General features: G+C 70.0%; 54 protein-coding genes, 1 tRNA gene and 1 pseudogene (2 of these 56 only partly in view). 35 read left to right on the forward strand and 21 right to left on the reverse strand.

Annotated features, from left to right (window positions below; translation table 11 throughout):
* Both H8N03_RS11965 and H8N03_RS11970 read left to right on the forward strand, forming a co-directional pair.
* Positions 1-221 carry the 3' end of a hybrid sensor histidine kinase/response regulator gene (locus tag H8N03_RS11965; protein WP_187076408.1) on the forward strand. It extends 874 nt beyond the left edge of the window, so 221 of the gene's 1,095 nt are visible here — the last part of the coding sequence; its start codon lies off the left edge, out of view; it ends in the stop codon at positions 219-221.
* 17 nt (positions 222-238) lie between these two features.
* On the forward strand, positions 239-892 hold the full coding sequence (locus tag H8N03_RS11970) for a response regulator (protein ID WP_187076409.1): 654 nt from the start codon (positions 239-241) through the stop codon (positions 890-892).
* Between the two features lie 123 nt (positions 893-1,015).
* Here H8N03_RS11970 and H8N03_RS11975 read toward each other — a convergent pair whose 3' ends face one another.
* On the reverse strand, positions 1,016-2,074 hold the full coding sequence (locus tag H8N03_RS11975; protein ID WP_187076410.1) for a PQQ-dependent sugar dehydrogenase: 1,059 nt from the start codon (positions 2,072-2,074) through the stop codon (positions 1,016-1,018).
* A 223-nt stretch (positions 2,075-2,297) separates the two neighbouring features.
* Here H8N03_RS11975 and H8N03_RS11980 point away from each other — a divergent pair, with 223 nt between their 5' ends.
* The 8 genes and pseudogenes from H8N03_RS11980 (at position 2,298) to soxA (ending at position 7,661) form a co-directional block, all read left to right on the forward strand.
* The gene (locus tag H8N03_RS11980; RefSeq protein WP_187076411.1) at positions 2,298-2,891 is read left to right on the forward strand and encodes a C40 family peptidase; all 594 of its coding nucleotides are present in this window, start codon (positions 2,298-2,300) and stop codon (positions 2,889-2,891) included.
* A 97-nt stretch (positions 2,892-2,988) separates the two neighbouring features.
* A complete protein-coding gene (locus H8N03_RS11985; protein ID WP_187076412.1) occupies positions 2,989-3,489 on the forward strand; it encodes a (2Fe-2S)-binding protein in 501 nt (166 codons plus the stop codon).
* Between the two features lie 140 nt (positions 3,490-3,629).
* Positions 3,630-4,523, forward strand: a pseudogene (locus H8N03_RS26315) (molybdopterin cofactor-binding domain-containing protein); the annotation flags it as partial.
* A gap of 118 nt (positions 4,524-4,641) precedes the next feature.
* The gene (locus H8N03_RS26320; protein WP_255428193.1) at positions 4,642-5,667 is read left to right on the forward strand and encodes a xanthine dehydrogenase family protein molybdopterin-binding subunit; all 1,026 of its coding nucleotides are present in this window, start codon (positions 4,642-4,644) and stop codon (positions 5,665-5,667) included.
* 34 nt (positions 5,668-5,701) lie between these two features.
* Positions 5,702-6,115, forward strand: a complete 414-nt coding sequence (soxX, locus tag H8N03_RS11995; protein WP_187076413.1) for a sulfur oxidation c-type cytochrome SoxX — start codon at positions 5,702-5,704, stop codon at positions 6,113-6,115.
* A gap of 9 nt (positions 6,116-6,124) precedes the next feature.
* Positions 6,125-6,592, forward strand: a complete 468-nt coding sequence (locus tag H8N03_RS12000) for a SoxY-related AACIE arm protein (RefSeq protein WP_187076414.1) — start codon at positions 6,125-6,127, stop codon at positions 6,590-6,592.
* Positions 6,592-6,912 (forward strand): thiosulfate oxidation carrier complex protein SoxZ, encoded by a 321-nt coding sequence (soxZ, locus tag H8N03_RS12005; protein ID WP_187076415.1) that lies wholly within the window; start codon positions 6,592-6,594, stop codon positions 6,910-6,912. The genes H8N03_RS12000 and soxZ overlap by 1 nt, the downstream gene beginning before the upstream one ends.
* Positions 6,912-7,661, forward strand: coding sequence for a sulfur oxidation c-type cytochrome SoxA (soxA, locus tag H8N03_RS12010; protein WP_187076416.1), 750 nt, complete (start codon positions 6,912-6,914; stop codon positions 7,659-7,661). The genes soxZ and soxA overlap by 1 nt, the downstream gene beginning before the upstream one ends.
* 49 nt (positions 7,662-7,710) lie before the next feature.
* Here soxA and lpdA read toward each other — a convergent pair whose 3' ends face one another.
* The 4 genes from lpdA to aceE all read right to left on the reverse strand — a co-directional run bounded on the left by lpdA (position 7,711) and on the right by aceE (position 14,651).
* Positions 7,711-9,537 carry a dihydrolipoyl dehydrogenase gene (gene lpdA / locus H8N03_RS12015; RefSeq protein WP_187076417.1) on the reverse strand — a complete coding sequence of 609 codons (1,827 nt, stop codon included), beginning with the start codon at positions 9,535-9,537 and terminating at the stop codon, positions 7,711-7,713.
* A gap of 85 nt (positions 9,538-9,622) precedes the next feature.
* Positions 9,623-10,213, reverse strand: a complete 591-nt coding sequence (locus tag H8N03_RS12020; protein WP_187076418.1) for an Ntn hydrolase family protein — start codon at positions 10,211-10,213, stop codon at positions 9,623-9,625.
* Between the two features lie 16 nt (positions 10,214-10,229).
* The gene (gene aceF / locus H8N03_RS12025) at positions 10,230-11,888 is read right to left on the reverse strand and encodes a dihydrolipoyllysine-residue acetyltransferase (RefSeq protein ID WP_187076419.1); all 1,659 of its coding nucleotides are present in this window, start codon (positions 11,886-11,888) and stop codon (positions 10,230-10,232) included.
* Positions 11,889-11,945: 57 nt separating this feature from the next.
* The gene (gene aceE, locus H8N03_RS12030; RefSeq protein WP_187076420.1) at positions 11,946-14,651 is read right to left on the reverse strand and encodes a pyruvate dehydrogenase (acetyl-transferring), homodimeric type; all 2,706 of its coding nucleotides are present in this window, start codon (positions 14,649-14,651) and stop codon (positions 11,946-11,948) included.
* A 182-nt stretch (positions 14,652-14,833) separates the two neighbouring features.
* Between aceE and H8N03_RS12035 the strand changes: the two genes are divergently transcribed.
* From H8N03_RS12035 to folD, 3 genes are all read left to right on the forward strand, one after another.
* Positions 14,834-17,371: a PAS domain-containing sensor histidine kinase gene (locus H8N03_RS12035; protein WP_187076421.1), complete on the forward strand. Its 2,538-nt coding sequence runs from the start codon at positions 14,834-14,836 to the stop codon at positions 17,369-17,371.
* Positions 17,368-17,994 (forward strand): response regulator transcription factor, encoded by a 627-nt coding sequence (locus H8N03_RS12040; protein ID WP_187076422.1) that lies wholly within the window; start codon positions 17,368-17,370, stop codon positions 17,992-17,994. Before H8N03_RS12035 ends, H8N03_RS12040 begins: the two co-directional genes overlap by 4 nt.
* Positions 17,995-18,122: 128 nt before the next feature.
* The gene (gene folD / locus H8N03_RS12045) at positions 18,123-18,974 is read left to right on the forward strand and encodes a bifunctional methylenetetrahydrofolate dehydrogenase/methenyltetrahydrofolate cyclohydrolase FolD (RefSeq protein WP_187076423.1); all 852 of its coding nucleotides are present in this window, start codon (positions 18,123-18,125) and stop codon (positions 18,972-18,974) included.
* Here folD and H8N03_RS12050 read toward each other — a convergent pair.
* Complete coding sequence (locus H8N03_RS12050; protein ID WP_222622956.1) at positions 18,971-19,186, reverse strand: hypothetical protein; 216 nt, start codon at positions 19,184-19,186, stop codon at positions 18,971-18,973. The two genes, folD and H8N03_RS12050, sit on opposite strands and share 4 nt — an antisense overlap.
* A 158-nt stretch (positions 19,187-19,344) precedes the next feature.
* On the opposite strand from H8N03_RS12050, the gene H8N03_RS12055 reads away from it, so the two are divergent.
* Both H8N03_RS12055 and H8N03_RS12060 read left to right on the forward strand, forming a co-directional pair.
* Complete coding sequence (locus H8N03_RS12055) at positions 19,345-21,366, forward strand: M3 family metallopeptidase (RefSeq protein WP_187076425.1); 2,022 nt, start codon at positions 19,345-19,347, stop codon at positions 21,364-21,366.
* A 35-nt stretch (positions 21,367-21,401) separates the two neighbouring features.
* Entirely contained in the window at positions 21,402-22,043 is a 642-nt protein-coding gene (locus H8N03_RS12060; RefSeq protein ID WP_187076426.1) for a glutaredoxin family protein, read from the forward strand.
* Here the strand turns inward: H8N03_RS12060 and rpiA are convergent.
* A complete protein-coding gene (rpiA, locus tag H8N03_RS12065; RefSeq protein WP_187076427.1) occupies positions 22,040-22,711 on the reverse strand; it encodes a ribose-5-phosphate isomerase RpiA in 672 nt (223 codons plus the stop codon). The two genes, H8N03_RS12060 and rpiA, sit on opposite strands and share 4 nt — an antisense overlap.
* A 40-nt stretch (positions 22,712-22,751) precedes the next feature.
* On the opposite strand from rpiA, the gene H8N03_RS12070 reads away from it, so the two are divergent.
* Positions 22,752-23,795: a quinone-dependent dihydroorotate dehydrogenase gene (locus H8N03_RS12070; protein ID WP_187076428.1), complete on the forward strand. Its 1,044-nt coding sequence runs from the start codon at positions 22,752-22,754 to the stop codon at positions 23,793-23,795.
* A 160-nt stretch (positions 23,796-23,955) separates the two neighbouring features.
* Here H8N03_RS12070 and H8N03_RS12075 read toward each other — a convergent pair whose 3' ends face one another.
* The 5 genes from H8N03_RS12075 to H8N03_RS12095 form a co-directional block, all read right to left on the reverse strand.
* Positions 23,956-25,056: an NAD(P)/FAD-dependent oxidoreductase gene (locus tag H8N03_RS12075; protein WP_187076429.1), complete on the reverse strand. Its 1,101-nt coding sequence runs from the start codon at positions 25,054-25,056 to the stop codon at positions 23,956-23,958.
* Positions 25,056-25,910 (reverse strand): N-formylglutamate amidohydrolase, encoded by an 855-nt coding sequence (locus H8N03_RS12080; RefSeq protein WP_187076430.1) that lies wholly within the window; start codon positions 25,908-25,910, stop codon positions 25,056-25,058. The genes H8N03_RS12075 and H8N03_RS12080 overlap by 1 nt, the downstream gene beginning before the upstream one ends.
* A 53-nt stretch (positions 25,911-25,963) precedes the next feature.
* Entirely contained in the window at positions 25,964-26,767 is an 804-nt protein-coding gene (locus tag H8N03_RS12085; protein WP_187076431.1) for a SapC family protein, read from the reverse strand.
* Positions 26,768-26,885: 118 nt separating this feature from the next.
* On the reverse strand, positions 26,886-27,914 hold the full coding sequence (locus tag H8N03_RS12090) for a uroporphyrinogen decarboxylase family protein (RefSeq protein ID WP_187076432.1): 1,029 nt from the start codon (positions 27,912-27,914) through the stop codon (positions 26,886-26,888).
* Between the two features lie 65 nt (positions 27,915-27,979).
* Positions 27,980-29,158, reverse strand: a complete 1,179-nt coding sequence (locus H8N03_RS12095) for an MFS transporter (protein WP_187076433.1) — start codon at positions 29,156-29,158, stop codon at positions 27,980-27,982.
* Positions 29,159-29,285: 127 nt separating this feature from the next.
* Between H8N03_RS12095 and H8N03_RS12100 the strand changes: the two genes are divergently transcribed.
* Together H8N03_RS12100 and H8N03_RS12105 are read left to right on the forward strand one after the other, a co-directional pair.
* Entirely contained in the window at positions 29,286-30,629 is a 1,344-nt protein-coding gene (locus H8N03_RS12100; protein ID WP_187076434.1) for a D-alanyl-D-alanine carboxypeptidase family protein, read from the forward strand.
* 103 nt (positions 30,630-30,732) lie between these two features.
* On the forward strand, positions 30,733-31,164 hold the full coding sequence (locus tag H8N03_RS12105; protein WP_187076435.1) for a hypothetical protein: 432 nt from the start codon (positions 30,733-30,735) through the stop codon (positions 31,162-31,164).
* Here the strand turns inward: H8N03_RS12105 and H8N03_RS12110 are convergent.
* From H8N03_RS12110 to H8N03_RS12120, 3 genes are all read right to left on the reverse strand, one after another.
* The gene (locus tag H8N03_RS12110) at positions 31,161-32,615 is read right to left on the reverse strand and encodes a DegQ family serine endoprotease (RefSeq protein WP_187076436.1); all 1,455 of its coding nucleotides are present in this window, start codon (positions 32,613-32,615) and stop codon (positions 31,161-31,163) included. The genes H8N03_RS12105 and H8N03_RS12110 overlap by 4 nt on opposite strands.
* 68 nt (positions 32,616-32,683) lie before the next feature.
* Complete coding sequence (locus tag H8N03_RS12115; protein WP_187076437.1) at positions 32,684-33,994, reverse strand: ATP-binding protein; 1,311 nt, start codon at positions 33,992-33,994, stop codon at positions 32,684-32,686.
* On the reverse strand, positions 33,991-34,650 hold the full coding sequence (locus H8N03_RS12120; RefSeq protein ID WP_187076438.1) for a response regulator: 660 nt from the start codon (positions 34,648-34,650) through the stop codon (positions 33,991-33,993). Before H8N03_RS12120 ends, H8N03_RS12115 begins: the two co-directional genes overlap by 4 nt.
* Before the next feature lie 83 nt (positions 34,651-34,733).
* Between H8N03_RS12120 and H8N03_RS12125 the strand changes: the two genes are divergently transcribed.
* From H8N03_RS12125 to H8N03_RS12140, 4 genes are all read left to right on the forward strand, one after another.
* Positions 34,734-35,597, forward strand: a complete 864-nt coding sequence (locus H8N03_RS12125) for a hypothetical protein (protein WP_187076439.1) — start codon at positions 34,734-34,736, stop codon at positions 35,595-35,597.
* Positions 35,598-35,653: 56 nt separating this feature from the next.
* On the forward strand, positions 35,654-37,117 hold the full coding sequence (locus tag H8N03_RS12130) for a carboxylesterase/lipase family protein (RefSeq protein WP_187076440.1): 1,464 nt from the start codon (positions 35,654-35,656) through the stop codon (positions 37,115-37,117).
* 84 nt (positions 37,118-37,201) lie between these two features.
* Entirely contained in the window at positions 37,202-37,783 is a 582-nt protein-coding gene (locus H8N03_RS12135; protein WP_187076441.1) for a hypothetical protein, read from the forward strand.
* 93 nt (positions 37,784-37,876) lie between these two features.
* Positions 37,877-38,422 carry a DUF4124 domain-containing protein gene (locus H8N03_RS12140; RefSeq protein ID WP_187076442.1) on the forward strand — a complete coding sequence of 182 codons (546 nt, stop codon included), beginning with the start codon at positions 37,877-37,879 and terminating at the stop codon, positions 38,420-38,422.
* 123 nt (positions 38,423-38,545) lie between these two features.
* On the opposite strand, the gene H8N03_RS12145 is transcribed toward H8N03_RS12140, so the two are convergent.
* From H8N03_RS12145 to dnaQ, 5 genes are all read right to left on the reverse strand, one after another.
* Positions 38,546-38,929 carry a hypothetical protein gene (locus tag H8N03_RS12145; protein ID WP_187076443.1) on the reverse strand — a complete coding sequence of 128 codons (384 nt, stop codon included), beginning with the start codon at positions 38,927-38,929 and terminating at the stop codon, positions 38,546-38,548.
* Complete coding sequence (locus H8N03_RS12150) at positions 38,926-39,852, reverse strand: universal stress protein (protein ID WP_187076444.1); 927 nt, start codon at positions 39,850-39,852, stop codon at positions 38,926-38,928. Before H8N03_RS12150 ends, H8N03_RS12145 begins: the two co-directional genes overlap by 4 nt.
* Positions 39,853-40,300: 448 nt before the next feature.
* Positions 40,301-40,735 (reverse strand): universal stress protein, encoded by a 435-nt coding sequence (locus H8N03_RS12155; RefSeq protein ID WP_187076445.1) that lies wholly within the window; start codon positions 40,733-40,735, stop codon positions 40,301-40,303.
* Between the two features lie 145 nt (positions 40,736-40,880).
* Positions 40,881-40,955, reverse strand: a tRNA-Val gene (locus H8N03_RS12160).
* A gap of 23 nt (positions 40,956-40,978) precedes the next feature.
* Entirely contained in the window at positions 40,979-41,695 is a 717-nt protein-coding gene (gene dnaQ / locus H8N03_RS12165; RefSeq protein WP_187076446.1) for a DNA polymerase III subunit epsilon, read from the reverse strand.
* 23 nt (positions 41,696-41,718) lie between these two features.
* On the opposite strand from dnaQ, the gene H8N03_RS12170 reads away from it, so the two are divergent.
* The 13 genes from H8N03_RS12170 (at position 41,719) to H8N03_RS12230 (ending at position 54,443) form a co-directional block, all read left to right on the forward strand.
* Positions 41,719-42,474 carry an SDR family NAD(P)-dependent oxidoreductase gene (locus H8N03_RS12170; RefSeq protein ID WP_187076447.1) on the forward strand — a complete coding sequence of 252 codons (756 nt, stop codon included), beginning with the start codon at positions 41,719-41,721 and terminating at the stop codon, positions 42,472-42,474.
* A gap of 133 nt (positions 42,475-42,607) precedes the next feature.
* A complete protein-coding gene (locus H8N03_RS12175; protein WP_187076448.1) occupies positions 42,608-43,399 on the forward strand; it encodes a GntR family transcriptional regulator in 792 nt (263 codons plus the stop codon).
* A 19-nt stretch (positions 43,400-43,418) separates the two neighbouring features.
* The gene (locus H8N03_RS12180) at positions 43,419-44,636 is read left to right on the forward strand and encodes an ABC transporter substrate-binding protein (protein WP_187076449.1); all 1,218 of its coding nucleotides are present in this window, start codon (positions 43,419-43,421) and stop codon (positions 44,634-44,636) included.
* Positions 44,637-44,658: 22 nt separating this feature from the next.
* Complete coding sequence (locus tag H8N03_RS12185) at positions 44,659-45,531, forward strand: branched-chain amino acid ABC transporter permease (protein WP_187076450.1); 873 nt, start codon at positions 44,659-44,661, stop codon at positions 45,529-45,531.
* Between the two features lie 58 nt (positions 45,532-45,589).
* Entirely contained in the window at positions 45,590-46,588 is a 999-nt protein-coding gene (locus tag H8N03_RS12190; RefSeq protein ID WP_435531665.1) for a branched-chain amino acid ABC transporter permease, read from the forward strand.
* Positions 46,581-47,336 (forward strand): ABC transporter ATP-binding protein, encoded by a 756-nt coding sequence (locus H8N03_RS12195; RefSeq protein WP_187076451.1) that lies wholly within the window; start codon positions 46,581-46,583, stop codon positions 47,334-47,336. Before H8N03_RS12190 ends, H8N03_RS12195 begins: the two co-directional genes overlap by 8 nt.
* Positions 47,333-48,046: an ABC transporter ATP-binding protein gene (locus tag H8N03_RS12200; RefSeq protein WP_187076452.1), complete on the forward strand. Its 714-nt coding sequence runs from the start codon at positions 47,333-47,335 to the stop codon at positions 48,044-48,046. The genes H8N03_RS12195 and H8N03_RS12200 overlap by 4 nt, the downstream gene beginning before the upstream one ends.
* Before the next feature lies 1 nt (position 48,047).
* Positions 48,048-49,019, forward strand: a complete 972-nt coding sequence (locus H8N03_RS12205; protein WP_187076453.1) for a tripartite tricarboxylate transporter substrate binding protein — start codon at positions 48,048-48,050, stop codon at positions 49,017-49,019.
* Positions 49,016-50,281 carry a 3-isopropylmalate dehydratase large subunit gene (locus H8N03_RS12210; protein WP_187076454.1) on the forward strand — a complete coding sequence of 422 codons (1,266 nt, stop codon included), beginning with the start codon at positions 49,016-49,018 and terminating at the stop codon, positions 50,279-50,281. The genes H8N03_RS12205 and H8N03_RS12210 overlap by 4 nt, the downstream gene beginning before the upstream one ends.
* On the forward strand, positions 50,278-50,772 hold the full coding sequence (locus H8N03_RS12215) for a LeuD/DmdB family oxidoreductase small subunit (RefSeq protein ID WP_187076455.1): 495 nt from the start codon (positions 50,278-50,280) through the stop codon (positions 50,770-50,772). Before H8N03_RS12210 ends, H8N03_RS12215 begins: the two co-directional genes overlap by 4 nt.
* Complete coding sequence (locus H8N03_RS12220) at positions 50,769-52,244, forward strand: dihydroorotase (protein ID WP_354005109.1); 1,476 nt, start codon at positions 50,769-50,771, stop codon at positions 52,242-52,244. The genes H8N03_RS12215 and H8N03_RS12220 overlap by 4 nt, the downstream gene beginning before the upstream one ends.
* Positions 52,245-52,248: 4 nt before the next feature.
* Positions 52,249-53,586 carry an FAD-dependent oxidoreductase gene (locus H8N03_RS12225; protein ID WP_354005110.1) on the forward strand — a complete coding sequence of 446 codons (1,338 nt, stop codon included), beginning with the start codon at positions 52,249-52,251 and terminating at the stop codon, positions 53,584-53,586.
* A 2-nt stretch (positions 53,587-53,588) separates the two neighbouring features.
* The gene (locus H8N03_RS12230; protein ID WP_187076456.1) at positions 53,589-54,443 is read left to right on the forward strand and encodes an isocitrate lyase/PEP mutase family protein; all 855 of its coding nucleotides are present in this window, start codon (positions 53,589-53,591) and stop codon (positions 54,441-54,443) included.
* Between the two features lie 94 nt (positions 54,444-54,537).
* Here the strand turns inward: H8N03_RS12230 and H8N03_RS26325 are convergent, their stop codons facing one another.
* Positions 54,538-54,943 carry the 3' portion of a BBE domain-containing protein gene (locus H8N03_RS26325; RefSeq protein WP_255428178.1) on the reverse strand. The gene runs 398 nt beyond the window's last position, so only the last 406 of its 804 coding nucleotides appear in the window; the start codon falls outside the window, past its right edge; its stop codon occupies positions 54,538-54,540.

Raw genomic sequence — 54,943 nt, forward strand, 5'->3', positions numbered from 1 at the left:
CGACCGTGTGGGTGCGCCTGCGCTTCCTGCCGCGCGGCCGCATCAGCGTGCTGATCGCCGACGACGGCATCGGCTTCGACAAGGCCGCGGTGCTCGATGGGCACCAGAGCGAGAGGAATATCGGCTTGTACGGGATGATCGAAAGGACGGAACTTGCCGGCGGACGGTTGCACATCCGCACCCGCGAAGGTGGCGGCGTGGCGATCCGTGCGGTATTGTGAAAGAGAAGGAGGGCACCATGATCCAGAAGAACTCGAACGCTTCCCTGCCCATCCAGGTGGTGCTCGCGGACGACCACGACCTCGTCCGCTCGGGCATCAAGGCCCTGCTGTCCACGGTGGACGGGGTGCAGGTGATCGCCGAAGCGCGCAACGGCAACGAACTGCTGCAGCTGCTCGAGTCGGTGAAGCCCGATGTCGTGATGACCGACATCTCCATGCCCGGCATGGACGGCATCACCGCGATCGCGGAGATCCACGCGCGCTTCCCCGACGTGAAGGTGATCGTGCTGTCGATGTACGACACCGTGGATTTCGTCAAGCGCGCGGTCGCCAACGGCGCCTGCGGCTACCTGATGAAGGATGCGCCGCCGTTCGAGCTCGAACAGGCGCTGCGCAGCGTGATGGCCACCGGCAGCTACTTCAGCGCCGCGGTGGCGCAGCGGCTGCTGCAGCCGTCCGAACCGACGGTGGACGACGAACTCACCACGCGCCAGGTCGAGATCCTCACGCTGATCGCGCAAGGCAAGTCCGCCAAGGAGATCGCCTTCGAGCTCGGGTTGAGCCCGAAGACCGTGGACGTGCACCGCGCCCGCATCATGGAGCGGCTGCGGCTGAACGACATCGCGAGCCTGACGCGGTATGCGGTGCGCAAGGGGTTGGTGAAGGCGTAGGGCGATCGCTGGGGTGCGCTTCGCGCAACCCAGCCTACGGTGCGCTTCGCGCAATACAGCCTACGGACGTGGCGAACCCCGGCGCCCGTAGGCTGGGTTTCGCCGCAGGCGAACCCCAGCAAACTACTGCGGCACCACCCGCACCAGCTTCCCGTCCCCTTCGTCCGTCAGCAGGTACAGCAAGCCATCCGGCCCCTGCCGCACGTCGCGCACGCGGCCGATGCCTTGCAGCAGCTTCTCCTCGCGCACGACCTTGCCGCCCTCCAGCACGATGCGATCGAGGTAGCCGAACTTCAGCGAGCCCACGAACAGGTTGCCGCGCCAGCCCGCGCCATAGCGCTCGCTGGTGAGGAACACCATGCCGGAGGGCGCGATCGACGGCACCCAGTAGTGCAGCGGCTGCTCCATGCCGGCCTTCTCGGTGAGCCCTTCGCCGATCTTCCCGCCACCGTAGTTCTCGCCGTAGGTGATCACCGGCCAGCCGTGGTTGCGCCCCGCCTGCGGCACGTTGATCTCGTCGCCGCCCTGCGGCCCGTGCTCGTGCATCCAGAAGGTGCCGTCCGGCGCGAGCGCCGCGCCCTGCGCGTTGCGGTGGCCGTAGCTCCAGATCTCCGGCAGCGCACCCGCGCGCTGGACGAAGGGGTTGTCGCGCGGGACGCCGCCGCCCTTGTCCACGCGCACGACCTTGCCGTGGTGGTTGTCCAGCGTCTGCGCGTCCTGCCGGCGCGAATTGCGCTCGCCCAGCGTGAGGAACAGCGTGCCGTCGCGCGCCTCCACGATGCGGCAGCCGAAGTGCATGGAACTCGCCACCTTCGGCTTCTGGCTGAAGATCACGCGGACGTCCTCCAGCGAGCGCTCGTCCGCCGAGAGGCGGGCCCGTGCGAGGGCGGTGCTGTTGCCGGCGCCACCGGGCTCGGAGAAGCAGAAATAGAGGGTACGGTTCTGCGCGAAGCCGGAATCGAGCACGACATCGAGCAGACCGCCCTGCCCCCCCGCCGCAATGGGGGGCAAGCCCGCCAGCGCCGGGCCCACACTGCCTTGCGCGCTCACCACGCGCATGCGGCCGGGGCGCTCGGTCACGAGGAAGCGGCCTTGCGGGAGGAAGGCGACGGCCCAGGGATGGTCCAGGCCGTTCGTCACCGTCTCGGCGCGCACCGTCTGGGCGTGCACCCCGGCAGCCATCGAAGCTGCGAGAATGCACGCCGTGCAGGAAGCTGCCAGCCGGCCCCAGAGCCGTCGGCAGGACAGGGTTCGATTGTTGCTACGCATGGCGAGCGATTGTTTCGCAGCCGCCACAGGTTCGGGGCCGCTCCCGGTGCGATAGCAAGAATTCGAAACAAATCAAGAACTTGGAATGAACTCTTCGCTTGACGCGCGAACCGTCGCCGGGCTACGCTCCGCGCCCATGAAGCAATGGATGGGCTTGCTCCTCCTGGTCGCCGCTGCCGGCGTCCAGGCTGCCCCTGCGTCGGCGGAGGAAGACGTGAGCCGCTTCATGGCCGAAAAGGGCGACAAGCGCCTGGTGGACCGCCTCGAGGAAGTGCGCGTCCTCATGGGCGAACGCATGCACGACGGCGCCGCCCGCGTGAAGAGCCGCACCTCGGAACTGGTCGTCACCGCCATGGGCTTCCTCGGCGTGCCCTATCGCCGCGGCGGCAGTTCCGTGGAAACGGGCTTCGACTGCAGCGGCTTCGTGAAGGCGATGTACGAACAGACGCTGGGCCTCATGCTGCCGCGGCGCGCCAACGAGCAGGCCGCGGCCACGCAGAAGATCGACCGGCAGGAACTGCAGCCGGGCGACCTGGTGTTCTTCAACACCCTGCGCCGCACCTTCAGCCACGTCGGCATCTACATCGGCGACAACAAGTTCATCCACTCGCCCAAGCCCGGTGCGCAGGTGCGGGTGGAAGACATGGCGGTGCCCTACTGGGCCACCCGCTTCGACGGCGCGCGCCGCGTCGTCACGCCAGCGCAGCAGCAGCAGGCCGCTTCGCAATAAATTCCATAGCGTAAGAAACTTTCCCATGGGGAATACGCGGGGGTGCCAGCACCCGCCGCGGCCCGTACCATGCGCGCGCGACGACCAAGGAGGCCGCATGGCGAGGCTCAACGTGAACGGCGCGGTGCGCGAGTTCGAGGCCGAGGGCGACACGCCCTTGCTGTGGGTGCTGCGCGAGCAGCTCGGACTGACGGGGACCAAGTACGGCTGCGGCATCGCCGCGTGCGGTGCCTGCACCGTGCACGTCGACGGCGTGCCCACGCGCACGTGCGTGCGGCCGGTCTCCACGGTCGGGCCGGACGAGAAGATCGTCACCATCGAGGGCCTCTCGCGCGACGGCTCGCACCCGGTGCAGCGCGCCTGGGTCGCGCTCGACGTGCCGCAGTGCGGCTACTGCCAGTCCGGGCAGGTGATGGCGGCCGCCGCGCTGCTGAAGGCCAAGCCGAATCCCACCGACGCGGACATCGATGCGGCCATGAGCAACATCTGCCGCTGCGGGACCTACAACCGCATCCGCGCCGCGATCCACGCCGTGGCCCGCGGCGACCTCAAGAGCGCCGGCCTCTCGATCCAGCACAGCGACGGGAGCACGACGTGAACACCATCGCCCCGTCCCTCGACCGCCGCGGCTTCCTCAAGGCCTCCGCGTCCGCCGGCCTCGTGCTCGGCTTCCACGTCCCCTTCGCCGGCAGCGCCGCCGCGGCAGGGACGGACCCCGAGGTGAACGCCTGGGTCGTCGTGCATCCGGACGACACGGTCGTGATCCGCATCGCCCGCTCGGAGATGGGCCAGGGCACGTTGACCGGCCTGGCGCAGCTCGTGGCCGAGGAGCTGGAGTGCAACTGGTCCAAGGTGACGACCGAGTACCCCACGCCCGGCCAGAACCTCGCGCGCAAGCGCGTGTGGGGCAACTTCTCCACCGGCGGCAGCCGCGGGATCCGCGAGTCGCACGACTACGTCCGCAAGGGCGGCGCCGCGGCGCGCATGATGCTGGTGCAGGCGGCCGCCAACGAATGGAAGGTGCCCGCCACGGAACTGCGCGCCGCCAACAGCGTGGTGACGCACGTGCCCAGCGGCCGCACCCTCACCTACGGCCACCTCGCGCCTGCCGCGGGCCGCCTCGACCCCCCGGCGGACGTGAAGCTGAAGGATCCGAAGGACTGGAAGCTCGCGGGCAAGCGGCTCGCGCGCCTGGACACCGTCGACAAGGTGACGGGCAAGCAGGTCTACGGCGCCGACCTGAAGCTGCCCGGCATGCTCAACGCGGCGATCAAGGACTGCCCCGTGTTCGGCGGCAAGGTGAAGTCCTTCAACGCCGCGGCGATCCAGGGCCGCCCCGGCGTGAAGAAGGTCGTGCCGGTCGGCGACAGCGCCGTCGCGGTCGTGGCGGACACCTGGTGGCACGCGAAGAGCGCGCTCGACGCGCTGCCCATCGAATGGGACCTCGGCCCGAACGCGAAGGAGTCCAGCGCCACGGTGGCCGCGGTGCTCAAGGCGGGGCTGGACGCGCCCGACGCGGCCGTCGGCAACCAGAACGGCGACGCGAAAGCCGCACTCGCCTCGGCCGCGCGCGTGATCGAGGCGGTGTACGCGTACCCGCACCAGAACCACGCGACCATGGAGCCCATGAACGCCACGGCGCGCTGGACCCCGGAGCGCTGCGAGGTGTGGACGCCGACGCAGAACGGCGAAGCGGCCCTCGCCGCGGCGTCCGTCCGGCCTGCCGGCCGCGCAGTGCGAGGTCTACAAGCTGCTCCTCGGCGGCGGCTTCGGCCGGCGCGGCGCCGTGCACGACTGGGTACGGCAGGTCGTGGAGATCGCGAAGCAGGTGCCGGGCACGCCCGTCAAGCTGCTGTGGAGCCGCGAGGAGGACATGCTGCACGGGCGCTACCACCCGGTGACGCAATGCAAGCTGCGCGCGGGCCTCGACGCGCAGGGCAACGTCACGGCGCTGCACATGCGCATCTCGGGCCAGTCCATCGTCGCGGGCGTGTTCCCGCAGAACATCCGCAACGGCCTCGACCCGGTGGTGTTCCAGGGCCTCAACCCGCCGGGGCCGGAGGCGTCGATCGGCTACAGCTTCCCGAACCTGCTGATCGACCATGCCATGCGCAACCCGCCGGTGCCGCCGGGGTTCTGGCGCGGCGTGAACCTGAACCAGAACGCGATCTACCTCGAGTCCTTCATCGACGAGATCGCGTTCGCGACGAAGCAGGACCCGCTGGCGCTGCGGCGCAAGCTGATGGCGGGCCACCCGAAGCATCTCGGGGTGCTGAACGCCGTCGCGGAACGCGCCGGCTGGGGGCGTCCCGCGCCCGACGTGGATGGCCGCAAGGTGTACCGCGGCCTGGCGCAGACCATGGGCTTCGGCAGCTACGTCGCCGCCTGCGCGGAAGTCTCGGTGAGCGATGACGGCGAGCTGAAGATCCACCGCATCGTCGCCGCCACCGACCCGGGGCACGCGGTGAACCCGCAACAGATCGAGGCGCAGGTGGAAGGCTCCTTCGCCTACGGCCTCTCGGCCGCGCTCTTCGGCGAATGCACGCTGAAGGACGGGCGCATCGAGCAGGAGAACTTCAGCACCTACCCGGTCGTGCAGATGCAGCACATGCCGAAGGTGGAGACCATCGTGATGCCCACGGGCGGCTTCTGGGGCGGCGTCGGGGAGCCGACGATCGCCGTGGCGGCGCCGGCGGTGCTCAACGCGATCTTCGCCGCGACGGGCAAGCGCATCCGCGAGCTGCCGCTGAAGAACCACAGCCTGAAACGCGCCTGAGGGACGGCTCTTGCGGCGTGCAGCCTGCGCGGTGATGCTGGGATGGGCCTGCGCCGCCGCAGGCGCGCAGGAGCGCGTGCCGTTTGCGGTGAAAGGCGACGGCATTCCGCTGCCGCTGGCGGGCCTGCGAGGCGACGCGCAGCGCGGACGCGCCATCGTGGCGAGCCGCCAGGCCGGCCTGTGCCTCCTGTGCCATGCGGCGCCGATCCCGGAGGAACGCTTCCAGGGCGACCTCGCACCGGACCTCGCCGGCATTGGCGGCCGCTACAACGCCGCGCAACTGCGCCTGCGCGTGGCCGACCCGCGGCGGCTGAACGCGGCCAGCTTCATGCCGGCATTTCACGCCGAGGCCCGCGCGCCGCGCGTGGGCACGCCCTGGGCCGGCAAGCCCATCCTCTCCGCGCAGCAGGTCGAGGATGTCGTGGCCTGGCTCGCCACGCTGCGCTAGGTGGCCCGCATGGTGTCCCGGCCCTTCCCCACCCGGCGCCTGCTGCTGCAGGCCAGCGCCGCGGCCTTCGCGCAACTCCTCGTCCGGCCGGCGACCGCGCAGGATGCGGCCGCCATGGCGGCGGCCATCGCGCGGTTCACTGGAGGCCAGCCGGTCCGGCCCGGACGCGTGAAGCTGGACGTGGCCACGCTGGTGGACAACGGCAACGTCGTGCCGCTGCGCGTGGCGGTGGACAGCCCCATGAGCGCGGCCGACCACGTCACGGACATCGCCCTCTTCAACGAGAAGAACCCGCAGAACGACGTGGCCCGCTTCGTCCTGGGACCGCGCTGCGGCAAGGCGGAGATCGCCACGCGCATCCGCCTCGCCACGAGCCAGAAGCTGGTTGCGCTCGCGCGCATGAACGACGGCAGCATCTGGTCGGACACGGTGGACGTCATCGTGGTGCTGGCGGCCTGCATCGAAGGAGACCCCTGATGGCGCGCACGCTGATCCAGGCGCCGGCCAGCGCGCGCCGCGGCGAGATCGTGGAGGTGCGCGTGACCATCGCCCATCCGATGGAGACCGGCTACCGCCCGGGCGCGGACGGCCGCGTGCTGCCGCGCGACATCCTGCGCCGCTTCACCTGCCGCTATGGCGGCGAGGTCGTGTTCGCGGCCGAACTGCACCCGGCCATCGCGGCGAATCCCTATCTCGCCTTCCACGTGCGGGCCGAGGCGAGCGGCACGCTGGAGTTCGAATGGGTGGGGGACAACGGCTTCGCCCAGGTGGAGCAGCGCGCGCTGCAGGTCGCCTGATGCGGCGCGCGGCCGCGGTGCTCGCGCTCGTGCTCCTGGGCTGCGCGGCGCCGCCGGCGGCGGACACGCGCCGGTCCGGGTTCGAGGACATGGGGGCGTCCACGCAGGCCATGCAGCGCGACGACGCGCAGAACCCGGCGATGCTGTGGGTGCAGGACGGCGAGCAGCTGTGGACGCGCGGCGAGCGTTCCTGTGCCGCCTGCCACGGGGACCCGAAGGGCATGCGCGGGGTCGCGGCGCGCTACCCGGCCTGGGACGCGACGCTGCGCCGCCCCGTGGACCTCGCCACCCGCATCAACCTGTGCCGGCAGCGGCACCAGCAGCAGCCGGCGCTGCCGCCGGAGCACGGCGACCTGCTGGCACTCGAGGCTTTCCTGGCACTGCAATCGCGCGGCACGACGATCCGGCCGGACGAGGATGCGCGCCTGCAGACCTTCCTCGCGCGCGGCGAGGCGGCCTGGCGGCAGCGCATCGGGCAGCTGGAACTCTCGTGCGCGCAATGCCACGACGAGCGCGCCGGCGGCCGCCTGGGGCCCGCGCGCATCCCGCAAGGGCATGCCACGGGCTACCCCTTGTACCGGCTGGAATGGCAGTCGCTCGGCTCGCTGGGCCGGCGCATCCGCGGCTGCATGACCGGCGTGCGCGCCGAGCCGTTCGCGTACGGCAGCGTGGAGATGACCGAGCTGGAGCTCTACCTCGCGCGGCGAGCGATGGGGATGCCGTGGGAAGGGCCGGCGGTGCGGCCCTGAAAAGGGGATGGATCCCGGCTTGCGCCGGGATGACGGCGCAGTCGCGCCGTCACTTGCGCTGCGGCGGGACGTCCGTGCAGGTGCCGTGCGCGATCTCCGCCGCCATGCCGATGCTCTCGCCCAGCGTGGGGTGCGGATGGATGGTCTTGCCGATGTCGATCTCGTCGGCCCCCATCTCGATGGCCAGCGCCACCTCGCCGATCATGTCGCCGGCATGCGTGCCGACGATGCCGCCGCCGACGATGCGGTGCGTCTCGGCGTCGAACAGCAGCTTGGTGAAGCCCTCGTCGCGCGTGTTGGCGATGGCGCGGCCGGAAGCGGTCCACGGGAAGTGGCCCTTCTTGATCGCGATGCCCTGCTTCTTCGCCTCGTCCTCCGTGAGGCCCACCCACGCGACCTCGGGGTCCGTGTAGGCGACGCTCGGGATCACACGCGCGTTGAAGGCGCTCTTCTCGCCCGCAGCGGCTTCGGCCGCGACGTGCGCCTCGTGCACCGCCTTGTGGGCCAGCATGGGCTGGCCGACGATGTCGCCGATGGCGAAGATGTGCGGCACGTTCGTGCGCATCTGGATGTCCACCGGGATGAAGCCGCGGTCGCTGACGTTCACCCCGGCCTTCTCCGCACCGATCTTCTTGCCGTTGGGGCTGCGGCCGACGGCCTGCAGCACCAGGTCGTAGACCTGCGGCTCCTTGGGCGCCTGCTCGCCTTCGAAGCGCACCAGGATGCCGTCCTTGGTCGCCTCGGCCCCGACGGTCTTCGTCTTGAGCATGATGTTGTCGAAGCGCGGCGCGTTCATCTTCTGCCACACGCGCACCAGGTCGCGGTCCGCGCCCTGCATCAGGCCGTCCAGCATTTCCACCACGTCCAGGCGCGCGCCCAGCGTGGAGTACACCGTGCCCATCTCCAGGCCGATGATGCCGCCGCCGAGGATCAGCATGCGCTTCGGGTCCGTCGCGAGCTCCAGCGCGCCGGTGGAGTCCACCACGCGCGGGTCCTTGGGCATGAAGGGCAGCGACACGGCCTGCGAGCCGGCCGCGATGATCGCGTTCCGGAAGCGGATGACCTGCTTCTTGCCGGTCGTCTCGGAGCCGCTGCCCGAGGTCTCCTGCACTTCCAGGTGGTACGGATCGAGGAAGGTGCCGATGCCGCGCACGGTGGTCACCTTGCGCATCTTGGCCATCGCCGTGAGGCCCCCGGTGAGCTTGCCGACGACCTTGTCCTTGTGGGCCTTGAGCTTGGCGCGGTCCACGGTCGGCTTGCCGAAGCTGATGCCCAGGGCGTCCATGTGGCTCACCTCGTCCATCACCGCGGCCACGTGCAGCAGCGCCTTGGACGGGATGCAGCCCACGTTGAGGCAGACGCCGCCGAGGGTGGCGTAGCGCTCGACGATCACGGTCTTCATGCCGAGGTCGGCGGCGCGGAACGCGGCGGAATAGCCGCCGGGCCCGGCACCGAGGACCAGCATCTCGCATTCGAGGTCGACGCCGCCGGAGTAGGAGCCGGCGGGCAGCGGAGCGGCTGGCGCCGTCCCACCCTCACCCCTGCCCTCTCCCGCCCGGGCGGGAGAGGGAGAAGGAGAGGCTCCCTCTCCCCTCTGGGGAGAGGGCTGGGGCGAGGGGCTCGCGGCCGCGGCACCGGCAGCGGCTTCCACCACCAGCAGCACGGAGCCTTCGGAGACCTTGTCCCCCACCTTCACCTTCAGCTCCTTCACCACCCCCGCATGCGACGACGGAATCTCCATCGACGCCTTGTCGCTCTCCACCGTCACGAGGGACTGCTCCGCCTTGATCGTGTCGCCCGGCTTCACGAGCACTTCGATCACGGACACGCTTTCGAAGTCCCCGATGTCGGGGACTTTCACTTCCGCCTGGGGCATTGCCGCTCCTGCCGGGCCGCCCCAAAGGAGCGGCACGCCCCCTCGGGGGGCAGCGACGCGTCCCGCGTCGCGTGGGGGCTCATTTTCATTTTGCCTCTTTCGTCTTGACAGTGAAGATGTCGCAGGGCAGCTCGGAGTTGCGGTCGAACTCGCAACCCGCGGCGATGCCTGCTTCCGCGACTTCGCGCGCGGTCTTGGCCCGGGAATAGGCGGCGTGCATCGCGCCCAGCGCGAAGCTGCGCCCGGAGCCTATGCCCCAGAACTCCTTGAACTCGAAGACTTCGCGATAGCTGTACAGGCCGTAGATGCCGCTCGCGTTGGCGATCACCACGCTGAACTGGCTGGACTCGTAGGGGTCGCTGTCCTCTTCCTTCGTCTGCAGGAAGAAGTTGTCCTTCAGGTACGGGTGCAGCTTCGTGAACGTGTCGAAGACGTCGTCCTTGGAGGACAGCTTCAGGATCTCGCGCGGCATCGAGCCCATCGCCTTGCGCAGCACCGGGAAGTGCGCCACGGTGCCGGCCATGCCGATGTAGCTCGGGCCGTCGTCGGTCTCGACGCGGAAGATCTTGGTGTTGTCCTCGTAACGGTGCGCAAGGCGGGTGTCGCCGAAGGTGACCAGGGTATCGGCCGCGATTGCGATCTGTCCCGCTTTCTTCACCACCACAACAGTTGTCATCGAGTCTTTTTGGTTCTTAGAGAAGGACGCGGCGGAAGTCCGCCAGGATCTGTCCCAGGTAGGCGTTGAAGCGCGCCGCCGCCGCACCGTCGATCACGCGGTGGTCCCACGAGAGCGACAACGGCAGCATCAGCCTCGGCTGGAACTGCTTGCCGTCCCAGACCGGTTCGGTCTGGCTGCGGCAGACGCCAAGGATAGCGACTTCCGGTGCGTTGATGATCGGCGTGAAGTAACGACCGCCGATACCGCCGAGTGAAGAAATCGTGAAAGTCGCGCCCGACATGTCGGCCGGGCTCAGCTTGCCGTCGCGCGCCTTCTTCGCCAGCTCGGCCATTTCGACGCTGATCGCGAGCACGCCCTTCTTGTCCGCGTCCTTGATCACCGGGACCACCAGGCCGTTGGGCGTGTCCGCCGCGAAACCGATGTGCCAGTAGTTCTTGAGGACGAGCTCGTCGCCGTCGAGCGAACTGTTGAACTCGGGGAACTTCTTCAGCGCGGCGACGCAGGCCTTGATGAGGAAGGCCAGCATCGTCACCTTGACGCCCGACTTCTCGTTCTCCTTGTTGGTGGAGACGCGGAAGGCTTCGAGCTCCGTGATGTCCGCGTCGTCGTGGTTCGTGACGTGCGGGATCATCACCCAGTTGCGGTGCAGGTTGCCGGCGCTGATCTTCTTGATGCGCGGGCGCTCCTTGCGCTCGATCGGGCCGAACTTCGCGAAGTCCACCTTGGGCCAGGGAAGCAGGCCCAGCGCCTCGCCGCCGCCGCCCGCCGGCGCCTTGGCCGCGGCCGCCTTGGTGCGCACGTCGCCGGCCATCACCTGCTTGGTGAAGCCCTGGACGTCCTCCTGCGTGATCCGGCCCTTGGGACCCGTGCCCTTCACTTCCTCCAGCGGCACGCCGAGCTCGCGCGCGAACTTGCGCACCGAGGGCGATGCATGCGGGAGGTTGCCGGTGGGCGTGCCGGGCTCGTGCGGCGGCAGGGCCGCGGTCGGCGCGACGCGGTCGGACGGCGCTGCCGGAGCGGGCGCCGGACTTGCTTCCTCTCCCCTCTGGGGAGAGGGTTGGGGTGAGGGGCTCGCGGCCGGCGCCGCGCCCTGACCTTCCAGGATCGCGATCAGGTCACCGATGTTGACCTTGTCGCCGACCTTGACCTTCAGCTCCTTGAGCACGCCGGCGGCGGAGGACGGGATCTCCATCGACGCCTTGTCCGACTCGATGGTCAGCAGCGACTGCTCCTGCTTGATGGTGTCGCCGGGCTTGGCAAGCAGCTCGATGACGGCGACATCCTTGAAGTCGCCGATGTCGGGCACCTTCACCTCGATGGTCTTGCTCCCTCCCCCGCTGGGGGCGGGTTGGGGTGCGGGCGGCGCCGAAGGCGCGGGTGCTTGCGCCGGCGCGGACGCCTTCGCAGCCGCCGGCGCCGCGGCGGCAGCTGCTCCCGCCGCCTCCACGATCGCGATCACGGACCCTTCGGCCACCTTGTCGCCGATCTTGACCTTCAGTTCCTTCACGACGCCCGCCGTGGACGACGGGATCTCCATCGAAGCCTTGTCCGATTCGACGGTCAGCAGCGACTGCTCCTGCTTGATGGTGTCGCCGGGCTTGACCAGCAGTTCGATGACGGCGACCTCCGCGAAGTCCCCGATGTCGGGGACCTTGACTTCGACCAGAGCCATGTTTCTTGTTCTCCGTGGCCCGAGCGCGGGCCTTCTCGTTGTGGGGGAAGACGCGCGTCAGGCGTACAGGGGGTTGATCTTGTCGGCCTTGATGCCGTAGCGGTGGATGGCCTCGGCCACCTTCGCCACCGGCAGCGAGCCCTCTTCCGCCAGCGCCTTCAGGGCCGCGACGACGATGTAGTGGCGGTTGACCTCGAAGTGCTCGCGCAGCTTGCTGCGGAAGTCGCTGCGGCCGAAGCCGTCGGTGCCCAGCACCTTGTACGCGCGGCCCTTCGGGATGAAGGCGCGGATCTGGTCCACGTACTGCTTGATGTAGTCGGTGGACGCGACCACCGGGCCGCCATGCTTCTCGAGCTGCTGCGCCACGAACGGCACCTTCGGCGTGGCCGTCGGGTGCAGCATGTTGTGGCGCTCGCAATCCAGGCCGTCGCGCGCCAGCTCGTTGAAGCTGGGGCAGCTCCACACGTCGGCGTGCACGCCCCAGTCCTTCGCGAGCAGCTCCTGCGCGGCGATGGACTCGCGCAGGATCGTGCCGCTGCCCAGGAGCTGCACGCGCAGCTTGCCGGCGTCGCCGGGCTTGCACAGGTACATGCCCTTGACGATCTGCTCCTCGGTGCCGGCCTGCAGGCCGGGCATGGGGTAGTTCTCGTTCAGCAGGGTGATGTAGTAGAAGACGTTGTCCTGCTTCTCCACCATGCGCTTGAGGCCGTGCTGCATGATCACGGCGACCTCGTGCGCGAAGGTCGGGTCGTAGCTCACGCAGTTGGGGATCGTCTGCGCGATGATGTGGCTGTGGCCGTCCTCGTGCTGCAGGCCCTCGCCGTTGAGCGTCGTGCGCCCGGAGGTGCCGCCCAGCAGGAAGCCGCGCGCCTGCATGTCGCCCGCCGCCCAGCACAGGTCGCCCACGCGCTGCAGCCCGAACATCGAGTAGTAGATGTAGAACGGGATCATCACGCGGTTGCTGGTGCTGTACGACGTCGCCGCCGCGATCCAGCTGGCCATGCCGCCCGCCTCGTTGATGCCTTCCTGCAGGATCTGGCCGCTCACGTCTTCCTTGTAGTAGGAGACCTGGTCGCGGTCCTGCGGGGTGTACTTCTGGCCCTGGTGGTTGTAGATGCCGATCTGGCGGAACAGGCCTTCCATGCCGAAGGTGCGCGCCTCGTCGACGAGGATGGGCACCACGCGCGGGCCGAGCTCCTTGTCGCGCAGCAGCGCGGTCAGGAAGCGCACGTACGCCTGCGTCGTGGAGATCTCGCGGCCTTCCGCGGTGGGATCGGTGACCGCCTTGAACGCGTCGAGGCCCGGCACCTTCAGCTGCTCGTCGGCCTTCGCACGCCGCGACGGCAGGTAGCCGCCCAGCGCCTTGCGGCGGGCGTGCAGGTACTGCATCTCCGGCGTGTTGTCGTCCGGCTTGTAGAAGGGGATCTCGGCCAGCTTGTCGTCCGGGATCGGGATGTTGAAACGGTCGCGGAAGATGCGGATGTCGTCGTCACCCAGCTTCTTGGCCTGGTGCGCGATGTTGCGGCCTTCGCCGGCCTTGCCCATGCCGAAGCCCTTGACGGTCTTCACGAGCAGCACGGTCGGCTGGCCCTTGGTGTTCGCGGCGCGGTGGAAGGCCGCGTAGACCTTCTGCGGATCGTGGCCGCCGCGGTTGAGGCGCCAGATGTCCTCGTCGCTCATCTTGGAGACCATCTCCAGCAGCTTGGGGTCGCGGCCGAAGAAGTTCTTGCGGACGAAGGCGCCGTCGTTGGCCTTCATCGCCTGGTAGTCGCCGTCCAGCACTTCCATCATCACGCGGCGCAGGATGCCTTCCTTGTCGCGGGCGAGCAGCGGGTCCCAGTAGCTGCCCCAGATCAGCTTGATGACGTTCCAGCCGGCGCCGCGGAATTCGCCCTCGAGCTCCTGGATGATCTTGCCGTTGCCGCGCACCGGGCCGTCGAGGCGCTGCAGGTTGCAGTTGACGACGAAGATCAGGTTGTCGAGGCCTTCGCGCGCCGCCACGCCGATCGCGCCCAGCGATTCGACTTCGTCCATCTCGCCGTCGCCGAGGAAGGCCCAGACCTTGCGGCCCTCGGTGTTGGCGATGCCGCGGGCGTGCAGGTACTTGAGGAAGCGCGCCTGGTAGATGGCCATCAGCGGGCCGAGGCCCATCGACACCGTCGGGAACTGCCAGAAGTCCGGCATCAGCTTCGGGTGCGGGTAGCTGGAGAGGCCCTTGCCGTCGACTTCCTGGCGGAAGTTCAGCAACTGCTCCTCGCTGATGCGGCCTTCGAGGAAGGCACGGGCGTAGATGCCGGGGGCGCTGTGGCCCTGGATGTAGAGGCAGTCGCCGCCCTGCTCCGGCGTCTCGGCCTTCCAGAAGTGGTTGAAGCCCGCGCCGAGCATGGTCGCGAGCGAGGCGAAGGAGCTGATGTGGCCGCCGAGGTCGCCGCCGTCCTCGGGGTGCAGGCGGTTGGCCTTCACCACCATCGCCATCGCGTTCCAGCGCATGTAGGCCCGCAGGCGTTCCTCGACCTCGAGGTTGCCCGGGCAGCGCTCCTCGTCCTCGGGCTCGATGGTGTTGACGTAGCCGGTGGTGGCCGAGAACGGGAGGTCGATGCCTTCCTGGCGGGCCTGCTCGAGGAGCTGTTCGATCAGGAAATGCCCGCGTTCCTTGCCTTCGCTGGCGATGACGGCGGACAGGGCGTCCAGCCATTCACGGGTCTCCTGCGCGTCGGAATCGTTGGCGGCCGAACCGAACAGGTGCTCGGGCTGTGCGGACATGTTGTCTCCTTGGGGCGTTCGTGAATTTAGTACGGGCTCGCCGTACGCGGGCGGAGTGTCGCACAAAGAATGGTCGATTTCAAATCGTGCGCGCCCGTTTCATAATGCGAACTGGTGTCGGCGGCACCTTTGGCGCGGACGTTGCTCTCACGAAGGGGCCGCCCCTTAGACTTACGCTCCTCATGCATGACTCTCCCCCGTCGGAGCTGCACTCCGACGTCCCGATCCCGAACTGGTGGCGCCACTGGTGGCGGCGGCAGACGCCGACCCGCCAGGACCGCTACGCGATGCTCGCACCGCTGGCGGCGGTGCTGCTGTTCCTCGCCGCCATCGTGTCCGCGTTCTGGTACCTGCGGCTGGAGGAGATGGACCGCGAGCAGGAAGCGGTCAAGCGCGACGTCGAATACGCGCAGCAGCGCATGCGCCTGCGCCTGCTCGAGCGCCAGGAACAGCTGATGCGCATCGCGCGGGACATCTCCAACAAGGAGGTGGACGCCGAGGAATTCGTGGGCCGCGCCGAATCGATGATCGCGCAATACCCCGAGGTGCTGATGCTCACCTGGATCGACGAGCGCCGCCGCGTGACGGCGAGCTACGCCGCCCCCAGCCTCAGCACGCCGCAGGTCCGCACCAAGGGCGAGGTGCTGCGCCCGGGCGAGACGGAGACCATGTACAGCCTGGCGCGCGACCTGCAACAGCCGGTCTACTCGCAGCCCGTCGCCGGCCCCGACAGCGCCGGCCTGCTGCAGCTGCACGTGCCGCTCGCCGACCAGGGCAAGTTCGGCGGCGTGATCCTCGGCGAGTACTCGATCGACGGCCTCCTGCGCTACGGCGTGCCCGCAGAGATCTCCGCCAAGTACGCCGTCGCGCTCCTCGATGGCAAGGGCCGCGTGCTCGCGGGCACCTCGGTGCCGCCGCGCAACCCGGCCACCCAGCTGCTGCCCTGGGCGGCCCAGCCGAACGAATACGAGGTGCCGGTCTCCCCCGTCGGCAACGGCCTGATCGTGCGGGCGCAGGCCTACCGCACCGGGCTCGGCGTGATCGGCAGCGGCCTCTTCTGGCTGGTGGGCGCGCTGTCCGCGATGACGGCCTGGATGCTGATCGCGAACTGGCGCCACACGCGCCGGCGCGTGAAGGTGCAGCAGGCGCTGATGGCCGAGACCAACTTCCGCCGGGCGATGGAGAACTCCATGCTGACCGGCATGCGGGCGCTCGACATGAACGGCCGCATCACCTACGTGAACGCCGCGTTCTGCCAGATGACCGGCTGGAGCGAGGCGGAGCTGGTGGGCCGCACGCCGCCCTTCCCCTACTGGCCCGACGAAGACCGCGAGCTGCTCGCCGCCCGACTGGAGGACGAGCTCAATGGCCGCACCATCCAGGGCGGCTTCCAGGTCCGCGTGAAGCGCAAGGACGGCACGCTGTTCGACGCGCGCCTGTACGTGTCGCCGCTGGTCGATGCGCGCGGCCACCAGACCGGCTGGATGACGTCGATGACGGACATCACCGAGCCGACGCGCATCCGCGAGCAGCTGCAGGCCTCGCACGAACGCTTCACCACGGTGCTGGAGGCGCTGGATGCCTCGGTGTCCGTCGCGCCGCTGGGCAGCGAGGAACTGCTCTTCGCGAACAAGCTGTACCGCCTCTGGTTCGGCGGGCGCGCCGCCGGCCACCTGCAGATGGTGGTGCAGGCCGGCATGTCCGACGCACCGCACCCGAGCGACGAGCCGCTGGACGACGTCGACGCCTTCGTAGGCCTGCCGACCAACTCGCTCACCTCCGCCACTTCCGAGAACGCCGAGATCTTCGTCCCGGAACTCGGGAAGTGGCTCGAAGTGCGCTCGCGCTACCTGAACTGGGTGGACGGCCGCCTCGCGCAGATGGTGATCGCCACGGACATCACCTCGCGGCGCAACGCGGAGGAACAGGCGGCGCTGCAGGCCGAACGCGCGCAGTCCGCCAGCCGCCTGATCACGATGGGCGAGATGGCGTCCTCGGTGGCGCACGAACTGAACCAGCCGCTCACCGCCATCACCAACTACTGCAACGGCCTCGTCTCGCGCATCCGCAGCAAGCAGATCAGCGACGAGGACATGCTCGCCGCCCTGGACAAGACCTCGCGCCAGGCGCAGCGCGCGGGCCAGATCATCCAGCGCATCCGCAGCTTCGTGAAGCGCAGCGAGCCGAACCGCACGCCCTCGGACGTGAGCGCGATCGTGAGCGAGGCGCTGGAACTCGCCGAGATCGAGCTGCGCCGCCGCAACGTGCGCATGTCCCATTATGTCGCCGCGCGCCTGCCGGAGCTGCTGGTGGACCCGATCCTGATCGAGCAGGTGCTGGTGAACCTCCTGCGCAATGCGGCCGAATCCGTGGAGAAGGCCGAGCGCCCGCCGGGCCGGCGCAGCGTGGAACTGCGCGTCATCCCGAAGCAGGTGCACGAGCAGCCGGTCGTGGAATTCGCCGTCACCGATTCCGGCGAAGGCCTCGCGCCGGAAGTGATGGAGCGTTTGTACGAAGCCTTCTTCTCCACCAAGCCCGAAGGCATGGGCATCGGCCTGAACCTGTGTCGCTCCATCGTGGAGTCGCACCAGGGAAGGATGCAGGCGGAGAACATCTACAATGGCGCCGAAGTCGCGGGGTGCCGGTTCTCCTTCTGGATTCCGGTCTCCGGGTCTGGCAGTCCCACAATAGGTAAGGATGCGGGGGTGACGACAGCATGAGCCTGATTCCCAAGAAGGGCACCGTGTACGTGGTGGACGACGACGAAGCCGTCCGCGATTCCCTCCAATGGCTGCTCGAAGGCAAGGACTACCGGGTCCGCTGCTTCGACTCCGCGGAATCCTTCCTGGCCCGCTACGACCCCCGCGAGGTCGCCTGCCTGATCGCCGACATCCGCATGGGCGGCATGACCGGCCTCGAGCTGCAGGACCGCCTGGTCGAACGCAAGTCCCCCCTGCCCGTCGTTTTCATCACCGGCCACGGCGACGTGCCGATGGCCGTGAACACGATGAAGAAGGGCGCGATGGACTTCATCCAGAAGCCTTTCAAGGAAGACGAGCTCGTGAGCCTCGTCGAGCGCATGCTGGAGCGGGCCAAGGACACCTTCGCCGAATACCAGAGCGCCGCCAGCCGGGACGCCCTGCTCTCCAAGCTGACCTCGCGGGAGGCCCAGGTGCTGGAACGCATCGTGGCCGGCCGCCTGAACAAGCAGATCGCCGACGACCTGGGCATCAGCATCAAGACGGTGGAGGCGCACCGCGCCAACATCATGGAAAAGCTGAACGCCAACACGGTGGCCGACCTGCTGAAGATCGCGCTCGGACAAACGCCGCCGAAAGCCTGAACTCGAAAACCTCTGAACGCAGAGGTCGCAAAGGTTGCGCAGAGGTCGCAGAGAACATCCACCAAGGGTTTTCTCTGCGACCTCTGCGCTTCCTCTGCGACCTCTGCGTTCCAAAACCTCGTGAACCCATGACCGCCCAGATCATCGACGGCAACGCGCTGGCCAGGAAAGTGCGCGAAGAAGTCGCCGGCCGCACGCAGGCGCTGAAGGCGAAAGGCGTCCAGCCGCACCTCGCCATCCTCCTCGTGGGCGAAGACCCCGCCAGCCAGGTGTACGTGAAGCACAAGGTCGCCGACAGCGAGCAGACCGGCCTGAAGGCCACGCTGGAGCGCCATCCCGCGACGATGTCCGAGGCCGACCTGCTCGCCCGCGTGAAGGCGCTGAACGAAGACCCGTCGGTGCACGGCATCCTCGTGCAGCTGCCCCTGCCGAAGCACATGGACAGCCACCGCGTGATCGAGACCATCTCGCCCGCCAAGGACGTCGACGGCTTCCACGTGGCGAGCGCCGGCGCGCTGATGGTGGGGCAGCCGGGTTTCTGGCCTTGCACGCCCTACGGCTGCCTGAAGATGCTCGATTCCATCGGCTACGACCTGAAGGGCAAGCACGCCGTGGTCATCGGCCGCAGCAACATCGTCGGCAAGCCCATGGCCATGATGCTGCTCGGGCGCGATGCGACCGTCACCATCTGCCACAGCCGTACGAAGGACCTCGCCGCCTTCACCCGCCAGGCCGACGTCGTGGTCGCCGCCGTCGGCAAGCGCGACGTGCTGACCCGCGACATGGTCAAGCCTGGCGCGGTGGTGATCGACGTCGGCATGAACCGCAACGACGAAGGCAAGCTCTGCGGCGACGTCGACTTCGCCGGCGTGCAGCAAGTCGCGGGCTGGATCACGCCGGTGCCGGGCGGCGTCGGCCCCATGACGCGGGCGATGCTGCTGGCGAACACGATCGAGGCGGCGGAGCGGGCCGCCGGCTAGCGCGGGGCGGCGAGCGGCCAGAAGGTCCAGCCCTCGCCCTCGAATTCGTCCTCGTCCAGCTCCAGCGGCCAGGCGCTGCCGGGCTCTTCCGCGGGCGGCCCCGGCTCTGCCTTGGGGCGGGCGGGCGCCGGGGCGGCGACCTCCGGGCGCGCGACTTCCGTGGACGGCACGCCGGAGCTCGCGAGCACCGCGGCCCAGGCCAGTTTCTGCATCACGTTCATCGCGGTCCCCCGGAAGCTTTCGACTTGCCTCCAAGGTAAGCCCCGGCGCATGAACCCCTCCTGAACGGCCGCGCGCTTATCGCCGCCATCGGGATTCGCAATCCCGCCCACCCCTTGATGGGGCGCGTGCTGCCGCAAAATGGGTCCTTATGAGCAACCCCCTCCTCGATTTCAAGGACCTTCCCCTGTTCGACCAGGTGCGGCCGGAGCACGTCGCCCCCGCGATGGACGAACTGCTGGGCCAGGCCGACCAGGCCCTGGCCGCCGTCACCGCGCCCGACTTCCCGGCCGACTGGAACGCGATCGCCAAGGTGCTGGACGTCGCCACCGAGCGCCTCGGGCGGGCCTGGGGCATGGTGGGACACCTGAACGCGGTGGCGGACACCCCCGAGCTGCGGGCCGCGTACAACGAGGCCCTGCCGCGCGTCACCGAGTTCTGGACCCGCCTCGGCGCCGACGAGAAGCTCTACGCCAAGTACAAGGCCATCGCCCCGGCGAAGCTCACGCCCGAACAGCGCCAGGCGCACAAGAACGCGCTGCGCAACTTCACGCTGTCCGGCGCGGAACTGACGGGCGCCGCCAAGGAGCGCTTCGCGCAGATCCAGGAGCGGCAGGCGGAGCTGAGCCAGAAGTTCAGCGAGAACGCGCTCGATGCCACCGATGCCTTCGCCTACTACGCCGCCCCGGAAGAACTCGATGGCGTCCCGCCCGACGTGGTGCAGGCCGCGCGCGCGGCCGCCGAAGCGGAAGGCAAGCCGGGCTACAAGCTCACGCTGAAGATGCCCAGCTACCTGCCGGTCATGCAGTTCGGCCACAACCGCACGCTGCGCGAGCGGCTGTACCGCGCCTACGTCACCCGCGCCAGCGACCAGGGCGACCCGCAATTCGACAACAGCGCGCTGGTCCGCGAGATCCTCGCCCTGCGCCAGGAGGAAGCCAGGCTCCTCGGCTACCGCAACTTCGCGGAAGTGTCCGTCGTGCCCAAGATGGCGGATTCGCCCGAGCAGGTGGTCCGCTTCCTGCGGGACCTCGCCAACCGCGCCCGTCCCTACGCGCTGAAGGACGTCGAGGACATGCGCAGGTTCGCGGCCGACCAGCTGGGCATCGCGGACCCGCAGGCCTGGGACTGGTCGTACATCGCCGAGAAGCTGAAGGAGGAGCGCTATTCCTTCAGCGAGCAGGAGGTCAAGCAGTACTTCACGGCGCCCAAGGTGCTCGCCGGCCTGTTCAAGATCGTCGAGACGCTGTTCGAGGTGGAGATCCGCAAGGACTACGCGCCCGCGTGGAACCCCGGCGTGGAGTTCTACCGCATCGAGCGCGGCGGCGAGCTGGTGGGCCAGTTCTACCTGGATCCTTCGGCGCGCACCGGCAAGCGCGGTGGCGCCTGGATGGACGACGTGCGCGCCCGCTGGCTGCGCCCCGACGACGGCCGCCTGCAGACGCCGATCGCGCACCTCGTGTGCAACTTCGCCGAAGGCGTGGACGGCAAGCCCGCCCTGCTCACGCACGACGACGTCATCACCCTCTTCCACGAGTCCGGGCACGGCCTGCACCACATGCTCACGCGCGTGAACGAGCGCGACGTGTCGGGCATCAGCGGGGTCGAGTGGGACGCCGTGGAGCTCCCCAGCCAGTTCATGGAGAACTTCTGCTGGGAATGGGGCGTGCTGAAGCACATGACCGCCCACGTGGAGACGGGCGAGCCCCTGCCGCGCGAGCTGTTCGACAAGATGATCGCGGCGAAGAATTTCCAGAGCGGGCTGGCGACGCTGCGCCAGATCGAGTTCGCCCTGTTCGACATGCTGTTGCATTCTGAACACGATCCGGCCGCGGATTTCATGCCTCTTTTGCAACAAGTCCGCAACGAGGTCTCGGTGCTGCAGCCGCCGCCGTTCAACCGCATGGCGCACACGTTCAGCCACATCTTCGCGGGCGGCTACGCGGCGGGCTACTACAGCTACAAGTGGGCCGAGGTGCTCAGTGCCGACGCGTACGCCGCCTTCGAGGAGACGGCGGGCGACGACGGCATGCCCAGCGTCCAGACGGGGCGCAAGTACCGGCAGGCGATCCTGGAAGCGGGGGGCAGCCGGCCGGCGATGGACTCCTTCAAGGCCTTCCGCGGCCGGGAGCCCACCCTCGACGCCTTGTTGCGCCACCAGGGAATGGCCTGAGAGAATCCCCCAAACACCAGATTGGGGGAACACCGATGCCGACTTTCCGCACCGCGGCCCTTGCCGCGCTCTACGCCGCCACCGCCCTCGCCGCGGCCACGGCCCAGGCGCAGGTCTATCGCTCCGTCGGGCCCGACGGGAAGGTGACGTTCACGGACCGCCCGCCGGTCGACGGCAAGGCCACCCCCGCGGCGACGCTCCCCCTCGGGGGCGGCGCCGCCGCGAACCTCCCGGCCGAAGTGCGCCGGGCCGCGGGCCAGTACCCCGTGACCCTGTATTCCAGCAGCGACTGCGGCCCGTGCGACCAGGCGCGCGCCATGCTGCAGCGGCGCGGCATCCCGTTCTCGGAAAAGACCATCAACACCCCGCAGGACGCCGCCGCGCTGCAGCGGGTGTCGGGCGGCAACAGCCTGCCTTTCGCCACGATCGGTGGCCAGCACCTGAACGGCTTCGCCGAAGGCGAGTGGTCGCAGTTCCTCGACGCCGCGGGCTATCCCAAGACCTCGCAGCTGCCGGCCAGCTACCGCAACCCGCCGGCCACGCCGCTGGTCGCGGTGCAGCTCCCGCCCCCGCAGGCCCCCGCTGCGCCGCAGGGAGGCTCCGCGCAGGCCGCCCCGGCACCGGCACCCGCCCCGGCGGAGTCGACCGGCTCGAACCCCGCCGGCATCCGCTTCTAGAAGTCCAGCGTCTCCACGCCGCGGCTCGTGCCCAGCAGGCACACCGCGGCTTTTTGCTGCGCGAACACGCCCACGTCCACCACGCCGGGCCACGCCTTCACGTCGCGCTCGAAGGCGAGCGGCTCGCGGATCTGCAACCCCGTGACGTCCAGGATGTGCTGCCCGTTGTCGGTCACCAGCGGCTGGCCGTCCTTCAGGCGCACCTTCGCGACACCCCCCATCGCCTGGAACTGCCGCACGATGCGCTGCGTCGCCATGGGCACCACTTCCACCGGCAGCGGGAAACGCCCGAGCACCTCCACGCGCTTGGATTCGTCGGCGATGCACACGAAGCGGCGTGACTGCGCCGCGACGATCTTCTCGCGCGTGAGGGCCGCGCCGCCGCCCTTGACCATGTAGCCGCGGCCGTCGATCTCGTCGGCCCCGTCGATGTAGACCGCGAGTTCCCCGACCTCGTTGGCGTCGAACACGCGGATGCCCAGCGCGCGCAGCCGCTCGGTGGAAGCGTTGGAGCTCGAGACGGCGCCCGGCACCCGGTCCTTCATCGTCGCCAGCGCATCGATGAACTTGTTGACGGTGGAACCCGTCCCCACGCCCACCACTTCGCCGGGCACGACGTACTTCAACGCCGCCTGGCCCACCAATGCCTTGAGTTCATCCTGCGTCACGCGACAATCCCCGGTTTTGACCTGAAGCCGGAATTATCGGATGCCGCTCCTGCCCTACCCGCTCGCCCGCCCCTTCCTTTTCGGCATGGACCCGGAAACCGCCCACGAGCTGACGCTGGGCACGCTCGCGCGCGCGCAGGGCACGCCGCTGCGCTGGGCCTGGTGCAACGGCTTCGTGCCCGACCCCATCGAGCTCGCCGGGCTGCGCTTTCCCAACCGCATCGGCCTCGCCGCGGGGCTGGACAAGAACGCCCGCTGCATCGACGCGCTCGGCGGCATGGGCTTCGGCTTCGTCGAGGTGGGCACGGTCACGCCGCGCGCCCAGCCGGGCAACCCGCGGCCGCGCATGTTCCGCCTGCCCGAAGCCAATGCCCTCATCAATCGCCTGGGCTTCAACAACGAAGGGCTGGACGCCTTCATCGCCAACGTGCAGCGTTCGCGCTTCCGGCAGCAGGGCCGGCTGCTGGGCCTCAACATCGGCAAGAACGCGGCCACGCCGATCGAGCACGCGACGGACGACTACCTCGCCTGCCTCGCGGGCGTGTACCCGCACGCCGACTACGTGACGGTGAACATCTCCAGCCCCAACACCAAGAACCTGCGCGCGCTGCAGAGCGACGAAGCGCTGGACGCGCTGCTCGGCGCGATCGCGGCGCGCCGGGGCGAGCTCGCGGGACAGCATGGCCGCCGCGTGCCGATCTTCGTGAAGATCGCGCCCGACCTCGATGCGGCCCAGGTCGACGTGATCGCCGCCACCCTGCGCCGCCACGGCATGGACGGCGTGATCGCCACCAACACCACGGTGGCGCGCGACAAGGTGGCGGGCCTGGCGCATGCGGAGGAAGCAGGCGGCCTGAGCGGCGGGCCGCTTCTGGAAGCGAGCAACCGGGTGATCGCGCAGCTGCGCGCGGCGCTGGGCGCCGGGTTCCCCATCATCGGCGTCGGCGGGGTGTTGAGTGCGCAGGATGCGCTCTCGAAGCTGCAGGCGGGGGCGGACGTGGTGCAGATCTACACGGGGCTGATCTATCGCGGGCCGGCGCTGGTCGACGAGATCGCGCGCGCGTTCAAGGCGCAGCGGGCGTGAGCGCCGCTCGGTGGGGTTCGCTGTCGCTCACCTTCCGCGGCGTTCGCCGCGCCACCCTACAGGGCCCAGCGGCCCGTCGCAATTCCAACGCGAAGCGCGCCAGCGCTCGTAGGGTGGCGGCGCGCCAGCGCCGGCAGGTGAGCGCAGCGAACCCCACCGATCAAAGCATCTCCAAGACCTCTTCCGCGATCGCCAGCGCACTCGTCAACCCCGGCGACTCGATCCCGAAAAGGTTCACCAGCCCCGGCACGCCGTGCAGCGCGGGCCCATCGATGCGGAAGTCCGGCGCCTTCTCGTGCGGGCCGTGGATCTTGGGGCGCACGCCGCTGTAGCTGGGCGCCAGCGCGCCATCGGGCAGGCCGGGCCAGTAGCGCCGCACCTCCGCGTAGAAGCCTTCGGCCCGCGCGGGGTCGACCCGGTAGTCGATCGCCTCCGGCGTCGCGACGTCCAGCCACTCGATGTCGGGCCCGAACTTCGCCTGCCCGCCGAGGTCCAGCGTCAGGTGCGTCCCGAGGTGCGCATCCGCCGGCGCGGGGTAGATCAGGTGCGTGAAAGGAGCGCGCCCGCCCAGGGCGTAGTAGTTGCCCTTGGCGAACCATTCGCGCGGCACGAAGCGCGCATCCAGGCCTTCGAAGCGACGCGCCAGCCCGCAGGCATGGAGCGACGCGGAATTCACCAGCACGTCGCAGGCGAGCTCGCTGCCGTCGGCGAAGCGCAGCACGTGCGGCGCACCGAGCGTGGCGGACTCCACCTGCGTCGCGAGCGCCACCATGCCGCCCGCGCGCTCCAGGTCGCCCTGCAAGGCCAGCATGAAGCCGTGGCTGTCGACGATGCCGGTGCTCGGCGAATGCAGCGCCGCGATGCAGCGCAAGGCAGGCTCCAGCGCCCGCGCCTGCGCGCCTTCGAGGAACTCCACCGGGACGCCATTCGCAAGCGCGCGATCCTGCAGGACCCGCAGCGCCCGCACCTCGTCCTCGTCGTTCGCCACCGTGAGCTTGCCGCAGCGGCGGTGCTCCACGCCGTGCGAGGCGCACAGCGCGTACAGCAGTTCCTTGCCGCGCACGCACAACCGGGCCTTCAGCGAGCCTGGTGCGTAGTAGAGGCCGGCGTGGATCACCTCGCTGTTGCGCGAGCTGACGCCCTGCCCGATCCCGGGCTGCGCCTCCACGACGATGGTCTCGCGCCCGGCTTGCGCGAGCGCGCGCGCCACCGCCAGGCCCACGGCCCCGGCGCCGATCACGACCGCCGCGACGCGGTCCATCAGGCGAGCGTCCGCGGATCCGTCGCCAGCAGCCGTTCGACGAGCTGCTGCAGGTGCCCGCGCAGGCGCGCGAACCCGGCATTGCGCTCCAGCGTCGCCTCGTCCATGTACAGCTTGCGGTTCACTTCCACCTGGATGCTGTGGCGATGGCTGGCGGGATCGCCGTTGCGCCGCACGAGCTCGACGCCCTTGTACGGGTGGTTGTAGGCCACGTCGTAGCCGAAGCCGCGCAGCGTGTCGCAAACGAGCTGCGACAGCGCGGGCGACGCCGTGCTGCCGTCGCGGTCGCCGATGACGAAATCCGCGTGCACGAGGCCGGGGAACTCCGTCGCGTAGGTCGCCGCGACCGCGGGCATGGAATGGCAGTTCAGGTGGATGCTGTAGCCGTGGCGCGCGTGCGCGTCGGCAATCGCGCGCGAGACGGCCTCGTGGTAAGGGCGCCAGCAGCGCTCGATCCGCTGGCGTACTTCGGCGGACGAGAGCTGGCGCGCATAGATCGGCACCCCATCGTCCGTCATGCGCCAGATCAGGCCCTTGCCGAGCCGCACCTTGGCGAGCGCGGCGGGGGTGGTCTCCACCGCGTCGGACCACCCGTCCTCGATCATTTCGACGTCGATCTCGGTGGCATTGCGGTTGACGTCGATGTAGCTGCGCGGAAAGAGTGCCTCGATCCAGGCGATGCCCAGCGCAGGGGCGAAGTCGTAGAGCTTCTCGACGTGGGTATCTTCAGCCTGCCGGAGGACGGCGAGCTCGCAGGCGTGGCGGAAATCGGCGGGATAGGCAACGCCGCTGTGCGGCGAATCGAGCACCAGCGGTGCGCTGCCCGGCAAGTGGCGGATCAGCGTGGAGGACATCCCGCCATTGTCGCCGAGGCGGAGGTGCCGGCAGGCACCTCCGGCTGCCAGGATCAGCCGCCCTGCGCCGGCGCGGCCGCGCGCACTTCGCCGGGCTCCGGCTCGGCGCCCTTCGCGACGGTGGTCACCGGCGCGGCCGTCGACAGCCGCTCGCGCATGCCCGCGAAATTGCGCATCGACTGCAGGTGCGCGAAGATCAGCTCCAGCTCGTCGGACTTCAGCAGCTCCGCGACCTTGTCCGAAGCCAGCGTCTTCAGCCGGGCGCGGTCGACGGCCATGAAGCCGCCCAGCGCGATGCGCTCGCCGGAGGCCAGGCTGATCTGCGCGCGCATCGGCTCCAGCAGGTTCAGCTCCTTCAGCTTGCGGCAGAAGGCCTGGGTGCGCTGCGACTCCACCTGGTACTGCTGCAGGAACTTCAGCACGTTCTGCGTGTACTGCGAAGGCTTCTCGGTCTTGGCGTCGTACAGCGGCTGGCCGCGGCCGTCCTGGTTGAAGCCGGTGTACGACTCGTCGATGCAGAGCGTGAAGGTCTTGCCCTCGTCACGGCTGGAGAAGACGAAGGGATAGCGCCGCAGGAAGGCCGGCACGTAGCGCGCCTTCCAGCCGCCGTCGTCGGCCAGGTACAGGTTCTCCTCCTCGCGCACGCCGAGCAGCACCGCGGGGGTGACCACGTCGCCGGTGCCCGCGAAGATGATCACGTACTCCGCGGCCGCGGCCGGGAACTCCACGGCGGCGAGCGGCACGGAGTTGACGTTGCGGCTGAAGCCGAAATCGGCGCCGACGTCCACGGACCACTTGCCGTGGCGCCCGTTGGACACGGGGACGGCGGATTCGTAGATCATGAGTTGCTTGGCCATGCGTTTTCTCCGTTGGGGACTACCAGAAGGGATCTCACTCGCTCGTTCGGGGCGCGGAGCCGTGCTTGTAACGTGCCGCCAGCGCGCGTGCAAGCCCCCCTGCTTGCGGCGCCGCCGTTCAGGCCGCGCCGAATTCGCGCCGCAACAGCTTCGCGCCCTCCACCATCGCGACCAGCTTGCCCCAGGCCACGTCGCGCGGCAGGTACTTCATGCCGCAGTCCGGCGCCAGGATCACCTGCTCCGGCTTGACGTGTTCGAGCGCGCGGCGGATGCGGTCGGCCACCACCTGCGGCGTCTCGACTTCCATGTCGTTCAGGTCCAGGCAGCCCACGAGCACCTGCTTGCCCCCGAGCTCGCGCAGCACGCGCGTGTCCAGGTGCGATTGCGCGGTCTCGATGGACACCTGCCGGCACTTGCACCCCGCAAGCTCCGGCAGGAAGGAATAGCCGCTGGGCCGCGCGTGGATCACCGCCGCATAGCCGAAGCAGATGTGCACGCACGTGGTGCCCTCCACGCCCTCAAGCGCGCGGTTCAGGGCCTGCAGCCCGTACTGGCGCGCCTTCTCGGGGCGTGCCTGCATGTAGGGTTCGTCGATCTGCACCACGTCCGCGCCGGAGGCGAAGAGGTCCTGGATCTCCTCGTTGACGGCCGCAGCGTAGTCCATCGCGGCTTCCTCCTCCGACCCGTAGAAGTCGTTCTGCGCCTGCTGCAGCATCGTGAACGGGCCGGGCACGGTGATCTTGGTCTTGCGGTCCGTGTGCGCCTTGAGGAACAGCAGGTCGTCGACCTCGACCGCCCGCTTGCGGCGGATCCTGCCGACGATGCGCGGCACGGGATTGGGATGGCCGGAGCGGTCCAGCGCGGTGCCGGGGTTGTCCAGGTCCACGCCTTCGAGGGCGGTCGCGAAGCGGTTGGAATAGCTCTCGCGCCGGATCTCGCCGTCCGACACGATGTCGAGCCCGGCCTCTTCCTGCGCGCGGATCGCCACGATGGTCGCGTCGTCCTGCGCTTCGGCCAGGAAAGGCTCCGGGATGCGCCACAGCTCGCGCGCCCGCACGCGGGGCGGGAAGCGTCCCGCCAGCTTGGCGCGGTCGATCAGCCACTCGGGCTGGGGGTAGCTGCCGACGATCGTGGTGGGAAACAGCATGCGGGCTCCTGGGGATGGAGCGATCAATCTCGCACGCGCGGCCCGGGCGGGCAACAGGGTTCGAACTAGTGCACGCTGCGGCGGCGTGCGGCATAGCCCCCGCCGAAACCGAGCAGCGCCGCCGCGGCCCAGAAGAGCGGCAGCATGCCGACGGCCGTGCCGAAGGCTCCGAACGCAAGCGGCAGGAGCGTCTGGCCGAGGCTCGTGATGGCCGCGCGCAGGCCGACGGCCTCGCCCGTGCGCTCGGGCGGCGCGGTGACGTGCAGCAGGCTCATGACGACCGGCTGCCCGCAGCCGAGCACCGCGCCGAGCGCGACCGCCAGGGGCAACATCGTGCCGACCGTGGTGCAGAAGGGAAAGGCGAAGTAGCCGATGCCCGCCAGCACCAGCGCACTGCCGATCAGGCGCCACTCGGGGACGCGGCGCATGATCCAGGGCAGCGCGACGCGCACGACGGCGCTGCCCACGCCGAAGCCGCCGGCGACGATGCCGATGGCTGTGGCCGACAGTCCGCTGCGCGCGCCGTGCAGCGGGACCAGGAAGGTGAACAGGTCCCAGCCCGCGGAGACCATGGCGCTCACGACCAGCACGGCACGCAAGGGGGGCAGCCGCAGGAGGTCGGCCACGCCGCGGGAAGGCTGCCCGGACGAGGGCTCCACCGCTGCACGCACGACGATGGGCGCGCGCCACAGCAGCGCGGAACAACCCACCGGGATCAAGGCAAGCAGCGCGAAGGCGAGGCGGAAGCCCACGGCATCGATGGCCACGCCCGCGATCATCGGCCCCGCGAGCGCCGACAGCGAGAAGCCCACCGCCATGAGGCCGAAAGCACGCGTGCGCCCCGCCGCGCCCGCCAGGTGGCCGATGGCGTTGTTGACCGCCACGTGCGCGAAGGTGAACGCGGTGCCGACCAGCAGGCTGGCGATGCCGAGCCCGACGAGCGAGGGCAGCGCCGCCGCGACGCACTCTCCTGCCACGAGGCCGGCGAGGCCCAGGCCCGTCGGCATCACCCACCCCGTGCGATCCACCCACCGGCCCACCGGCACGGCGACGAAGGTCGGCACCAGCATCAACAGGCTCATGAGCAGGCCCACCATCACCGGCGTGGCGTGCAGTTGCAGCGCTTGCAGGGAGATCGCGAGGCGGGCGCCACCGAAGCTGGCATGGCCGAGCGCCAGCAGCAGGATCAGGCGCAGGGGAGAAGAGGATGCAGGAATGGCGCGAAGCGGCGCGCGGCCGCGCAAGGAAAGACCAACCGGTCGATGGTAACCGCGCTCGCGCCGTGCGTCGTCGGTGGCCTACACAAGCTTCGTCCCTTTGGCCCGGCTCCGAAGAGTGCCCATGGGTAGAGTGCCCCCAAGGACGAAACCCATGAGCCCCCAGCGCAAGAGAAACTTCCGCGTCGCCGCCCTGCTGGCCGCCCTCGTGGCCGCCGGCGCGCTGCTGCCTCTGGCCTACAGGAACCACGTCGCCGTTGCGCCGGCGCCGTCGACGCAGGTGGCCACGGCCCCTGCACCCGCTGCCCCGCCCGCGCCCGCCGAGGGCGAAGAGACGGCGCCGCCGCCCGCCCCGCCCGGTGCCGAAGTGGTGCCGCCGGAAGAGTCGGAGAGCGACCGCGGCCCGGCCGCCGCTTCGCCGGCAGGACCCACGCTTTCCTACGGCCGCGCCGCCGGCCTGCACCTCACGCCCGACCCGCTGAAGCTCAATTCCAGCGCCGCCCTGCTGGTGGACCAGGACAGCGGCGAAGTGCTGATGCGCAAGAACGACCAGGTCGTGCTGCCGATGGCGTCGCTCACGAAGCTGATGACCACCCTCCTGGTGCTCGAAGCGAAGCAGCCGATGGACGAGGTCCTCACCATCACCGAGGAAGACGTCGACAAGGAACGCCACAGCCGCTCGCGGCTGCGGGTGGGCACGCAGCTCACGCGGGAGGAGGCCCTGCATCTCGCGCTGATGTCCAGCGAGAACCGCGCCGCCCATGCACTGGGGCGCGCCTACCCGGGTGGCCTGCCCAGGCTGGTGGAGGCGATGAACGCCAAGGCGAAGCAGCTGGGGATGAAGGACACCACGTACGTGGACCCGACGGGCCTGTCCAACCGGAACCAGTCCACGGCGCGGGACCTCGCGGTGCTCGTGCGCACGGCGTCGCAGAACCCCACGATGCGCGAGTTCTCGACGACGCCTTCGCACGTGGCCACGCTCGGCAGCCGCACGCTGCAGTACATCAACTCCAACCGGCTGGTGCGCAACCAGCGCGCCGGCTGGGACATCGAGCTGCAGAAGACGGGCTACATCGTCGAGGCGGGCCGGTGCCTCACCATGCTCACCGACGTCGGCGGCCGCAACCTCATCATGGTGCTGCTCGACTCCGACAGCAACGGCGCCCGCCTGGGCGATGCCGAGCGCATGCGGCGCTGGGTCGTGGCGAAGCTGGGCCTGCCGGACACGGTGGCGCGCGCGCGCGAAGACGCAGCGCCGCGCAAGGTCGCTGCGTCCAAGAAGAAGGCGGCGGAGTCCGATCGCAAGGTGGCGAAGAAGTCCGCGAGCAAGAAGACGGCGGGCAAGACCGCCGTCGCCAAGGGCAAGGACGACGGCAAGCGCAAGGCGGTCGCCCGCACGAAGGCGGAGAAGGACAGCGACACGAAACAGGCGAAGAAGGAAGGCGGTCGCGTCAAGCAGACGTTTGCTGCAGCGCGGGACGGGGACAAGAGCTAGGAAAATTCCCTAAAGGAAATCCCGGCTTCCCGTCGGGCTGGCCCTGCTCGACACTCCGCCCGCGAGCGCACGCCCAAGCAGGTCAGGCGCCGCGGGAGAAGCCATGATTCCTGTCAAGACCGCCCTGGGCCAGCAGGTCCTGAAGGACCGTTCGGTCGAACTCACCTTGCGGCAGCGTGCCGCCCTGATCGTCATCGACGGCAAGCGCAGCATCGCCGACGTGCTGCAGCAGGCCGGCGTGCAGCCCGAGGACGTCAGCCGCCTGCTGGAACTGCAGCTGATCGAAGGCATGCCCGCCCCCGGCAGCGTCCCGCAGGTGCCCGGCCCCGCTGTCACGCCGCAACAACGCTACGCCGCCGCTTATCCGATCGCGGCCCGGCTCACGGCCGGCCTCGGCCTGCGCGGCGCCCGCCTGAACATCGCCGTGGAAGGCGCGACGTGCTACGACGAGCTCGTGGCGATCGCCGGCAAGATCCGCGAAGCGGTGGGAACCGAAAAGTTCGCACCGCTCGCGGCGGCCCTGCAACTGCGTTAACCCATCCGGATCGGCACGAAGATCCGGTCGTCGCCGCGCTGGATCAGCAGCGCCACGGACTTCTGCGACTTCTCCACCGCCGCCTTCACCTGGTCGACGGTCGTCACGGGCGTTCCGTTGACGGCCAGCACGATGTCCCCGGGCTCCACGCCCGCGGCTTCGGCCGGGCCGGCCACGTCTTCCACCACCACGCCGGCGCGGACGCCGGCCTCCTGGCGCTCCTGCGGCTCCAGCGGGCGCAGCGCGAGGCCGAGGCGGCCGCCCTGCTCGTTCTCGATCGCCGCCGCGGCCGTGGCCTTGTCGTTGCTGCGCGTGAGTTCGGCGGTGAGCTGCAGCTTCTTGCCGCCGCGCCAAACGTCCAGCGCCAGGCGCTGCCCCGGCTGCGACAGGCCCACGATGGCGGGCAGGTCGCCGGAAGCCACGATGGGCTTGCCGTTGGCGGCACGGATCACGTCACCGGGCTTGAGGCCCGCGCGGTCGGCGGCACTGCCCTTCTCCACGTTCGCCACCAGCGCGCCCTCGGGGCGGTCGAGGCCGAAGGAATCGGCGAGGCTCTGGTTCACCTCCTGCACCGCGACGCCGAGGCGTGCGTGTTCCACCTTGCCGTGGGCGACGATCTCGTCCTTGATCTTGTTCGCCAGGTCGATGGGGATCGCGAACGACACGCCCTGGTAGCCGCCGGACTGGCTGTAGATCTGCGAGTTGATGCCGACCACCTCGCCGCGCGCGTTGAACAGCGGTCCGCCGGAGTTGCCGGGGTTCACCGCGACGTCGGTCTGGATGAAGGGCACGGCGCTGTCGTCGGGCAGCGAACGGCCCTTGGCGCTCACGACGCCGGCGGTGACGGTGTTCTCGAAGCCGAAGGGCGCGCCGATGGCCAGCACCCAGTCGCCCACGCGCAGGTTCTCCGTGCTGCCCAGCGTGACCACGGGCAGGTTGCTCGCGTTGATCTTCAGCACCGCGACGTCGGTCTTCGGGTCGCTGCCCAGGACCTTCGCCTTGAACTCGCGGCGGTCGGTGAGCTTCACCACCACCTCGGTGGCGTCCTTCACCACGTGGGCATTCGTCAGGATCACGCCGTCGGCGCCGACGATGAAGCCGGAGCCCATGCCGCGCACCGGCACGTCGCGCTGCGGCACGCCGCCGCGCTGGAACTGGCGGAAGAATTCGAGCGGGTCGCTCATGTCGGGCGTCGCCCGGGCCTTGCCGCTCACGCTGATGTTGACCACGGCCGGGCCGTAGCGCTGCGTGATCAGCGGGAAGTCCGGCATCACCACGCTGCCGCCGCCCGGTGCGGGCGACTGCACGGTGGCCGCGGGCATGGGCGGCAGCACGGCGGCCGTGGCCGCGGGCGAGGCGTGGTGCACGACCTCCACCGCGGCGCCGCCGACGATGCCGGCGCCCAGCAGGGCCAGGACCAGCGGGGCCGACTTCAGGTTCATCTTGTTCATCGTGGGGTTCCTCTGCCTTCAGGTTCGTTCGGACCCCACCAATGTGCGGTGCCAGCCTTAGGACAGCCTTAAGAAGGCAATGCCCCGTCCGGGAACCGGACTTCGGCGCGCAGGCCGCCGAGCGCTTCGGACCGCGCGAGCCGCACCTGCCCGCCCAGGCGCTCGGCCACCGTCCTGACGATGGCGAGGCCCAGGCCGCTGCCCTCCGCCTCGCTGCCCGCCACGCGGTAGAAGCGGTCGAACACGCGATCGCGCTCGGCCTCGGGGATGCCCGGCCCGCTGTCTTCCACCGCGAGCCAGGCGCCTTGCGCATCGCGACCCAGCGCGATGTCGACGCGGCCGCCCGCCGGCGTGTACTTGACCGCGTTGTCCAGGAGGTTGCGCAGGATGAGGTGCAACGCGTCGCGGCTGCCCGCCAGCCGCACGGGGGCGGTGGTGGCGAGGCCCAGGTCGATGGAGCGCGCGTGCGCCGTCGGCAACAAGGCCGACACCGCTTCGCGGGCGAGTTCCTCCAGGTCGACGTCCTCGCGCGCTCCCTCCGCCTGGCCTTCCAGCCGCGCCAGCGCCAGCAGCTGCTCCACCAGCGCGATGGAGCGGTCGATGCCGGCGCGCAGTTGCACGATCGCCTCCTGCCGCGCGGTTTCGTCGCGCGCGCGTTCGGCCGCCTGCAGCTGCAAGCGCAGGGCCGTCAGCGGCGAACGCAGCTCGTGCGCCGCGTCGGCCACGAAATGCGTCTGCGCCTCCAGCGTGCCTTGCACGCGCGCGAACAGGGCATTGAGTTCGGCCACGAGCGGCTGCACTTCCTCCGGCACGCCGTCGGTGCTGAGCGGCGAGAGATCGCGCGCCGCGCGCGTGGCGACCTGCCGCCGCATGCGCGCGAGCGGCCGCAGCGACCCGCCGATCGCCGCGCCCACCGCCAGCATCAGCATGGGGGCCAGCAGCAGCACCGGCGTGACGGCGCGCAGCGCGAGCGTGCGCGCACGCGCTTCGCGCGCATCGAGGTCCTGCGCGATCTGGATCGTGTGCTCGGTCGTCTGCAGCGTGTAGATGCGCAGGCGCACGCCGTTCACGCGCGAGTCCGAGAAGCCCAGCACCGCCTGCGAAGGCATCTGCAGCCCTTGCGAGCGGTACAGCGTGACGCCGTCGGGGCCCCAGATCTGCACGGAGTATTCCGACCCGCCTTCGCCCGGTGCGAAGGGAATGCCGCCGTGCACCGAACGCGCGACTTCCTCCAGGTGGTAGTCGAACATGCGGTCCGCTTCGCGCAAGGCGGAGCGATAGGCGATGCCCGCCTGCAGCACGGTGACGAAGGCGATCGCCACCAGCACCAGCGTGAGCAGACGGCGGCGCAAGGACCAGGAAGCGGTGCCCGCCGTCATTCGCGCGGCACCACGTAGCCCAGCCCGCGCACGGTGCGGATGAAGTCGGCGCCGAGCTTCTTGCGCAGGCCGTGCACGTAGACCTCCACGGCGTTGCTGCTGATGTCGTCCTTCCAGCCATAGAGCTTCTGTTCGAGCTGCGGGCGCGAGAACACGACGCCGGGGCGCTGCAGCATCGGTTCGAGCAAGGCCCACTCGCGGGGCGTGAGGCTCAGCGGCTGGCCGTCGAGCGTCGCCTCGCGCGTGGCGGGGTTGAGTTCCACGCCCTTGTGGCTGATCAGCGGCTCGCCACGCGCGGCACTGCGCCTCAGCAAGGCACGCACGCGCGCGAGCAGTTCATCCGTGTCGTAGGGCTTGACGATGTAGTCGTCGGCGCCCGCGTCCAGGCCCGCCACGCGGTCGCCGACAGCGTCGCGCGCCGTGGCCACCAGCACGGGGACGGTGTCCCGGCGCGCCCGCAGGGAACGCAGCACGGTGAGCCCGTCGGCCTTGGGCAGGCCCAGGTCCAGCAGCACCAGGTCGTATCGCTCGGCCAGCGCGGCTGCCTCTGCAGCCACGCCGTCGCGGACCCAGTCCACCGCGTAATGCTCAGCCCGGAGCACGTCCAGGACGGCTCTGCCGATCATCGCGTCATCTTCGACAAGCAGGATTCGCATGCACTCGACAGCTTAATGCGGGAAAACTCACGCTGTGGCCGCGAACTCGGGGCCGTCCTACAGGTCCATCAGAAGCCTCCTACATGAACGTCAGCCAACCGAGACAGATGCAGCAAGCCACCACCTTCCACGCCGCCGCCGCCGTCGCCCTCCTGGGTGCCGCCGCCGTCCTGACGAGCCAGATGGTTCCTTCCGCTTCCGGTGAAACGCCGGTCGCCCGCGCGGCCGCCGTGACCACGTCCGCTGCCGCGGCCGTTGCGCGCACCGCCGTCGCCACGACCCACGGCGCTGCCGAAGCCGTGGCGGCCGTGACGGGCCGCGCCGCCGACGCCGTGCCCGGCGCGAGCCTCGCGACGCCCGTGGCCAAGGTCGCGGTGAAGTTCGCCACCGACGAGGCCCTGCGTGCCCAGATCAAGTGGGTGCCCGTGCGCTATGCCGGCGAGAAGACGAAGACCCCGGACGAGGCTTCGCGCCTGCTGCTGGCCCAGGCGGCCGCCGAGAAGGCCGGCCTGCAGGAAGTCGGCCTGACCTTCGAGGACGTGTACGGCGTGATCTGGGCGGAGACCACCTGGATCCCGCGCAGCGGCAAGGGCAAGAACGGCGTGACCAGCATGGGCCTGGCGCAGTTCGAACCGCGCACCGCCCGCGGCCTCGGCCTGAAGAACCCGCACGATCCCGTGCAGGCCGTGTACTTCGCCGCCGTCAACATGAAGCACGGCGCCGAGTGGGCGGAAGACAAGATCGCGCACCTGGAGCTCAGCCCCGAGCAGCGCGCCGAGAAGATCCGCGAAGGCGTGTCGATCTACTACAACCTGTCCATCAAGGGCCGCAACAAGTGGGACGGCCTGAACACGGCGAAGCTGCCGGTGGAAACCCAGCGCCACATCCGCAACACGCGGATGGGGGCCGAGAAGGCCTCGGACCTGGCCGAAGAGATCTTCAGCTGATCGCCACGAACGCCACCGCCAGGTGGCGTTTTCCATTGCGCGACTAGACTCGCGCGATGGCGGGTTCCTCCTACGCCACCCTCACCACGCACGCTGGCGCACTGCGCGGCCGGCGCAGCGACGACGGTGCAGTCTTCCTCGGGATTCCTTTCGCGGCGCCACCCGTGGGCGCGCTGCGCTGGCGCGCGCCGCAGCCGGTGCAAGCGTGGACCGGCCTGCGCGACGCACTCGCCTTCGGCCCCGACTTCCCGCAGGCACCCGATCCCCACTTCCGCGCCGGACGGCAGGACGAGGACTGCCTCTACCTGAACGTCTGGACGCCCACGCTGGCTGCGGGCGCGAAGCTGCCCGTGCTGGTGTGGTTCTTCGGGGGCGGCTTCAGCAGCGGCAGCGGCTCCGACGTGCGCACCGACGGGGCCCGGCTCGCCGCCGAAGGGGCGGTGGTCGTTTCGGTCAACTATCGCTGCGGGCTCTTCGGCTTCCTCGCGCATCCCGCGCTGAGCGCGGAGTCGGAGCACGGCGTCTCCGGCAACTACGGGCTGCTGGACCAGGTCGCCGCGCTCGCCTGGGTACGCGACAACATCGCGGCGTTCGGCGGCGACCCGGAGCGCGTGACGCCCTTCGGTTATTCCGCCGGGGCGGCATCGCTCTCGCTGCTGCTCACGTCGCAGGCGGCGCGCGGGCTGTTCCAGGGCGCGATCCTGCAAAGCCCGGGCGCGGCAAGGCCCCTGGCGGGCCTGCAGGACGCCGAACGGGCGGGGATGGCCCTCGGCATCGACCTGGCCGCATTGCGCGCCCTGGCCGGCGCAGAGGTGCTCGCGCGGACCTCCCTGCTGATGCCGGCCGTGCGCGGGCTCACGACGCCACGCGTGCTGCGCCCGGTCCGCGACGGCTGGCTGCTGCGCGAGGACGAGCGCAGCGCCTTCCACGCAGGCCGGTTCGAAGCCCTGCCCTTGCTGGTGGGCAGCAACGTGGACGAAGGCAGCCTGCTCACGCGTGCCTGGCCGGTCGACACGGTGGCCGCGTGGCGGCAGCAGGTGGAAGCGAACTTCGGCGCGGCGGCGGACGAAGCGGCGTCGCTCTACCCTGCGCGCAGCGATGCCGAAGCGCGCGGTGCGGTGGCCGCCATGTTCGCCGACACCCAGTTCAACTACGGCACGCGCCTGCTCGCGCAAAGCATGGCGCCGCGCGAGCCGCGCACCTGGAAATACCTCTTCACCCGCCGCCGTCCCGGGCAGCAGGACGGGCCCCACCATGGCGACGAGGTGGGACACGTCTTCGGGACGCTGGAAGCATCGGGGCCGGGCCGCCACGACGCCGTCGACACGGCCCTCTCCGCGGCGATGCGCAAGGCCTGGGTGGCCTTCGCGGCCACGGGCGACCCGAACACCGCCGGCGCCCCGCGCTGGGAGCCCTACCGGCCCGCCGCCGACAACCACCTCGTGCTCGGCGACGCCGCGCAACCGGGCGCGGCCTGGCGCCGGCCGCAACTCGATTTCCTCGAGCGCTTCTTCGGCTGACGGGCAGGCGGGCGCACGGATGGGACCAACGGCCCATTGCAAGCGCCCGCAACGGGCGCATCATGGGCACCCTGGAGGTCCCCCATGCCCACCACCCGCCGCGCGCTCGCATGTTGTCTCGCCCTCGCGTGCATCGCACCGTCCGCGTTCGCGGTCGGCGCCGGCCAGACGCTGGGCAATCCCAGTGCGCTCGGAGACGAGCGCAACGTCGCCCTGCGCCTCACGGCCACCGGCGCCGTCACCGCCGTCGATCCCGAACTGCGCCTGATGGCGGTCGACACGCCACGCGGCAGCATCACCTTCCGCCTCGATCCCAGGGTGCAGGACGCGGAAGCGATCCAGGTCGGGTCGCGCGTGCAGGTCGACTACGTGGCGGCCTTCGTCCTCTCCCGCCGCGGGAGCGGCCGCGCCCTCCGCTCGACGCCCCAGCGCAGCGGCGCGCCGGCCGACCTGGTCGGCAGCTACGACCGTCCCATCACCTACGTCACCGACGTCCTGGCCGTGGACAAGGACAACCTGGTGCTGCGCCTGCGCGGACCCGAGGGCGACGTGAAGGACTTCCCCGTGCACGACCGCGCCGCGCTCGCGGGCATGCGTGCGGGGGACAAGCTGCTGGTGTCGATGAACCAGGCGGTGGCGGTGGGGGTGACGGCGGTTCCGCGCTAGCGCTGCGGGTGTGGACGGCAAGCCACTCCGCCCACGCGGGCGATTGCCTTCGCCACGCCTCCTGCCTACATTGATCGCATCGGAGGGAGTCCCATGCGAGTCGTTGCCGTCGTCCTGTCCCTGTTCTTCGTCGCCTCGGCGCACGCCCAGGTCTTTCGCTGCACGAATGCCGCCGGCAAGATCGAGTACTCCGAGGCGCCCTGCTCGCAGGCCAGCAAGGACGCGCGGATGGTCGCACCGAAGGTCGAGCGGACGCCCGCCGAGATCGAGAACGAGCAGCTGCGCCGTCAGCTCGCCGACGAACAGAATCGCAGGCTCCGCGCCGAGAGCGCGGAACGGATGGAACGGGAGCGCGCGCAGCAGGCTCCGCCCCCTCCGGCCCCGGTCACCGGCCGCACGCAGGCCGACCTCCAGGCCGAGCGGGGCAACAGCATCGAGTGCGAACGGGCGAAGCGGGACTACGAGGTCATCCTCAGCTCCATCGGCAGCAAGAGCCGCGCCCCGGCCGCCGAGGCCGCGATGTACAGCGCCTGCGGCATGCGCACGCCGGACCGGCTCACGATCATCAACAACAACCATCCACGTCGCGGCACGACGTCCAACTGCGTGACGGTGGGGGCCTCGCTCCAGTGCAACTAGCCTGGGCGGCTGCTCACGGCATCAGCGGAGGCAGGACCAGGCTTCCCGCGCCCTCGGCCGTGACCACCAGCAACGCCGCGGCAGCCGCCAGCAGGGAGAGCAGGAACGCGACGTAAGGCCTCGTCATGCGCTCGCTCCCGCAGGGTCGAAGCCGACGAACCGGGCCAGGCCCTGCGGCAGCCTGACGTGGCTGCCCACCACGTGGCCGATGATGGGCAAGCCCAGCTCGCCCAGCAACGAGACCCTCCCCTGCCAGAGGTCCTCGTCCTGCGGACGCACCAGCGTCAGCGGAACGGGGGCCGGGTGCCCCGGCACCTCCAGCAGGATCGTCCGATCGAGCGTGGCGACGTCACGCCGCTCGCAACCGGGCTCGCGCAGCTGGCAACGCGCGATCAGCGCCGCGGCCTCCTCGCCCGCATTGAATTCCACGTCGCGCATGCGCAGCCACTGTTCGGCGGCCTCTTCGACGAGTCCGGCTTCTTCGTGGGTCAGGTAACGGTTCTTCATGGGGCTCTCCTTCCGATGGTTGACAGGGCCAGCGCGGGACGCGATGGCTCGTGGATGCGGCGGGGCGCGACTTGCGCGCTCGCCTGCAGGTGGGCGTCGGGCACGACGAGGACGTCGCTGCTGCCCCAGCTGAGGACGCGATGGGCGACGCTGCCGCAGAAGAAGTCCCCCCAGGCGGAACTGCGGCCCTTGCCGAGCACGACCAGGTCGGCGCGCGAGCGCTCCTGCTGCACCACGGCCTGGCGGCCGGGGTCGCCGCGGCCCGCCATGGCGAGCACGCGGTTGCGTCGCGCCGTGAACGAATCGCTCAGCGTCACCAGCCGCTCCTGCGCACGGCGCAGGCGCCCGGCGCGGTAGGCGCGCACCACCTTCTCCGCGGCTTCCGCCGAGCGCAGCACCGCCTCTTCGCGGGTGCCGACCGCGTGGAAGATCTCCAGTCCGGCACGCTCCTCCAGGTCCGCGGCGAACTGCACGAGCGCCGCCGATCCGGGCAAGAGGTCGACTGCGACGAGGATGCGCCGGTAGTGCTCGTTGGTCGCACGCCGCAGCACCAGCACCGGGCGACCGGCGCTGCGCAGCAGGCGCAGCACGGGCTGCCCACGGAAGAAGGCGGCCGTGGAACGCTCGCGCCGGTGCGGCAGCACGACCAGGTCCGCGCCGCGCGCCTGCGCCACCAGGTCGTCGAAAGATTGCTCCTGCCGCACTGCCACGACCTGCACGCGCAAGCCGTGGGCCTGTTCCAGCTCGCGGACCGTCTGCGCCAGGCGCGCAGCGGCCGTGGCCGCCATCGGCTGGCCGGCCGGAGGCAGGTACATCAGGCGCACGGTCGCGCCGTGCGCGCGCGCGATGTGCCAGGCCCGCTGCAGCGTCCACCGGTCCTGCACGGACAGGTCCGTTGCCACCAGCATCGATCGGATGGTCATGTCGTTCTCCTTGTTCAGGGCTGCGCAAGGTCCTGCGCAGGCAGGTGACGGGCCGCTTGCGGCGATCACGTGACGCCCTCCGGCAGGACGATCAGCCGATGCCGCGGGCTAAAGCCCAGGCGGGTGAAATCAAGCCCGGTGAGCTTGCGCCCGCCGAGGGTCGAGGTCTGCACGAAGCCACTCCATGGCGAGCGCGTCGGGCTGCTGCCCGAGGGTCGCTGGATGGCGCTTGGTGGGAAAAGAGGTGGCCGCTGGGCCTAGGAGCGTGCGCGAGTGCGCTGCATGCCCGGCCGCGACGTTGCGCACGCGCGCGCCGCCGCGGCCCGCACAGAGCGGGTGGACGTGTCGTGTTGCGAAGCAAAGCGTCGAGCCATGGGAGCAAGTGTAGGCCGCCGTGCGAAATTCCGCAGGCGGCCTGTCGATTCTGGCAAGGAGGCCGGGGGCTTTGCTACTTGACCACGAGCACCGGCACGCCGGAGAGTTCCAGCACCTTGCTCGTGACGCTTCCCAGGAGCAGGCGCGCCGCACCCGTACGCCCGCGCGAAGCCATCACGATCTGTTCGACGCCCGCGGACCGCGCCGCCTCGACGATGCGTTCGGCCGGCTCGTCGCCTTCGAGCACCGCGGTCTCGATCCGCACCTGCTTCCCTTCGGCCAGGCCCCGCACGCGCTCGAACGCCTCGGCGGCCAGGCGCTGGCCCTTGGCCAGGTGCTCGTGCAGGCCGGCGGTGTTGGTCGTGCCGACGCCGCCGTAGGGGTAGCGCTCGTGCACGAACACCAGCAGCAGCGTGCCGCCCGCCAGTCGCGCCAGTTCGATCGCGCGTTCCGCGGCGCCGAGCGAAACGTCGGAGCCGTCCGTGGGCATCAGGATCTTCTCGAACATCGGCGCACCTCCATTTCGCATGCAGCGACGCGCGGTCGCGGTGACTCGCTGTTCGACGCATTCTAGAGACGCCGTCTCCGAACAAGGACTCCCGGAACGTGTGCCCCAAAGCAAAACGCCACCCGAAGGTGGCGTTTGCCTGAATTGGTGGGTGATACATGGATCGAACATGTGACCCCTGCCGTGTGAAGGCAGTGCTCTACCGCTGAGCTAATCACCCGTTGCCGTTTGGCAAGACCGCGATTATGCCACAGGTGAAATCGGCACCTGACGCCAGACTGTCTTCCCGCCCGAAGCCTTGTCCAACTGCTTCAGCACTTCCTCGTGCGCGGCCGCTTCCTGGTCGTTCGCGAGCAGCACCGGCAGCGTGAACTGGCGCAGGTCGACGCGGGTGACGATGGCGCCCATGGCACCGGCGTCGACTTCGTCGATCAGCAGCGCGTCCTGGCCGCGCGTCATGTTGATGTAGACGTCCGCCAGCAGCTCCGCGTCCAGCAGCGCGCCGTGCAGCGTGCGGCCGGAGTTGTCCACCTCCAGGCGGTCACACAGCGCGTCGAGGCTGTTGCGCTTGCCGGGGTACATCTCCTTGGCCATCGCCAGCGTGTCCGTCACCTTGGCCACGTGGCCGGTGAAGGGCTTGCGACCGAGCAACTCCAGCTCCTTGTTCAGGAAGCCGATGTCGAAGGCGGCGTTGTGGATGATGATCTCGGCGCCCGCGCAGTACTCCATCAGTTCGTCGACGACGGCGGCGAACTTGGGCTTGTCGCGGAGGAACTCGTTGCTGATGCCGTGGACCTTGAGCGCGTCCTCGTGCGAGTCGCGCTCGGGGTTCAGGTACCAGTGCTTGTTGTTGCCCGTCAGCTTGCGGGCGACCAGCTCGACGCAGCCGATCTCGATGATCCGGTCGCCGGCTTCTGCGGACAAACCCGTGGTTTCGGTGTCGAGGACGATCTGGCGCATGGTCGGGGATTATGCTTGAGCGCATGTTCGACCTGACCGAGCGGATCGCCCTCGTCACGGGCGGGAACGGAGGCATCGGCCTCGGGATGGCGCGGGGCCTGGGCCAGGCCGGCGCCACCCTCATCGTCGTGGGCCGCAACGCGGAAAAATCCGCGGCGGCGTTGCGCGAACTGCAGTCGCTGGGCATCCGCGCCGAGGCGCAGGCCTGCGACGTCACCGACGAAGCCGCGGTGCAGGCGCTGTTCGCGGACGTCGACCGGCGTCACGGGCGCCTCGACATCCTCGTGAACAACGCGGGCAGCACGGTGCGCAAGCCGCCGCAGGACTTCACGCTGGACGAGTGGAAGTCCGTGATGGACCTGAACCTCACCGGCGCCTTCCTCTGCGCCCGCGCGGCTTATCCGCTGATGAAGAAGGCAGGCGGCGGCAAGGTGATCAACATCGGGTCGATCATGTCGCTATTCGGGGCGCCTTACGCGCCCGCGTACTGCGCCAGCAAGGGCGGCATCGTGCAGCTCACCAAGTCGCTCGCGTTAGCGTGGGCGAAGGACGGCATCCAGGCGAATGCGGTGCTTCCCGGGTGGATCGACACGGAGCTGACCGTCGGTGCAAGGAACCAGGTCCCGGGACTGAACGAGCGCGTGCTGGCGCGCACGCCGGCGGGGCGCTGGGGCACGCCGCAGGACCTGGCGGGGATCGCGGTGTTCCTGGCGAGTGATGCGAGCGATTTCGTGACCGGGGCGGCCATCCCGGTGGACGGCGGGTACGCGGCCGCATGATGCTGGGGTGCGCTTCGCGCACCTTCCGGCCGCGAGCGGCCGCCAGCCTACGGGAACGCGGCCCGTACGTGCGGGAATGTCCCATCAAATGTCCCATTGACAGTACATTGGGACCGGTGGACGATCCGCGGCCATGGCGGACGCCCTCCCCCTGCCCAAGTACCACCAGATCTACCTGGTGCTGCGCGAGCAGCTGCACGAAGGGCGCTTCGCGCAGGGGCTCCCCGGTGAACTGGCGCTGATGCGGCAGTTCGGCGTGGCGCGGGTCACCGTGCGCCGCGCGCTGCAGCAGCTGGCCGGCGAGGGCCTGATCTGCCGCGAGCGCGGCCGCGGCACGCGCCCGCTCGCCGCCGGCGAGCCGCAGGCGGTGGACGAAGCCCGCCAGAAGACCACGCGCCTCACCGGCCTGCTGGAAAACATCGTCAGCATGACGCAGAACACCACGGTGCGCGTGCTGGAAGTCGCCTCGGTCGCCGCGTCCGGCGAGATCGCGCAGGCGCTGCAGCTCGCGCCCGGCGCCGCGGTGCAGAAGGCCGTGCGCGTGCGCTCCACGCGCGAAGGGCCGCTGTCCTTCATCACCACCTGGGTGCCGGGCGACCTCGCCCGCGGCTTCGGCAAGCGCGAGCTGGCGAAGAAGCCGATCCTCGTGTTGCTGGAGGAAGCCGGCGTGCGCGTGGGCGGCGCCCAGCAGAACATCTCCGCCCGCCTGGCCGACGCGCAGGTGGCCACGCATCTCGGCGTCGCCGTCGGCTCCGCGCTGCTGGCGGTGCGCCGCCTGATCCACGACGACGCGGGCCGGCCCGTGCAATGGCTGCACGGCCTGTACCGCCCCGATCGCTACGAGTACCAGATGCAGCTGTCCCGCGTCGGCGACATCGCCGCGCAGGTATGGGTCAGCCGCGAGTTGTCCGCGCAGTTCCACTGAACCACGAAGGAGAACCTCGATGAGCCGTGTGCCCTCCCTGAACCGCCGCCGCTTCGTCGCGCAGGCCGGCGCCGCGTCCGCCGCCCTCGCCTTCCCGCTCGTCGGCGGCGCGCAGCCCAGGACGGTGAAGGTCGGCGTGCTGCACCCGGTGACGGGCGCGCTGGCCTATTCCGGACAGCAGTGCCGCGAAGGCGCGCTCATGGCGATCGACGACATCAACAAGGCGGGCGGCATCAAGTCGCTCGGCGGCGCGAAGCTGGAGGCGCTGCTCGGAGACGCGCAGTCGACGCCGGCGGCCGGCACGGCGGAAGTCGAGAAGATGAACGAGGCCGGCGTGAGCTGCATCGTGGGCGCGTACGCCTCGGCGATCTGCCTGGCGACCACGCAGGCGGCGGCCAAGTACAACCTGCCGCACATCGTCGACGTGGGCGTCGCCGACCAGATCGTGCAGCGCGGGTTGAAGAACACCTTCCGCTTTGCGCCAGGCTACACCACCTGCGCGCAGGTCGCGCTGGCCAACCTGCACGTGCTGAACACCGCCGCGGGCAAGCCCGCGAAGAGCGTGATGATCATCCACGAGGAGTCGCTGTTCGGCACCGGCACCGCCAACCTCCTCGCGCGCGAGCTGCCCGGGTACGGCTACGAGGTCAAGGAGGTGATCAAGCACGCCAACCCCACGCGCGACTTCAACAACATCGTGCTGCGCATGAAGGCGGTGAACCCGGACATCGTCATCCCCGCCAACTACTACAACGAGTACGCGCTGCTGGTGCGCACCATGCAGCAGCAGAAGGTGATGCCCAAGGCGATCTACTCGGTGCTGGGCGGCGCGGCGTCGAGCTACAAGTTCGTCAAGGAGTTCCCGGACGCGGCGCGCGGCATCATCGACTGCAACCACTGGTTCAACCCGAAGGACAAGCGCGCCTTCGACCTGAAGAAGCGCACGGAAGCGAAGAACCTCTTCTACAGCTACGAGGTCTTCCTCACCTACACCGCGATGCGGCTGCTGGCCGATGCGCTGGAGCGCGGCAAGTCCGCCGATCGCGCCGCCATCATCAACGCGCTGGAGACCAGCACCTTCAGCGACCACTTCCTGCCGTACGGCCCGACGAAGTTCGTCAACGGACAGAACACCGGGGCGCAACCACTCATGACGCAGGTGCTGGACAACGACATCAAGGTGATCATCCCGCGCGATTACCGCCAGGCCGATCCCATCTTCCCGCTGAAGGCCTGAACGCACGCCCGGGGGCAGCACGGTGTTCGAGTTCGGCATCCTGTTCCCGGCCGTCCTCAACGGGCTCACCACCGGCGCCGTCTACGCGCTGGTGGCCCTCGGCCTCACGCTGATCTACGGCGTGCTGCACATCATCAACTTCGCGCATGGCGCGGCGCTGATGATGGCGCTGTACGGCGTGTACTTCCTGAAGACTTCGTTGGGCATCGATCCCTATCTCGCGTTGCCGGCGATGGTGCCGCTGATGTTCGTGGCCGGCTATGCGCTGCAGCGGGGGATCATCAACCGCGCGAGCCACGGCAAGGACGAGAACATCCTGCTGGTGACGCTCGGGCTGTCCATCGTGCTGGAGAACCTGGCGCTGCTGGCGTTCAAGTCGGACACGCGCACGATCGACACGCCTTACACGCTGGCGACCGTGGCCATCGGGCCGGCGATGATCGCGGTGCCCAAGCTCGTGGCCTTCGCGGGCGCGCTGGTGGCTTCGGCGGTGCTGCTGTGGATCGTGCGCGGCACCGACCTGGGCCGCGCGATCCGCGCCGTGGCCCGCGAGAAGCAGGGGGCGCGGCTGGTCGGCATCGACGTCGACCACGTGTACGCCATGAGCTTCGGCATCGGGCTGGCTTGCCTCGGGGCCGCGGCCTGCTTCCTGCTGCCGGCGTACTACGTGAATCCGCTGGTGGGCAACGGCTTCGTGCTGGTCGCGTTCACCATCGTCGTCCTCGGCGGCATGGGCAGCTTCGCCGGCGCCCTGCTCGGAGGATTGCTGATCGGCGTGGTGGAGTCGCTGGGCGGGCTCTGGCTCGGGGAGTCACTGGGGCAGGTCGGCATCTTCCTGCTGTTCATCGCCGTGCTGCTGTTCCGGCCGCAAGGGCTGTTCGGGGCGAAGGCATGAGCCGCCGGGCCGCCCCAAGGCTCATAGCCCCGCAGCGCGTAGCGCGGAGGGTAGTCCAGTGACTCCGAAGCGCGACCTGCTGCAGATCGCGGCGTTCGTGGTCGTCGTGGCGATCGTCGCCGCAACGGCGCGTTCGGGCGTCCTGCTGAACTTCGCGATGATGGCGCTGTACGCCTGCCTCATGGCGCAGGCCTGGAACCTCCTGGGGGGCTACGGCGGGCAGTTCTCGTTCGGCCATGCGCTGTTCTTCGGCACCGGGGCCTACGTGCAGGCCATCGCGCAGTTGCAGGGCGGCATGAATCCGTGGCTGGCGCTGCCGCTCGGCGTGGGCGCTGCCGCGCTCGTGGGCGTCTTCGTCGGGGCGCTGTCCTTCCGCTACGGCCTGAGAGGCTCGTACTTCGCGCTCGTCACGCTCGCTTTTGCGGAGGTGTTCCGCATCCTCGCGCTCTCCGTGCCCTTCACAGGCGCCGGCGTCGGCCTCATGGTGCCGCTGAAGGAAGGCGCGGCCAACATGCAGTTCGCCGACCGGCGCGGCTTCGTGTGGATCGCGCTGGGCCTGGTCACGATCGCGCTGCTCGCCACGGCCTGGCTGCGCCATTCGCGCTTCGGTGCGCGGCTGCAGGCGGTGCGCGACAACGAGGACGCCGCGCGTGCCATCGGCGTGGATCCGTTCCGGGTGAAGCTGGGCGCCATCGCGCTGTCCGGCGCCCTCATGGGTGCGGCCGGGGCGCTGTACGTGCAGGTGTTCCAGTACATCGATCCGGGAATCGCCTACGGACCGCACACGTCGGTCGAGGCGCTGGTGGCGGCCATCGTCGGCGGGCTGGGCACGCTGTGGGGCCCGGTGCTCGGCGCCCTGGCCTTGCACTTGCTGGCCGACTTCACCCGCAGCCTCTTCGGCGCGCTGCCGGGGATCAACATGGTGATCTACGGCGCCGTGCTGGTCGCGATCGTGATGTTCGCGCCGCGCGGCATCCTGGGCCTGGGGCAGTCGGTGCGCAGCCTCTGGTCGCGTCCACGCGTGGCCGAGCCGCCGCAGGAGGTGCTGCGTGGCTAGCCCGTTGCTGCGCCTGGAAGGTGTTTCCAAGTCCTTCGGCGGGCTCGTTGCGGTTCGCGACGTGTCGCTCGAACTGGCGGAAGGCCGCATCGCCGCCCTCATCGGACCCAACGGCGCCGGCAAGACCACCCTCTTCGCGTTGATGTCCGGCTTCCTCCGGCCGGACACCGGCCGCATCGTCTTCGCGGGCGAGGACATCACCGGCGTGCCTCCGCACCTCAATGCGCGCCGCGGCATGACGCGCACCTTCCAGATCGTGCAGCCCTTCGCCGCCCAGACGGTGCGCGAGAACATCGCCGTGGGTGCGCACCTGCACTGCGCGGGCCGGCGCGAGGCGCTCGCGGAAGCGGAGCGGGTGGCGCAGCGCGTCGGGCTGGCGCCCCAGCTGGACAAGCCCGCAGGCGACCTCACCGTGGCCGGGCGCAAGCGGCTGGAGCTCGCCCGTGCGCTGGCGACGCGCCCTCGCCTGCTGCTGCTCGACGAAGTGCTCGCGGGCCTCAACCCGCAGGAGGTCGCCGAGATGGTCCCGGTGGTGCGCTCCATCGCCGACGGCGGCGTGACCGTGCTGATGATCGAGCACGTGATGCAGGCCGTGATGCACCTGGCTTCGCACGTCTGGGTGCTCTCGCAGGGCGAGCTGATCGCCGCGGGCAGCCCGGGCGAGGTCACGCGCGACCCGCGAGTCATCGAGGCCTACCTCGGGCACGGCACCGCGCAGCGACTGGGCCGGTTGGTGGAGCCCGCATGAGCGAAGCCCTGCTGTCGGTGCGGGGGCTGCGCAGCGGCTACGGCGCGGTGGAAGTGCTGCGCGGCATCGACCTCGACGTGGCGCCGGGCGAGATCGTGGCCCTCCTGGGAAGCAACGGCGCGGGCAAGACGACCTTCAACCACACCGTCAGCGCGCTGGTCCCGGCGCGCGGCGGCAGCATCCGCTTCGACGGCGAGGACATCACCGGCGCGCACTACCGCGCCGTGGTCGGCCGCGGGCTGCTGCACGTGCCCGAAGGCCGCAAGGTCTTTCCCAACCTCACGGTGCGTGAAAACCTGGAGCTCGGCTCGTTCGCACGCGCGCGGGCACGCCGCGCCGACAACCTGGAACGGGTGTTCTCCATCTTCCCGCGCCTGCGGGAGCGCAGCACGCAGCTCGCGGGGACCATGAGCGGCGGCGAGCAGCAGATGTTGGCCATCGGCCGCGGGCTCATGGGCGAGCCGCGCCTGCTGATCCTCGACGAGCCCTCGCTCGGGCTTTCGCCGCTGCTGGTGGAAGAACTCTTCGGCCTCATCGGACGGCTGCACGCGGAAGGCCTCGCCATCCTGCTGGTGGAACAGAACGTGGCGCAGTCGCTGGAGATCGCACAGCGCGCCTACGTGCTGGAGAACGGCAGCGTGCAGTTCTCCGGGAGCAGCGCGGAGCTGCTCGCAACGGATCGCCTTCGCCAAGCTTACCTCGGTGTATGAAATGACGCAGTCCCCCTCCCTTCTTCGCCGCACGCTCCTCGCAGGGCTCGTGCTGGCGTCCGCCGGCACCGCCTTCGCGCAGGCCTCGCCCGCGCCCGTGCGCATCCTCGTCGGTGCGCCGCCGGGCGGCACCACCGACACCATGGCGCGCACGCTCGCCCAGGAACTCGGGCGGGCGCTTGGCAAAACCGTCGTCGTCGAGAACCGCCCCGGCGCGGGCGGCAACATCGCCGCCGAAGCCGTGGCACGCGCGGCCCCGGACGGCAACACGCTGCTCATGAGCTTCACCAGCCATGCGATCAACGCCAGCCTGTATCCGACCCTGCCGTTCGATCCGGAGAAGGACTTCACGCCGCTCACCATGGTGTCGACGTCGCCCGCGGTGCTGGTGGCGAACCCGTCGGTGCCGGCGAACAACGTGCGTGAACTCATCGCGCTGGCGAAGTCGCGGCCCGGCAAGCTGAACTTCGCCATCGGCTCGCTCGGCTCCTCGGTCCATCTGGCCGGCGAGGCCTTCAAGATGATGTCGGGCACGTACATCGTGAACATCCCGTACAAGGGCACGGCGCCGGCCATCCAGGACGTCCTCGCCGGGCAGGTGGAAATGATGTTCGCCAACGTGGGCAACGCGCAGGCGCACCTCAAGGCCGGCAAGCTCAAGGCCCTGGGCGTGACCAGCCCGAGGCGGCTGCCGCAGTACCCGGACGTGCCCGCGATCGCGGAGGTGCTGCCCGGTTACCAGTCCAGCGCCTGGTTCGGCCTGTTCGGGCCGGCGAAGATGCCGCCCGAGCTGGTGAAGCGTGTGAGCGATGCCGCGCGCCAGGCGATCGCTTCTGCCGAGGTGAAGAAGCGCATCGAGTTCGAGGGCGCGACACCGGTGGGCAACGCGCCCGACGAGTTCGCCCGCTTCGTGCACGAGGAGATCGTGCGCTGGGCGAAGGTGGTGAAGTACTCGGGGGCGAAGCCGGAATGACCGTGCCCCAGTCCCTTGCGCAGAAGCTGGTCGCCCGGGCGGCCGGGCGCGACGAAGTGCTCGTGGGCGAGATCGTCACCTGCGATGTGGACCTGGCGATGTTCCACGACTCCTCGGGCCCGCGGCGCCTCCAGCCCATGCTGGAGCAGCTGGGTGCCGGGATCTGGGACAAGGACAAGGTGGTGCTGGTGATGGACCACTACGTCCCGGAACGCAGCGACGATGCCCGGCGCATCGTGCGCATCGCCCGAGACTGGGCGCGCGACCAGCAGCTGCCGCACGTGTACGACTCCGTCGGCATCTGCCACGTCGTCGTGCCGCAGCACGGCCACATCCGCCCCGGCCTGTTCTGCGTCGGCGGTGATTCGCATTCGCCCACCGGCGGCGCCTTCGGCGCGTACATGTTCGGCATCGGCAGCACCGAGATGCTGGGCGTCGTCACCACCGGCCGCATCTGGGTGCAGGTGCCGCGCACGATCCTGATGCGCTGGGACGGCGCCCTCGCGCGCGGCGTGACCGCCAAGGACATGATGCTGGCCATGATCGGCCGCTTCGGCATGAACGGCGGCGCCTACCAGGCCGTGGAGTTCGGGGGCGACGCGGTCCGCGCGCTGTCCATGCAGGAGCGGATGACGCTGGCCAACATGAGTGCGGAGCTCGGCGCGCAGGTGGGGCTGGTCGCGCCCGACGAAGTCACGCGGGACTGGCTCGCGGCGCACGGGGCGCCGGACGTCGAGACCGCCCCCTGGCATTCGGACCCGGGCAGCGCGTCGGAGGAGCACGCCTTCGATGCGGGTGCGCTCGCGCCGCAGGTGGCGGCCCCCTTCAGTCCCGCGAACGCGGGCGATGCGGCGCGCTTCCGGGACACCGCCATCCAGGCGGCCTACATAGGCGCGTGCACGGGCGCCAAGCTCGACGACCTGCGCTTCGCGGCCGAGGTGCTGCGCGGGAGGCGCGTGGCGAACGGCGTGCGCTTGCTCGTCGCCCCCGCCAGCCACGCCGACCGCGACGAAGCCGCGCGCGACGGCACGCTGCAGGCCCTGCAGGACGCGGGCGCGCAGCTGCTGCCCAGCGCCTGCGGCATCTGCGCCGGCTATGGCGACAGCCTCGGTGCCGACGAGACCGTGATCTCCAGCACCGCGCGCAACTTCAAGGGCCGCATGGGGCCGCCGAGCACGCAGGTGTACCTGGCCTCGGCGTACACCGTGGCCGCTTCCGCCGTGGCGGGCCGCATCGTCGACCCGCGCGAGGTGCTCGCGTGAGCGCGCATCGCGTCTGGCGCCTGGGCGCCGAAGTCGACACCGACGCCCTCGCGCCCGGCGCCTGGATGCAGCACGGCGTGGACGTGATCGCGCAGCACTGCCTGGAAGCGCTGCGCCCGGACTTCGCAGGCAACGTGCAGCCCGGCGACGTGGTCGTCGCCGGCCGCGACTTCGGCATCGGCTCCTCGCGCGAGCAGGCAGCGGCCGCCCTGCGCCACCTGGGCGTGGCGGCCGTGATCGCCCCCTCCTTCGCCGGCCTCTTCTTCCGCAATGCCTTCAACCTCGGCCTGCTGCTGCTCGCCTGCCCCGGCAGCGAGGCCATCCGCGAAGGCGAGCGCATCGCCTTCGACGCGCGGGCGGGCACCGTCACGCGCGAGGACGGCGCCGTGCTGCAGGCCGATCCCATTCCCGGCTTCCTCCTCGACATGGTCGAGGCGGGCGGCCTGCTTCCGCAACTCCAACAGCGATTCCAGGCAAGGACGACATCGTGACGACACCGCTCTACGACCTCCTGATCAAGAACGTGCGCGTGGTGCGCCCGCACGGCAACGTGGTGCACGAAGGCGACATCGCGATCCGCGACGGCAAGTTCGCGCGCGTGGCGCCCGGCGTGGCTGCCGGCCTGGCGAAGCAGGTGCACGACGGCCGCGGCCTGCTCGCCTTCCCCGGCGTCGTGGACGCGCACATGCACAGCGGCATCTACTCCCCGCTGGCGGAAGACGCCGTCACCGAGTCGAAGGCCGCGGCGATGGGCGGCGTGACCAGCAGCCTCAACTACTTCCGCACCGGGCAGTACTACCTGAACAAGGGCGGCCCCTACGCCGACTTCTATCCGGAGGTGCTGGAGCTCTCCAGGGGCCGCTTCCACGTGGACTACGGCTACCACCTCGCGCCGATGGACAGCACGCACATCGAGGAGATCCCGATGCTGATCGAGAAGCACGGCGTCGCCAGCTTCAAGATCTTCATGTTCTACGGCTCGCACGGCCTGCACGGGGCGAGCGACTCGCAGCGCCAGTTCCTCATGATCGGCGAGGACCAGCGCTACGACTTCGCCCATTTCGAGTTCATCATGCGCGGCATCCAGGCGGCTCGCGAGCAGATGCCGGAGCGCGCGCACCAGCTCTCCCTGTCGCTGCACTGCGAGACGGCGGAGATCATGACGGCGTACACCAGGATCGTGGAGAAGGACAAGTCGCTGTCCGGCCTCGCCGCGTACAGCGCCTCGCGGCCGCAGCACTCGGAGGGGCTGGCCGTATTCATCGCCAGCTACCTCGCCAACGAGACCGCGTTGCCCAACATCAACCTGCTGCACCTCAGCTCCCGCAAGGCGGTGCAGGCGGCGCTGATGATGGCCGACGTGTTCCCGCACATCGACTTCCGCCGGGAAGTGACCATCGGGCACCTGATGCTGGACATCAACTCCCCCGCGGCCGAACTGGCCAAGGTGAACCCGCCGATTCGCCCGCGGGAGGACGTCGAGTTCCTCTGGCAGGCCCTGCTCGCGGGCGAACTGGACTGGGTCGTCTCCGACCACGCCTGCTGCCGCCACGAGACGAAGGTGCCGAAGCACTACTTCGGCAACATCTGGATGGCCAAGAGCGGCTTCGGCGGCACCGAGTACCTGCTGCCGGCGCTCGTGAGCGAAGGCACGCGGCGCGGCATGGGCTACAACCACATGGCCCGCGTGACGAGCTGGACGCCGGCGCAGCGCTTCGGGCTGAACCGCAAGGGCGACATCGCCGAGGGCTACGACGCCGACCTGGCGCTGGTCGACCCGGCGAAGACCTGGACCATCCATGCCAAGGATTCGCCGTCGACGCAGGGCTACACGCCCTTCGAAGGGCTGGAACTATCGGCGCGCGTCGAGGCCACGTTCCTGCGCGGGGAGCAGGTGTACGCGAACGACCGCGGCGTGATCGGCCAGCCGCGCGGGCAGTACCTGTTCCGGCCGACGGCCTGAGCGCGTGGCACGCATCGTCCGCAACGACACTTTCAATGCGCCGGTGCAGGTGCCGGTGGCGATCGTCGGCGGCGGCGCGTGCGGGCTGGTCACCGCGATCGCCTTGCGCGACGCGGGCGTGGACTGCGCGGTGCTGGAGCGGGACGCGACGCCCAGCGGTTCGACGGCGCTCTCCTCGGGATTCATCCCGGCGGCCGGTACCCGTGTGCAGGAGGCGCTCGGCATCGCGGACAGCGTCGCCACGTTCGCGGAGGACATCGCCGCCAAGGCCAAGGGCCAGGCCGCGCCCCACCTCGTGCAGGCTTATGCCGAAGCCTGCGCCGCGGCGCTCGACCGCCTGGGCGAACACGGCCTTTGCTTCGAGGTGCTGGCCAACTTCCTCTACCCCGGGCACCGCGTGCACCGGATGCACAGCCTGCCGGAGCGCACGGGCGTCGCCCTTGTCGCGGCGCTGCATCGCGTGGCAGTGGAGGCCGGGGCGGACCTGCTCACGTCGGCACGCGTCGAGGAGCTGGTGGTCGACGCGAGAGACCGTGTCCTCGGCGTCGCGCTCGAGCGCCCCGGCGGCGAGCACGAGCGCATCGCCTGCGACGTGCTGGTCCTCGCCTGCAACGGCTTCGGCGGCAACCCGGCCCTCGTGCGCGAACTGCTGCCGGAGATGCGCGATGCGACTTTCGCCGGGCACGCGGGCAACGACGGCAGTGCCATCCTCTGGGGCCAGGCCCTGGGGGCCGCGCTGGCGGACCTGGGCGGCTACCAGGGCCATGGTTCCTGGGTGGTGCCGCAAGGCGCGCTCATGACCTGGGCGGTGATGATGCAGGGCGGCGTGCAGCTCAACGCGCGCGGCGAACGCTTCCACGACGAGACGCAGGGCTACTCGGAAGCGGCGGTCGACGTGCTCGCGCAGCCTGGCGGCATCGCGTGGAACGTCTTCGGCGACGCGCAGCTGGCGCTCGCGCGCGAGTTCCCCGACTTCCGCGAGGCCGAGGCCGCCGGCGCGCTGCGCACCGCGCAGGACCGCGCAGGGCTGGCCGCGATCATCGGCTGTCACCCGGACGCGCTCGCGCCGGAAATCGCGCGCCTCGGCCCGCCCTTCCACGCCGTGCGCGTGACCGGCGCCCTCTTCCACACGCAAGGCGGCCTCGACATCGATGCGCAATGTCGCGTGCGCCGCCCGGACGGCTCCACCTTCCCCAACCTGCTCGCCGCCGGCGGCGCCGCGCGCGGCGTGAGCGGCAACGCGGTATGGGGCTACCTCTCCGGCAACGGCCTGCTCAGCGCCGTGGCCGGCGGCTGGATCGCGGCGCACACGGCGGCCGCCCAGCTCGCCTCCAGGAACTGACCATGTCCCTTCGCACCCTCCTCGCGCGGCCCCAGCCGCTGCTCGCACCGGGCGTCTACGACGCGCTCAGCGCCCTGGCCGCCGAACAGGCCGGCTTCGAGGCGCTGTACCTCTCCGGTGCCTCGATCGCCTACACGCGGCTGGGCCGCTCCGACGTCGGCCTGACCACCGCCACCGAGGTCGCGCAGACGCTCGCCCACATCACGGACCGCGTGCGCTTGCCCGTCATCGTCGACGGCGACACGGGCTTCGGCAATGCGCTCAACGTGCAGCGCACGGTGCGCGACTTCGAACGCGCCGGCGCCGCGATGATCCAGCTGGAAGACCAGGGCTTCCCGAAGCGCTGCGGGCATCTCGAGGGGAAAACCGTCGTTCCGGCTGCGGAAATGTGCGGCAAGATCCGCGCGGCGCTGGATGCGCGGCGCAGCGGCGAGACGCTGGTCCTGGCCCGCACCGATGCGCTCGCGATCGAAGGGCTGGATGCGGCGCTGGAACGCGCCGAGCGCTACCTGGAAGCCGGCGCCGACGCGCTCTTCGTCGAGGCGCTGCGCAGCCCGGAGCAGATGCGCGCGGCCTGCGAGCGCTTCGCGTCGCGGGTGTCGCTGCTGGCGAACATGGTGGAAGGCGGGAAGACGCCGGTGCTCGACGCGCAGGAGCTGGGGCGCATCGGCTTTCGCATCGTCATCTTCCCGGGCGGGACGGCCCGCGCGGTGGCGCACACCCTGCAGCGGTATTACGGGACCTTGAAGAGGGACGGGACGACGGCGGCGATGCGGGGGGAGATGCTGGATTTCGATGGGTTGAATGGCGTGATCGGGACGCCCGAGTTGCTCGAAGCGGGGAAGCGGTACGAATGAGGGCCGATCGGTGGGGTTCGCTTCGCTCACCACCACCCTACAGGACCGGTTCCCGCGTTGTAGGGTGGCGCGGCGAAGCCGCGGAAGGTGAGCGTCAGCGAACCCCACCGATCCCGTGGTGCACGGAAAACACTTCTTCCGGGTCGTACTTCGCCTTCACCGCGCGCAACCGCTCGACGTTCTCCCCCCAGAACGCCCTCTCCCACTCCCGCTCGAAATAATCGCTCTCCGACACGTACGAACCGGGCTGCGGCACGAGCTTGCGCAGTTCGCCCATCGCCGCATGCACGCGCTGGGCCTGGCGCCGGCCCAGCGCAACGTCCGGCTCGTGGCCCGCGACGCCCGGATACGCCGGCGGCCCGCTCGCCGCGCTGATCGCGAGCGCGAACGCGTCGAGCACTGCAGGATTGGTGGCCGTGTCGCGAGCCGCCGCAATGGCTTCCGGCGGCGCCCCCGCCAGCCCCTTGTTGAAGTGCAGCCCCACGCCCCACTGCGCTGCC

This window comes from Ramlibacter cellulosilyticus (assembly GCF_014297465.1).
Taxonomy (GTDB): domain Bacteria; phylum Pseudomonadota; class Gammaproteobacteria; order Burkholderiales; family Burkholderiaceae_C; genus Ramlibacter; species Ramlibacter cellulosilyticus.

What these genes read in the sequence shown, in the direction of transcription:
- H8N03_RS11970 (WP_187076409.1), top strand. Translation starts at nt 239, where the DNA reads ATGATCCAGAAGAACTCGAACGCTTCCCTGCCCATCCAGGTGGTGCTC.
- H8N03_RS11975 (WP_187076410.1), bottom strand. Translation starts at nt 2,074, where the DNA reads ATGGCTGCCGGGGTGCACGCCCAGACGGTGCGCGCCGAGACGGTGACG.
- H8N03_RS11980 (WP_187076411.1), top strand. Translation starts at nt 2,298, where the DNA reads ATGAAGCAATGGATGGGCTTGCTCCTCCTGGTCGCCGCTGCCGGCGTC.
- H8N03_RS11985 (WP_187076412.1), top strand. Translation starts at nt 2,989, where the DNA reads ATGGCGAGGCTCAACGTGAACGGCGCGGTGCGCGAGTTCGAGGCCGAG.
- soxX (WP_187076413.1), top strand. Translation starts at nt 5,702, where the DNA reads ATGCTGGGATGGGCCTGCGCCGCCGCAGGCGCGCAGGAGCGCGTGCCG.
- H8N03_RS12000 (WP_187076414.1), top strand. Translation starts at nt 6,125, where the DNA reads ATGGTGTCCCGGCCCTTCCCCACCCGGCGCCTGCTGCTGCAGGCCAGC.
- soxZ (WP_187076415.1), top strand. Translation starts at nt 6,592, where the DNA reads ATGGCGCGCACGCTGATCCAGGCGCCGGCCAGCGCGCGCCGCGGCGAG.
- soxA (WP_187076416.1), top strand. Translation starts at nt 6,912, where the DNA reads ATGCGGCGCGCGGCCGCGGTGCTCGCGCTCGTGCTCCTGGGCTGCGCG.
- lpdA (WP_187076417.1), bottom strand. Translation starts at nt 9,537, where the DNA reads ATGCCCCAGGCGGAAGTGAAAGTCCCCGACATCGGGGACTTCGAAAGC.
- H8N03_RS12020 (WP_187076418.1), bottom strand. Translation starts at nt 10,213, where the DNA reads ATGACAACTGTTGTGGTGGTGAAGAAAGCGGGACAGATCGCAATCGCG.
- aceF (WP_187076419.1), bottom strand. Translation starts at nt 11,888, where the DNA reads ATGGCTCTGGTCGAAGTCAAGGTCCCCGACATCGGGGACTTCGCGGAG.
- aceE (WP_187076420.1), bottom strand. Translation starts at nt 14,651, where the DNA reads ATGTCCGCACAGCCCGAGCACCTGTTCGGTTCGGCCGCCAACGATTCC.
- H8N03_RS12035 (WP_187076421.1), top strand. Translation starts at nt 14,834, where the DNA reads ATGCATGACTCTCCCCCGTCGGAGCTGCACTCCGACGTCCCGATCCCG.
- H8N03_RS12040 (WP_187076422.1), top strand. Translation starts at nt 17,368, where the DNA reads ATGAGCCTGATTCCCAAGAAGGGCACCGTGTACGTGGTGGACGACGAC.
- folD (WP_187076423.1), top strand. Translation starts at nt 18,123, where the DNA reads ATGACCGCCCAGATCATCGACGGCAACGCGCTGGCCAGGAAAGTGCGC.
- H8N03_RS12050 (WP_222622956.1), bottom strand. Translation starts at nt 19,186, where the DNA reads ATGCAGAAACTGGCCTGGGCCGCGGTGCTCGCGAGCTCCGGCGTGCCG.
- H8N03_RS12055 (WP_187076425.1), top strand. Translation starts at nt 19,345, where the DNA reads ATGAGCAACCCCCTCCTCGATTTCAAGGACCTTCCCCTGTTCGACCAG.
- H8N03_RS12060 (WP_187076426.1), top strand. Translation starts at nt 21,402, where the DNA reads ATGCCGACTTTCCGCACCGCGGCCCTTGCCGCGCTCTACGCCGCCACC.
- H8N03_RS12070 (WP_187076428.1), top strand. Translation starts at nt 22,752, where the DNA reads ATGCCGCTCCTGCCCTACCCGCTCGCCCGCCCCTTCCTTTTCGGCATG.
- H8N03_RS12075 (WP_187076429.1), bottom strand. Translation starts at nt 25,056, where the DNA reads ATGGACCGCGTCGCGGCGGTCGTGATCGGCGCCGGGGCCGTGGGCCTG.
- H8N03_RS12080 (WP_187076430.1), bottom strand. Translation starts at nt 25,910, where the DNA reads ATGTCCTCCACGCTGATCCGCCACTTGCCGGGCAGCGCACCGCTGGTG.
- H8N03_RS12085 (WP_187076431.1), bottom strand. Translation starts at nt 26,767, where the DNA reads ATGGCCAAGCAACTCATGATCTACGAATCCGCCGTCCCCGTGTCCAAC.
- H8N03_RS12090 (WP_187076432.1), bottom strand. Translation starts at nt 27,914, where the DNA reads ATGCTGTTTCCCACCACGATCGTCGGCAGCTACCCCCAGCCCGAGTGG.
- H8N03_RS12100 (WP_187076434.1), top strand. Translation starts at nt 29,286, where the DNA reads ATGAGCCCCCAGCGCAAGAGAAACTTCCGCGTCGCCGCCCTGCTGGCC.
- H8N03_RS12105 (WP_187076435.1), top strand. Translation starts at nt 30,733, where the DNA reads ATGATTCCTGTCAAGACCGCCCTGGGCCAGCAGGTCCTGAAGGACCGT.
- H8N03_RS12110 (WP_187076436.1), bottom strand. Translation starts at nt 32,615, where the DNA reads ATGAACAAGATGAACCTGAAGTCGGCCCCGCTGGTCCTGGCCCTGCTG.
- H8N03_RS12115 (WP_187076437.1), bottom strand. Translation starts at nt 33,994, where the DNA reads ATGACGGCGGGCACCGCTTCCTGGTCCTTGCGCCGCCGTCTGCTCACG.
- H8N03_RS12120 (WP_187076438.1), bottom strand. Translation starts at nt 34,650, where the DNA reads ATGCGAATCCTGCTTGTCGAAGATGACGCGATGATCGGCAGAGCCGTC.
- H8N03_RS12125 (WP_187076439.1), top strand. Translation starts at nt 34,734, where the DNA reads ATGAACGTCAGCCAACCGAGACAGATGCAGCAAGCCACCACCTTCCAC.
- H8N03_RS12130 (WP_187076440.1), top strand. Translation starts at nt 35,654, where the DNA reads ATGGCGGGTTCCTCCTACGCCACCCTCACCACGCACGCTGGCGCACTG.
- H8N03_RS12135 (WP_187076441.1), top strand. Translation starts at nt 37,202, where the DNA reads ATGCCCACCACCCGCCGCGCGCTCGCATGTTGTCTCGCCCTCGCGTGC.
- H8N03_RS12140 (WP_187076442.1), top strand. Translation starts at nt 37,877, where the DNA reads ATGCGAGTCGTTGCCGTCGTCCTGTCCCTGTTCTTCGTCGCCTCGGCG.
- H8N03_RS12145 (WP_187076443.1), bottom strand. Translation starts at nt 38,929, where the DNA reads ATGAAGAACCGTTACCTGACCCACGAAGAAGCCGGACTCGTCGAAGAG.
- H8N03_RS12150 (WP_187076444.1), bottom strand. Translation starts at nt 39,852, where the DNA reads ATGACCATCCGATCGATGCTGGTGGCAACGGACCTGTCCGTGCAGGAC.
- H8N03_RS12155 (WP_187076445.1), bottom strand. Translation starts at nt 40,735, where the DNA reads ATGTTCGAGAAGATCCTGATGCCCACGGACGGCTCCGACGTTTCGCTC.
- dnaQ (WP_187076446.1), bottom strand. Translation starts at nt 41,695, where the DNA reads ATGCGCCAGATCGTCCTCGACACCGAAACCACGGGTTTGTCCGCAGAA.
- H8N03_RS12170 (WP_187076447.1), top strand. Translation starts at nt 41,719, where the DNA reads ATGTTCGACCTGACCGAGCGGATCGCCCTCGTCACGGGCGGGAACGGA.
- H8N03_RS12175 (WP_187076448.1), top strand. Translation starts at nt 42,608, where the DNA reads ATGGCGGACGCCCTCCCCCTGCCCAAGTACCACCAGATCTACCTGGTG.
- H8N03_RS12180 (WP_187076449.1), top strand. Translation starts at nt 43,419, where the DNA reads ATGAGCCGTGTGCCCTCCCTGAACCGCCGCCGCTTCGTCGCGCAGGCC.
- H8N03_RS12200 (WP_187076452.1), top strand. Translation starts at nt 47,333, where the DNA reads ATGAGCGAAGCCCTGCTGTCGGTGCGGGGGCTGCGCAGCGGCTACGGC.
- H8N03_RS12205 (WP_187076453.1), top strand. Translation starts at nt 48,048, where the DNA reads ATGACGCAGTCCCCCTCCCTTCTTCGCCGCACGCTCCTCGCAGGGCTC.
- H8N03_RS12210 (WP_187076454.1), top strand. Translation starts at nt 49,016, where the DNA reads ATGACCGTGCCCCAGTCCCTTGCGCAGAAGCTGGTCGCCCGGGCGGCC.
- H8N03_RS12230 (WP_187076456.1), top strand. Translation starts at nt 53,589, where the DNA reads ATGTCCCTTCGCACCCTCCTCGCGCGGCCCCAGCCGCTGCTCGCACCG.